This window comes from Aquamicrobium sp. LC103 (genome assembly GCF_001014615.2).
Lineage (GTDB): Bacteria > Pseudomonadota > Alphaproteobacteria > Rhizobiales > Rhizobiaceae > LBCQ02.
Map to the genome: position 1 here is coordinate 1 of NZ_LBCQ02000006.1, position 54,275 is coordinate 54,275.

Below are 54,275 nucleotides of genomic sequence, written 5' to 3' on the forward strand. Positions count from 1 at the left end.
CATTGGCGGGCTTTTTTCATGCCAGGAAAGGGTTGGAGCGGCGCTCGTCGCCGAAACGTCCGCCCGGCCCGTGGCCGCAGATGAAGCCGATATCGTCGCCGAGCGGCAGCAGCTTCTCCTTGATGGAGCGGATCAGTGCGGCGTGGTCGCCGCCGGGAAGATCGGTGCGTCCGACCGAACCGTGGAACAGCACGTCGCCGACATGGGCGAACTTGGCCGCCCGGTTGTAGAAGACGACATGGCCGGGCGCGTGGCCGGGGCAATGCAGCACCTCGAATTCATGGCCGGAGAAGGAAACCTTCTCCCCTTCGGTGAGGTAGCGGTCCGGCGTGCAGTTGCGCACCGGATCCGTGAGGCCGAACTTGCGGCCCTGATTGGCGAGATTCGCCAGCAGCGGCGCGTCGTCCTCATGGGGACCGACAATGTCCACCCCGAGCGCGTCCTTGAGCTCCATCGCCCCGCCGGCATGGTCGATATGGCCGTGAGTGATCCAGATCTGCGAGATCGTCAGGCCGTTGTCCCTGATCGCCGCGAGGATGCGGTCGACCTCGCCGCCCGGATCGACGACGACGCCGACCTTTTCGGCCTCGTCGAACAGGATCGTGCAATTCTGCTGGAACGGGGTGACGGGTATGATGCCGGCCCTGAGCTCACCCATGCTGGTCTCCTTTCGTGCTCATACCCGCGACATAGGCGGCATCTGGCGCCGCGTCCACACAAACAACAAAAAACGGGCGGCCCGGGAGAGGCCGCCCGCGAGGATTTGATCCGGGCTCAACGCTTGTTCATCGCGCCCATGATCGCGCCGATGATGGCGGTGAGGATACCACCACCGGCGACGCCGCCGATCGCGTCGCCCAGCAATCCGCCGAGCGCACCGCCACCGCCGGCAAGATTGTCCAGCAGCATGCCGCCGCCGACACCGCCTACCGCACCTGAAATGATTTTCACCACCTGGTTCATCGCGACCTGTTTGAAGGCCGCGCCGACCGCTCCACCACCAACAACGCCGGCAATCACCTGAACAATGATCGGAAGAAGCGCTTCCATGTGACGTTTTCCCTCTCTAAACCGGCTGGGATTCGGCCGGCGCGTCAGTGGAAGCCCGAATTATACCAAAGTCAAATGCCGTATGCCGGCAAGACAAAAGAAAAAGCGGCCCCGAAGAGCCGCTCGTCCTTGGTTTCGATACTGACGGCAGCCTCTTTACTCGGCCGCGACCGCCTTCTTCGGCTGAACTTCGTTCATGTAGTCATTCATCAGCAGACGGGTAATTTCGCCGACCTGGAAACGGTACTGGCCGATTTCGGAAACCGGCGTGACTTCGGCCGCGGTTCCGCAAAGGAAGCACTGCTCGAAACCTTCCATTTCCTCCGGCATGATCGCGCGCTCGACGACCTCGATGCCGCGCGCCTTGGCGAGACCGATCACCGTGCGCCGCGTGATGCCGTCGAGGAAGCAGTCGGGCTTGGGCGTGTGGATCTTGCCGTCCTTGACGAAGAAGATGTTGGCGCCGGTCGCCTCGGCCACCTGACCACGCCAGTCGAGCATCATGGCATCGGCATAGCCCTTGTCTTCCGCCGCGTGCTTGGAAAGCGTGCAGATCATGTAGAGACCGGCGGCCTTCGACTTCGACGGCGCGGTGCGTGGATCGGGGCGGCGATATTCGGCGATGTCGAGACGGATGCCCTTGAGCCGCTGCTCCGGATCGAAATAGCTCGGCCATTGCCAGATCGCGATCGCGCAATTGATGCGGTTGTGCTGGGCCGACACGCCCATCATCTCCGAGCCGCGCCAGGCGATCGGACGGACATAGGCGTCCTGGAAGCCCTGCATGCGCAGGAGCTGGCGGCAGGCGTCGTCGATCTCGGCGACGGAATAAGGTATCTTGAAGCTGAGGATTCGCGCGGATTCGTGCAGGCGTTCGGTATGCTCGGTCAGCTTGAAGATTTCGCCGCCATAGGCACGCTCGCCTTCAAACACGGCGCTTGCATAGTGCAGGCCATGGGTAAGTACGTGAATCTTGGCTTCCGACCATTTGACGAATTCGCCATTCATCCAGATATGACCATCCAACTGGTCGAAAGGAACGGATGCCATCGATATATCTCCCTAGGCATAGGTTTTTTGTTGGGCGCTCTACGCGCGCATTTGCTCCTCGGCGCAGGCGTAGCCAAACCTACGTCAAATGCGAGTTCCAATGAAGGAAGTTCCGGAAAATTCCGCCCAAACTTGCCTTTTCGTTCGCATTACGCCGAAAAGATTGGCAAAAATTACCACCACGTGCCATTTATGTCAACAAGGCTGACGTAAATTTGGACAATAAGTGAGAACCGACTTTTGACGACAGAGCGCAAGTCCCCCGTCGACATGCCCATCAGATCGCCGCTGAACGGCGAGGAAGGGATCGATTTCACCATCATAGAGCTGCTCTTCTTCGCCTATCGGGACTTCACCTCCGATCCGGACCAGATCCTTGCCGAATACGGCTTCGGACGCGCGCACCACCGCGTCGTCCACTTCGTCAACCGCCGACCCGGACTGACGGTCGCGGAACTGCTCGACGTTCTGAAGATCACCAAGCAGAGCCTGGCGCGTGTCCTCAAGCAGCTCATAGACACGGGCCATATCATCCAGGTCCAGGGTCCGCGCGACCGCAGGCAGCGCGAGCTCTACCCCACCGCCAAGGGACGCGCGCTCCTGATGGAGCTGGCAGCGCCACAGTCCCGCCGCATCGCTGATGCACTGGCGGAAGCAGCGACTGTCGACCGTGCCGCGATCGAAAGGTTCCTCAAGGCGATGGTGGATCCGGAACTGCGCGAGCAGATCGACAGGCGCTCGAAAGACGAGTTGACATCGAAGGATGAACCTCTCGACTATCGGCAAAGTGGAAAGCGCGAGGCCGGCTGACCTCAAGCCTTGAAAGCAAGGAGCACACATGGTGCAGGAAACGGTACCCCCGAGCGACGACGCGCCGCATCTTCTGGTCGTCGACGACGATACCCGCATCAGGAACCTCCTCAAGCAGTTCCTGGCCGAGAACGGCTATCGGATCACGGTGGCCGGCAACGCGGACGAGGCGCGGCGCAAGCTGGCGGGACTGGATTTCGACCTGATCATCCTCGACGTGATGATGCCTGGCGAAACCGGCGTGCAACTGACGAAGTCGCTGCGCACGGAAAAGGACGTCCCGATCCTGATGCTTACGGCGCTTTCGGAGACAGACAACCGAATCTCCGGCCTGGAAGCGGGCGCCGACGACTATCTCCCGAAGCCGTTCGATCCGCGCGAGCTCATCCTGCGGGTCAACAATATCCTGAAGCGCGGTGGCCCGCAGCCGACGCCGAAGGTTGAGCAGATCGTCTTCGGGCCCTATACTTTCCAGATCGCCAGGCGGGAACTGAAGAAGGGCGGCGAGATTCTGAAACTGACCGACCGCGAGCAGGAAATCCTCGCAATGTTCGCCGAGCGCGCGGGCGACACGATCCCGCGACACGAGCTGGTGGGCACGGATTCCGAGGTCGGCGAACGCACGATCGACGTGCAGATCAACAGGCTCCGCCGCAAGATCGAGCGCGACCCGTCGAATCCTGTCTGGCTGCAGACGGTGCGCGGAGTTGGATACAGGCTGAGCGTGGAATAGATTGTCGCCATGAATGGGCGGCTTTCCCGCCATCACGTTCGGGAAAGGGTTTATGGCGACTTCCGACCTATCGGCGGCCGACGAGACAGATGAAAAGGCGAAGCTGATCCGCAACCAGACGGTGCCGCGCGGCGGAACGGGCTTGTTCCGCATGATCGCCCGCTACATGCCGAAGCGGCTCTACGCGCGCACGCTCATCATTCTGATCGCGCCGATGCTGCTCCTGCAGTCGGTCATCGCCTTCGTCTTCATGGAACGGCACTGGCAGACGGTGACGCTCAGGCTCTCGACCGCGGTGACGCGCGACATCGCGGCGATCATCGACATGATCGAGACCTATCCGTCGGACGACAACTACGCCAACGTCATCCGTATCGCGCAGGAGCGGCTGGGGCTCAAGATCGACATATTGCCGCCCGACCCCTTGCCCCCGCCGGGGCCGAAGCCGTTCTTCTCGATCCTCGACGAGTTTCTCGGGCAGCAGATCACGCGCCAGATCAACCGGCCGTTCTGGCTCGACACGGTCGGCAATTCCAACATCGTCGAAATCCGCATCCAGCTCGAGGGCAAGGTGCTGCGCGTCTTTGCGCGCCGCAGCCAGACCTACGCCTCCAACACCCATATCTTCCTGTTGTGGATGGTGGGCACGTCGCTGGTGCTGATCGCGATCGCGGTCGCCTTCCTGCGCAACCAGATCCGCCCGATCCTGCAGCTCGCCGAGGCGGCCGAAAGCTTCGGCAAGGGTCGGCCGATGCCCGCCGATTTCCGTCCGCGCGGCGCCGACGAGGTTCGGCGCGCCGGCGTCGCCTTCATCCAGATGCGCGAGCGCATCGAGCGCCAGATCGAGCAGCGCACGGCGATGCTGACCGGCGTCAGCCACGATCTGCGTACCATATTGACGCGCTTCAAGCTCCAGCTCGCGCTGGGCGGCTCGAAGATGGATCGCGAGGCGCTCGACCAGGACATCGACGACATGCAGTCGATGCTGGAAGGCTACCTTGCCTTCGCCCGCGGCGAATCCGGCGAGGATGCCGGCGATTTCGACCTGCAGGTCTATTTCGACAAGCTGACGGAGGAGGCGAAGCTGCGCAGGCGCAAGCTGACGGCGACGCTGACCGGAAACCCGGAAATCCTGGTGCGGCCGAACGCCTTCTCGCGCCTTCTCGCCAACGTCATCGGCAATGCCTTCCGCTACGCGAAGAGCGTCGAGGTGACGGCGACACACGCGCGCGGCTCGCTGCTGATCATCGTCGACGACGACGGGCCGGGCATCCCGGCCGAGAGCAGGGAGGACGTCTTCAAGCCTTTCGTGCGGCTCGACGGCGCGCGCAACCAGGACGCCAGCGGCACTGGGCTCGGTCTTTCCATCGCCCGCGACATCGCCCGCAGCCATGGCGGCGACATTTCGCTGGAGGACAGCCCGCTCGGCGGCCTGCGCGCCGTGATCCGCGTGCCCGCCTGACATCACGCGCGGCGCGGACCTGGTCCAACGGTTCCGGCTTGCCGGCCCTCGCCTTCTGCCGATAGCCTGCCTGAAAAAAACCAGTGGAGGCGGCGTGACACATCTGGCTAAACGGGACTGGGTTCCCGCTCGGTGCGAAGCTTACATTCAGGAAATCGCGGCCGGCACTGCCGTCGACGCGGACGAGGTCGAGCGGCACATCCTCGAACTCGTCGACGAAAACCAGCGCATCCACGAGAGCGACTGCATCAATCTCAACCCCGCGACCAATGTGATGAACCCCAAGGCGGAAGCGCTCCTGGCCAGGGGCCTGGGCTCCCGGCCGTCGCTCGGCTATCCCGGCGACAAATACGAGATGGGCCTGGAGGCGATCGAGAAGATCGAGGTGATCGCCGCCGAGCTGGCCGCGGAGGTGTTCGAGGCGAAATATGCCGAGATCAGGGTCGGCTCAGGCGCGCTCGCCAATCTCTACGCCTTCATGGCGACCGCCAGGCCCGGCGACGCGATCATCGCGCCACCGGCCGAGGTCGGCGGGCACGTGACCCACCACAAGGCCGGCGCGGCCGGCCTCTACGGGCTCGACATCCACCCTGCCCCGGTGAATCGCGACGGCTACACCGTCGATCTCCCCGCGCTCGGCGAGCTCGCGCGCAGGACCAAGCCGAAGCTGATCACCATCGGCGGCAGCCTCAACCTCTTCCAGCATCCGGTGCGCGAAATACGCGCGGTCGCAGACGAGGTCGGCGCCCACGTGCTCTTCGACGCGGCGCACCAATGCGGGATGATCGCGGGCAAGGCGTGGAAGAACCCGCTGGCCGAAGGCGCGCATCTGATGACGATGAGCACCTACAAGAGCCTCGGCGGACCTGCGGGCGGGCTGATCGTGACCAACGACGCTGAGCTGGCCGAGAGGCTGGACGCCATCGCCTTTCCCGGCATGACGGCGAATTTCGACGCGGCGAAGTCGGCCGCCCTCGCAATCACCATGCTCGACTGGCGCGAACATGGCCAAGCCTATGCCGGGGCGATGGCGGATACGGCGGCGGCGCTCGCCGAAGCACTCGCGGCACGCGGCGCGCCGGTGTTCAGGACCTCGCGAGGCGCGACGACCTCGCACCAGTTCGCGATCGAAGCCGCGCGCTATGGCGGCGGACAGGCAGCGTCGAAGACGCTGCGGCGCGCCAACATCCTCGCCTGCGGCATCGGCCTGCCGATCGATCCCGTGGAAGGTGATCTGAACGGATTGCGGATCGGCACGCCGGAGATCGTCCGCTGGGGCATGACGAAGGAAGACATGCCGGAACTGGCCGAACTGGTCATACGCGGACTGGAGACGAACGACCCCGCGGCCGTGGCGAAGGACGTCAGCGCCATGCGCCGGAGATTCGCCACGCTCGCATTCGTGCGCTGAGCATCTAGCTCGTTGTGCAAAGGGTCGGAGGGTGCGTTTCTCCGGCACAAAGGGTCCGCTTCCTCCGGAATATTCTAGGCCGGACGCGGGCCGATCTTCACCGTGAGAGGCTCCAGCCCGTCGATCCTGCCAACCAGCACGTCGCCCGGCTGGACCGGTCCGACCCCGTGCGGCGTTCCGGTGAGGATGATGTCGCCGGCCTTCAATTCGAAATAGGTGGAGAGCGTGGCGATGATCTCGGGAACCTTCCAGATCAGGAGGTCGATGTCGGAATCCTGCCGCGTCTCGCCGTTGACCGTGAGGCTGATGCGGCCGCTGGAAATGTGGCCGACCTTCTCGACCGGCGAAAGCGGTCCGCAAGGGCAGGACTGGTCGAAGGACTTCGCGATCTCCCACGGCTTGCCGTCGCCCTGGATGTCGCGGCGCGTCATGTCGAGCCCGACGCCGTAGCCGTAGACGTGGTCGAGCGCCCGCGCCTCGGAAATGTTGTACCCGCCGGATTTCAGCGCCACGACCAGCTCCATCTCGTGATGGAAGTTCTCGGTTATGGTCGCGTAGGGAACCGTGGCGTTGTCGCCGACGATCGCGTCGGCCGGCTTCTGGAAGAAGATCGGCGGATCGCGCTCCTCGTTGCCGCCCATCTCGCGGACATGCGCGACATAGTTGCGGCCGACGCAATAGATGCGGCGCACCGGAAATCGATCGTCCTGCCCCGCCACCGCGAGGCTCGGCTGTTCCGGCGCCTCGATCACATACTGACTGCTGGCCATGTCTCCCCTCCTCAATTGCGGACACGCTGAGGAAGGAACGTAAGCACATAAAGATTGGTCATGCACGAAAAAATCTACGATCTTTCAAGTTCAGCCATTACATCTATTTATTATTGCAATGCACAACCCTTTCCGTAACGCCCGACACAAGAATTGTGTCGCAGGTGAAATGCGATACAATGCATTGTTTCCATGTGGGTTTTTGAAGATTATGGGAGAGTGTTCCGGCACCCCCTCTTCCTCCCTGAGACTCTTCTTGCGCCGCACAAATCTATTCTGCTGCGCACAAGAAATAGGTTTTTGACAGGGTAAGGCAAAAATGTAGATTATATCTTCGGTTGGCGCGGAACGCCGGCCGAACCACGGGAGGAAGTCAGATGAGAACGGGTCGGATACCGGGCCGCACCGCGATGGCGGCGCTGGTCGCGATTGCGTCGATCGTCGGCGCAAGCGCCTATGCACAGGAAAAGAACATCACCATCGTCGTGCCGAATCCCTCGGCGATCAACAATTTCCCGCTGCACGTCGCGATCGGCGAGGGCTATTTCAAGGAACAGGGGCTGAACGTCACCGTGGAGGCGGTGAACGGTTCGGCTTCGGTGCTGCAATCGATGGCGGCCGGCCAGGCGCAGATCGGCAATCCCGGCCCCGGCCCGCTTCTCGGCGCCCGCGCGCGCGGCGAGGACGTCGTCTTCATCTACAACCAGTTCCCGAAATCGATCTTCGGCCTCGTGGTCAAGGACGACGCGGAAGTGCAGTCGCCCGCCGACCTGAAGGGCACGACCGTCGGCGTCGGCACCGCCGACGGCGCCGAGGTCGGCTTCAGCCGCGCCATCCTTTCCGATGCGGGCCTCGAGGAGAAGACGGACTATGAATTCCTCGCCGTCGGCGACGGCGGAACGGCCGCGGCCGCCTTCCTCAACGACGAGGTCGTCGCCTACGCGGCGGCGGTGAGCGACGCGGCCATCATCGAATCGCGCGGCATCCCCCTGCGCGAGATCACGCCCGATGAGTTCCTTTCATTCTTCGGCAATGGCTGGGCCGTCACCCGCGCCTATCTGGACGAAAATCCGGACGTCGTGGAAGGTTTCGGCAAGGCGCTGGTGAAGGGAACGAAGTTCGGCCTCGATCCCGCCAACAAGGACAAGGTGCTGGAGCACGCGGCCACCGGCAATCCGCAGGAGGGCGAGGACAAGGAGTTCGCCGCGGCCCTTCTGACGGCCATCCAGGACCGCATGACGCCGCTCGACGGGTCCAACGGCTTCGGCTACCAGCCGCCGGAACATTGGCAGATGTGGCACGAAAGCCTTATCGAGACCGGCGCGATCGACAAGCCGCTGGAGGATCTCGAAGCCGCCTACACCAACGACTTCGTGAAGGCCTGGAACGAATGACCGCCGCGCGGCGGCTCGCCACCGAAAGCGCCGGCCCGCAGACGGGCCGGCCCGTATACGAACTGCACGGCGTGGCGAAGAGCTATGCCCGCCGCTCGCTGCATGCGCTGCAGAAGATCGACCTGAGCCTGACCGAGGGAAGTTTTTCCTCGGTCATCGGCCCCTCGGGCTGCGGCAAGACCACGCTCCTGAAGATCATGGCGGGCCTGATCCCGCCATCGGAAGGCGGCGTCTATCTGGAGGAGACGCCGGTCACCGGCACGCGCCAGGACATCGGCATGATGTTCCAGCAGGCAACGCTTTTTCCCTGGCGCACGACGCTGGAAAACATCGTTCTGCCGATCGAGATCCGCGACGGCAAGGCCGCCGCCCGGGCCAAGCACGACGAGGCGCGCGCCCTGCTCGAGCTGGTCGGCCTGAAGGGGTTCGAGAACCAGCGGCCGAGCGAGCTTTCGGGCGGCATGGCGCAACGCGCCGCGATCTGCCGTATGCTGATCACCAAGCCCGCCGTCCTGCTGCTCGACGAGCCGTTCAGCGCGCTCGACGAGCTTTCGCGCGACTTCATGAACATGGAGCTGCAGCGCATCTGCCTGGAACGCAAGGCGACGGCCTTCCTGATCACCCATTCCATCCCCGAGGCCGTGATCCTTTCCGACACGGTCTATGTGATGTCGCCGAGGCCCGGAACCTTCGTGGAAACGGTGCATGTCGATCTGCCGCGTCCACGCACTCTGGACATGATGACCGACCCGAAATTCGGCGACTATGTCCGCCGCATTCGCGCGCGGCTCGACGAGGGAGCTTTCCTATGACGACCGTAACCGGCAGCGTCGCGCGGCGACCCGATACCGTATGGAGCGAGCATGTCTCCTTCATCGACCGGATACCGCGCTCGATCGGCATGGCCGGCATCCTCATCGCCTTCATCGCCTTGTGGCAACTGGTTCATGCGCTCGGCATCGTCTCGCCGATCATCCTGCCGGGGCCGCGGGAGACCGGCGCGGATATCGTCTTCGTCGCCAAGAACCTTTTGTCGGGCGGCTACATGCTCGATGCGATGTGGATCACCATCAAGGAGGTGATCTTCGGCTTCCTGATCGCCTTGACGATCGGCTTCCTGCTCGGCGTGCTCGTCGGCGAATTCGCTTTCGGCGAGCGCGCGGTGCTTCCCTATCTGGTCGCGATCGATACCATGCCGAAGGTCGCCTTCGCGCCGCTGTTCCTGGCCTGGCTCGGCTTCGGCATCTCGTCCAAGGTCGCGCTTGCCGCCTTCATCGCCACCTTCCCGATCGTCGTGGGCACGGCCGCCGGCCTGCATGCGGCCGACGAGAACGCGCGCATGCTCTTCAGGACGATGGGCGCCAGCCGCCTGCAGACCCTGTTCAAGATGAAGCTGCCGCTCGGCCTGCCGCAGATGTTCACGGGGCTGAAGATCGCCGCCGTCGGCGTCATGGCCGGCGCCATCACCGGCGAATTCCTGGGCGGCGGCAAGGGCTTCGGCGAGCTGATCCGCGTCGCCGCCTCGCAACTCAACACGCCGCGCGTCTTCTCGCTGATCATCTTCCTCAGCCTGCTCGGCCTCGCGCTGTTCTGGTTCGTCGTGTGGCTGGAGCGCCGGCTGGTCTATTGGCATAAATCCAGCACGGGAGGCGCGGCCAGCGCATGAGGAACGGTGCGAAACACCACGCCTGGAGCGGCGCATGGCGCTGATCGGACAGCCGGACGTGAAGCAGGCGGGCGAAGTCCGCCCGGAGAAGGTGACGGCTGCGACGCAGGTCTATGGCGCGCTGCGACAGGACATCCTCAAGGGCATCCTGAAGCCGGGCCAGAAGCTGCAGATCGACCAGGTCGCCGCGCGCTACGGCGCCGGCGCCAATCCCGTCCGCGAAGCGCTCAACCGCCTTTCCTCCGAGCATCTCGTCGACCGCCACGACCAGCGCGGCTTCTTCGTGCCGCAGCTTTCGCTGGAGAGCCTGAGGGAACTGGTGAAGACACGGTGCTGGCTGGAATCGAAAGCGCTGGAGGAATCGATCGCCAACCGCACGCAGGCCTGGGAGGACAATATCGTCCTCGCCTTCCATCGGCTGTCACGCACCAGGATACGCCTGCCCGAGGAAGGCGGCGACAACAGCGAATGGGAGGTGAGGCACCGCGCCTTCCACAACGCGCTGATCGCGGCATGCGGATCGAGCTGGCTGATCGGCTTCTGCAACGAGATGATGGATCACGCCGAACGCTATCGCTACGTCTCGATGACGACCACCTATCCGCGTCGCGATTCGGACGAGGAGCACCGGCTGATCATGGAGGCGGCCCTCGACGGCGACGTGGAACTCGCCAAGCAGCGGCTGACGGATCAGTACAAGCTCACGCTGCGCCATCTGGAGGAGGAGCAGATCGACGGCGGAAGCGAATAGATGCCGCCATATGGGATCACGTCGAAAGTTGCGATCGCCGAAAATGCCTAGAACAGCTTGCCCCCGTTCGGCACCTTCTTGTCGATCGCGGCCAGAACCACCTCGCCTTCCTCGTCGGGAAAGCCGAGGGTCAGCACTTCGGACATGAACTTGCCGATCTGGCGCGGCGGAAAGTTGACGACCGCCATCACCTGCTGGCCGACCAGAGCCTCGGGCGTGTAGTGCTTGGTGATCTGGGCGGACGACTTCCTGACGCCGATCTCCGGCCCGAAATCGATCTGCAGCTTGATCGAGGGCTTGCGTGCCTCCGGATAGGGCTCGGCCATGACGATGGTGCCGGCCCTGATGTCCACCTTGTCGAAATCGGGAAAAGCGATCTGCGGACGCAACTCGTTGTCTGAACTCATGACTTGCTCAACAGGAACCTTGTGTTTCGAAAAGAACGTTGGAAAGCGCCTCACGCGCCGTCGAGCCGGACCAGATCACGAACTGGAAGGCCTGGAAATAACATTCGCAGGCTTCGAGCGCGCTGGAAAGCAGCACCTCGACCTGCTGGCTGGTCGGCTCCGCACCCCCGGCAAGCAGGAGCGACTGGCGGAACATGATCGCGCCTTCCTGCTCCCACAGGTCGAAATGGCCGAAAAGCATCTGCTCGTTGATCAGCGAAAGCAGCCGCAGGACCTCGAGCACCCGGTTCTCGGGAACCTTGATGTCGAAGGCGCAGGCCAGGTGCAGCGCCTCGAAATCCTCCATCCAGGAAAAGGAGACGTGATAGTCGCTCCATGTCCCGGCGACGGAAATGGCGATCTCGTCATCTCCCGTGCGCTCGAACGACCAGTCGTTCATGTTCGCCACGTGCTCGATCACGTCGACCGGGTGAAGATCGCGCGCGACGTCTAGTTCAAGGAGGCTCATCGACATTTCTCTTCCCCGTCATCCAATAGGGCGCCGTGCGCGCAAGACCCCAAAGCACACGCGACGCAAAAACAGCTACCGACGAAGGCAGGCTGGCGAGCAAGACATACGAGAGCTCTACCGGACCCCACGCCCGGCGCATGCGGCCCGCGAAGCGCGTTCCGAATCATGCAACAAATTCAGTCTATTGATGCAGAGTCGCGTGAACAGCCCTTTTTTGGGCAAGCGACCCTCGCGGGTGTGGATAGACGCCCGCGGAGCCTTTCAGGCGCGCAGCCTAAGCGACTCTCGGCAAAGCGTTTTTCGCGATCGGAGGATGTGGAAAAATCCTAGGGATTTTTTTTCGCGCGCGGCTTGGCGGCGGGCTTTTCGCGGCTCGACGAAGCCGCGGCGCCCAATTCCGCTTCGAGCGCTGCGAGCCGAGCCGCCAGCTTCTCGTTCTCGGCGCGTGCCTTCAGCGCCATCTCGCGCACGGCCTCGAACTCTTCGCGCTGGACGATTTCCATCGAATTGAGGATGCGTTCGGCCTGCCCGCGAAAGGCGGTCTCGACTTCGCGGCGCACGCCCTGCGCCGCGCCGGCGGCATCCGTCATCAGCTTGGCGAATTCGTCGAGAATGCGGTTCGGACCGGTGGACATGGCGAGAGACCTCTTCGGTTTCCTTGGGAAGTAGTTGCCTGCCGGCGGAAATGCAAGGTCATATTCTCGCCTCATGGCTCGCCTTGACCTCGACCTTCCTTCACGCGCATATGCTGTGCAACTTCAACCGGCCTGCGGAACAGTCAATTGACCGAATATCTTGCATTGCCGCTGGCGGCCCTGCCGTTTCCGAACATCGACCCCGTCATCTTCCAGATCGGCCCGCTAGCCATTCACTGGTACGGGCTCGGCTATGTCGTCGGCATCCTGTTCGCCTGGTGGTATGCGAAACGTCTGCTCGCCAACGACCGCCTGTGGGCGGACGGCAAGGCGCCCTTCAAGCCGGAGGACATCGACGATTTCCTGATCTGGGCCGCGCTCGGCGTCGTGCTCGGCGGGCGCATCGGCTACATCCTGTTCTACGATTTCCAGCGCTATCTCGCCAATCCGCTCGACATGCTGGCGGTATGGGAGGGCGGCATGTCGTTCCATGGCGGGCTGACGGGCGTCACGCTGGCGATGATCCTCTTCGCCCTCAAGCGCGGCTTCAGCCCCTGGAGCCTGTTCGATACGATCGCCGCCGGCGTTCCGGTCGGGCTGGGCGTGGTGCGCGTCACCAATTTCATCAATTCGGAGTTGTGGGGCCGCCCGACCGACGTGCCCTGGGCCTTCGTCTTTCCAACCGGAGGTCCGGAGCCGAGGCATCCGAGCCAGCTCTATGAAGCCGCGCTGGAGGGGCTGGTGCTCTTCATCGTCCTGCGGTTCCTCACCCATTCGGCGCTGAAGCTCAAGAAGCCCGGCTTCGTCGCCGGCGCCTTCATCACCGGCTACGGCCTGTCGCGCATCGTCGCCGAATTCTTCCGCGAACCGGACGCGCAGCTCGGCTATCTCGCCGGCAACTGGCTCACCATGGGCATGGTGCTGTCGACGCCGATGGTGCTGATCGGCCTCTGGGCGATGATGAGGGCCGAGCGCGCCGCCGCCCGCCTCAAATGACGACGCTGAAGGAGCGACTCAGACGGCTGATCGCCGCCGCGGGTCCGATCACCGTCTCGGACTACATGGCAACCTGCCTGTTCGACCCGCAAGCCGGTTACTATACGACGCGCGAGCCGTTCGGCGCAGCCGGCGACTTCACCACGGCGCCCGAGGTGAGCCAGATGTTCGGCGAGCTCGTTGCGGTGCGCCTCTATACGGCCTGGCGGGCCGCCGGAAGCCCGCTGCCCGCCACTTTCGCCGAGATCGGTCCCGGCCGGGGGACGCTGATGCGCGACATGCTGCGCACCCTCGGCAAGCTCGACCCGGACTTCATCGCCAGCGCCGATGTCGCGCTGATCGAGGCCAGCCCGCGACTGGCCGCGATCCAGAAGGAAACGCTCGCTGACGGACCGGGCGCCCCGCGATGGTTTCGTGAAACCGGGGAACTTGCCGAACGGCCGCTCATCATCGTCGGCAACGAGCTTTTCGACGCGCTGCCGATGCGCCAGGCGGTGAAGACCGCGCATGGCTGGCGCGAGCGCGTCGTCAGGCTCGACGACGAGGGCGAGCTCGAATTCGCCGCCGGCGCGGCCGAGCTCGATCCGGCCGTGCTGCCGTCCGCCGCCGCGGATGCGCCGACCGGGGCGATATTCGAATACGCCCCGGCGCGCACGGCGCTGATGGAGGAAATCGCCGCGACGATCGCCGCGCGGGGCGGTTTCGGCCTCTTCATCGACTATGGCTATACGGAGCCCGCGATCGGCGACACGCTGCAGGCGGTGCGCCGCCACGCCTTCGACGACGTGCTCGCCCATCCGGGCGAAGCGGATCTGACGAGCCATGTCGATTTCTCCGCCCTCGCCCAAGCCGCACGCGATCACGGCCTGCGGGCGAGCATCGCCACGCAGGGCGATTTCCTCCTTCGGATGGGTCTGCTGGAGCGGGCCGGAGCCTTGGGGGCAAGCACCGACGAAGCCGCCCGTGAACGGTTGCGCGGCGAGGTCGAGCGGCTCGCCGGCCCCTCCGAAATGGGCAAACTGTTCAAGGTGATGGAGGTCGCGCGGGTCGCCAGCGGGCCTTCCGCGTCCACCGGGGCGGATTGACTTGACGATGCCGCTGCCTCACGATCCGGCGACGGATCGGCCAAGGCGCGTCGACGCGCCTGTTCATTTTCTCGGCCGAAAGGGATAAAGGCTGCGCATGCTCGAGACTGTTCGACCGGACCCTATCCGGTCCCCAGTGCTGGAAAGATTTGCCTCCGACGGCATCAGGCACGGCTTCTTCACCAGGGTCGGCGGCGTTTCGACGGGGATCTATTCGGGGCTCAATGTTGGCGTCGGCTCGCAGGACGCGCCCGCCAACGTCGCCGAAAACCGCCGCCGCGTCTCCGAATGGATGGGTGTCGCGCTTGACCGGCTCGTCACCCTGTACCAGGTGCATTCGCCCGATGCACTCGTGGTGCGCGAGCCCTTTTCCGGAGAAAGGCCGAAGGCCGACGCGCTCGTGACTGATCGCCCGGGACTTGCGCTCGGCGTGCTGGCGGCCGACTGTGGGCCGGTGCTCTTCGCCGACGCCGAAGCGCGCGTGATCGGCGCTGCGCACGCCGGGTGGAAGGGCGCGTTCACCGGCGTCCTCGAGGCGACGGTCGAGGCGATGGAAGGCATCGGCGCCAGGCGCGATCGGATCGAGGCCGTGCTCGGCCCCTCGATCAGCGCTGGAAATTACGAGGTCGGTCCGGAATTCGTCGAACGTTTCACCGCGTCGGACGTTTCCAACGGGCGCTATTTCGCGCCCTCGGTCAAGCCGGGGCATGCGATGTTCGACTTGAACGGCTATACGGTGGACCGACTTCGGGCCGCCGGCGTTTCGGCGAGCCAGCTCGGCCGCTGCACCTATGCCGATGACGAGCTTTTCTTTTCCTATCGGCGCACCACGCATCGGAACGAACCCGACTACGGGCGCCAGATATCCGCTATCGTACTGGAGGAGCGTTGATGGCTCTGCATTTCGAGAAAACCGAATTCGACGCGCGCCGCGACAGGCTGATGATCGAGATGGCCGAGCGCAAGCTCGACGCCATGCTGCTTTTCGCGCAGGAAAGCATGTATTGGCTGACCGGCTACGACACGTTCGGCTTCTGTTTCTTCCAATGCCTGGTGGTGAAGTCGGACGGCTCGATGGTGCTGATGACGCGCTCGGCCGACCTGCGCCAGGCGCGCCACACCTCGACGATCGAGAACATCGTCGTGTGGACCGACCGCGAGGGCGTGAACCCCGCCGCCGAACTGCGCAACCTGCTCAACGATCTCGATCTTCTGGGCTGCCGCATCGGCGTGGAGTACGACACCCACGGGCTGACCGCCTATAACGGCCGTCTGCTCGACGAGGAGTTGAAGACCTTCGGCACGATCGAGGATGCATCGCGCGTCGTCAGCCGCCTGCGCCTGCTGAAGAGCGCCGCAGAGATCAGGAAGGCGGAGCGGGCGGCGGCGCTGGCCGACGACGCGCTCGACGCAGCGCTTCCCCTCATCAAGCAGGGCGGCGACGAGGGCGCGATACTCGCGGCCATGCAGGGCGCGATCTTCGCCGGCGGCGGCGACTATCCCGCCAACGAATTCATCATCGGCTCGGGCGCCGACGCGCTGCTCTGCCGCTACAAGGCGGGCCGCCGCAAGCTCAACAAGAACGACCAGCTCACCCTGGAATGGGCGGGCGTCTACCACCATTATCATGCCGCGATGATGCGCACGGTCCTCACCGGCAAGGTCTCCAAGCGCCACCAGGAGCTGTTCGATGCGGCACGCGACGCGCTTCTGGCGGTCGAAAAGGCCATGGTTCCCGGCAAGACCTTCGGCGACGTCTTCGACGCCCATGCGCGCGTGATGGAGGCCCACGGGCTGACCCGTCACCGGCTCAATGCCTGCGGCTACTCGCTCGGCGCGCGCTTCACGCCGTCGTGGATGGACGCGCCGATGTTCTATGCGGGCAATCCCGAGCCGATCGCGCCCGACATGACGCTCTTCGCGCACATGATCATCATGGATTCCGAAACCGAGACGGCGATGACGCTCGGCCGCACATATCTGACCACCGACGCGGCTCCGAGGCCGCTGTCGCGTTATGACCTCGACTTGATCGCGCAATAGCTACATTATGCGCATGGCAACAACCATCCCGAGCGCTCGGTATCGCGCGCCGGGATACGACGGTGCAGAAGGAGCATGGAGATGAGCAATCTCACCCTTTCGACCGCCATTCTGGGGGCTGTTCTTTGTCTGGCGGCCTGTGCGAGCACCCAGGACGTGCTCGAGCCCTCCGCCCTGACCGCGGAGCCGGCGAGCGGCACGCAGCCGAGCTTCCCGGCGGCGGGCACGCCCGCGGTCGCCGCGGTCACGACCGACGCCAGGGTGCAGTTCGCACCGGTGATCGGCGCGACGACGGAAGCAACCGGCCCGCTTTCGGCGCGGCTCTCCACCCGCGCGCAGGAACGCGGCATCAGCCTCGTCGCGGCCGGGGACACCTCGGCGACGCATGTCGTGAAGGGCTATTTTTCCGCGCTCTCCGACAATGGCGAGACGACCGTCATCTATGTCTGGGACGTGATGGACGCGGCCGGCAACCGGATTCACCGCATTCAGGGGCAGCAGAAGGCGCCGTCGCGGGGCGCCGAAGGCTGGCCTTCCGTAACGCCATCCACCATGGAAGCGGTCGCCGATAGTACCGTGGACCAGCTCGCTGGCTGGCTTACGGCACGTCCCGGCTGACACGAATGAGTGATATCGAGGCCATTTCTTCAAAATTGCGGGACGGAATCGGCCTTTTCGCACTTGCAATACGAGCGCACACCGCTAAAAGCCCCGTCATATCCTTCGCCAGGGAAATTCCATGAAGCTTTTTGCGGGCAATTCCAACCGGGTGCTGGCCGAGGCGGTCGCTCGATATCTCAACATTCCGCTCGGCAAGGCCAGCGTCAAGCGTTTCGCCGATCAGGAAATCTTCGTCGAGATCCAGGAGAACGTGCGCGGCGAGGACGTGTTCCTGCTGCAGTCGACCTCCTATCCGGCAAACGATCACCTGATGGAAATGCTCATCATGATCGACGCCTTCCGCCGGTCCTCGGCGCGGCGCATCACCGCGGTGATTCCCTATTTCGGCTATGCGCGGCAGGACCGCCGCGCTTCCGGCCGCACGCCGATCTCGGCGAAGCTCGTCGCCAACCTGATCACCCAGGCCGGCGCCGACCGTGTCCTGACACTCGATCTCCACGCCGGTCAGATCCAGGGCTTCTTCGATATCCCGACCGACAATCTCTTTGCGGTGCCGGTGCTGGCGCGCGACGTGAAGCAGCACTACAAGCTGCCGAACGTCACGGTCGTCTCGCCGGACGTCGGCGGCGTGGTGCGCGCCCGCGCGCTCGCCAAGCGGCTCGACGCGCTTCTCGCCATCGTCGACAAACGCCGCGAGAAACCCGGTGAATCCGAGGTGATGAACATCATCGGCGACGTGCGCGGCAAGGACTGCCTGCTGATCGACGACATCGTCGATTCCGGCGGCACGCTCTGCAATGCGGCGGACGCGCTGCTGGCGAACGGCGCGACCAGCGTCACCGCCTATATCACGCACGGCGTGCTTTCCGGCGGAGCCGTGGCTCGCATCACCGGCTCCAAGCTCAAGGAACTGGTGATCACCGATTCCATCCAGCCGACCTCCGCCGTGGAGGCCGCGCACAATATCCGCGTTCTCACCATCGCCGACCTGATCGGCGAGGCGATCTCGCGGACGGCCAGCGAAGAATCCGTTTCCAGCCTGTTCGACTGATCGGAGCATCGGACCGAAAAGCGGAAGCTAGAGCATCCGCACCGCGACGCCGGCCAGCGCCGCGGCGCCAAGCACCACAAGCATGTTGACCCGCAGGCGGATCAGCGCGATCGCGGCGATGAGCGCGATCGAAGCGGCCGTCCAGGCGAAGCTCGCCGGATCCGGCACGGTGAGCCGCAGGGGACCGTAGTGGAGTTCGTCGACCTTGGCGAAGAGCACGTGCAGGCCGAACCAGACCGCCAGATTGGCGATGACGCCGACCACCGCCGCCGTGACGGCGGCAAGCGCGGTCGCCAGCCAGCGAACGTTGCGCACGGTTTCAACATAGGGCGCGCCCGCGAATATCCACAGGAAGCATGGCACGAAGGTGAACCAGAGCGCGACCAGGCCGCCTGCAAGCCCGCCCAGAAGCGGATCGAGGCCCGAAAGGCGCGCGCCGCCCAGGAAGCCTACGAAGGCCAGGACCAGGATGAGCGGGCCGGGCGTGGTCTCGGCCAGGCCGAGACCGGTCAGCATCTCGTCGGGCCTGAGCCAGCCATGGACCTCGACCGCCTGCTGGGCGACATAGGCGAGCACCGCATAGGCACCGCCGAAGGTGACCGACGCCATGACCGAGAAGAATTTCGCGGCTTCCGTGAAAACGTGACCGCCGCCGAGGACGGCTTGCAGGAGCGCGAGCGGGACGAACCAGATCGCCAGCCAGATCGAAACGGTCTTCGCGAAGCGGCCGGTGCTCGGGCGCGTCCATTCGGGCATCGCCTCCGCAGGGACATCCTCCGCCGCCGCGGCGTCTCCATTGCCGTTTCCGATGAGATGGCCGAGCGCGCCGAGAAGCGCCGCCCCGAGAATGATGAGCGGAAACGGCAATTGCAGGAACGCGATCGCGACGAAGGCGACGATCGCGACGGCGACCATCCAGCCGTTCTTCAAGGCACGCTTCGACACCTTGATGAGCGCCTCGACGACGACGGCAAGCACTGCCGCCTTGAGGCCGAACAGCAGGCCCTGAACGACCGGCACCTGCCCCATGGACATGTAGATCGCCGAAAGCGCGAGCAGCACCGCCGCGCCTGGAAGCAGGAAGAGCAGGCCGGCGACCAGTCCGCCCCTGACGCCATGCGTCAGCCAGCCGGCATAGGTTGCGAGCTGCATCGCCTCCGGCCCCGGCAGGAGCATGCAATAGTTGAGGGCGTGGAGGAAGCGCGGCTCGTCCAGCCAGCGCTTCTCCTCAACCAGGATGCGATGCATCAGCGCGATCTGGCCGGCCGGACCGCCGAAGGAAAGAAAGCCGATCTGCGCGAATGTCCGCACGAGCTCGACGAAGCTGGGCCGTGGCGGCTGCATATGACTGTCCTGGGGCATGGCGATCCTCCGCAATGGTTCGCGAAGGCGAACTTGGGCCGGCAGGCCTTTATTCGGGGAGTCCACCCACGCCCCCGAGACCATCTTTGTAGACGCGATCCTCAGTCCATTCAATCGCGATGGTGTGTGCGCCTATCACGGCTTCATGACAGTTTTTCAACCGGCCGCGTCGTCCCGAGCTTTATCGTCCGCTCGACCTCGATCGCCTGGAGAAAATCCGCGTCGTGGCTGACGACCAGCAGCGCGCCGTCATAGCCGTTCAACCCCGCCTCGATTGCCGCGACGGAATCGATGTCGAGATGGTTGGTCGGCTCGTCGAGGATGAGAAGCTGCGGCGTGCGGCTGCCTCCAAGCACGCAGGCGAGCCCGGCACGCAGCATCTCGCCGCCGCTGAGCATGCCGACCCGGCGCAAGGCGTCATCCGCCCGAAACAGGAAGCGCGCCAGCGCCGCCCGGCAGGAATTGTCGGTGTCGCTCGGATTGAGGCGGCGGAAGTTTTCAAGGATCGTCTCGTCCCTGTCGAGCATCGCGACGTGCTGGTCGAGCATCGCGGCCGGAACGGGCCGATGGACGCGTCCCTCGAAAGGATCGAGCTCGCCCAGCGCGAGCTTCAGGACCGTCGTCTTTCCCGAACCGTTGGGGCCTGCGAGCGCCACGCGCTCGGGGCCGATAATCGCGAAACCGAGGCCGTGAAGGATGGGCGATGACGGATCGTATCCGCCGCTGACAGCTTCGAACGAAAGGACGGTTCGCCCCCCGGGAAGCCTGGTGGAGGACAAGCCGAAGGAAAGCCTCTTCACACGCTCGACATTGTTGCGCGCCTCCTCGAGCGCCAGCGTCACCTGCCCGCTTTGGCGTTCCGCCAGACGGCTTCCGCGCGCGGCGGTGTTTTCCGCCCGCTGCTGCTGCGCGTCGAGCAATATCCTGGGGTCCGAGCTTTGCGCGCGTTTCCTGCGTCCCTGCGCATCGCGCTTGGCCTGCCGCTCGCGCGCGATCTGAACCTTGCGCGCGACGAGCTTCATCTGCTGCTCTGCGCCGGCGAGTTTCTGTTCGGCCACCGCCCGCTCTTCCTCCTTCCTCTCGACATAGGCATCCCAATTGCCGCCATAGACGCGCACGCCGAGGCTCGACAATTCGACGATACGATCCATTCGGCGCAGGAGCTCGCGATCATGGCTGACCACGATCGCGCCGCCGCTCCAGCCTTCGAGGAGGCGCGCGACCAGCGCCCTGCCCTCGCGATCGAGATTGTTGGTGGGCTCGTCGAGCAGGATCATGTCCGGCTTGCCGAAAATGAGGGCGGCGAGCGCGACGCGCGTCCGCTGACCGCCGCTCAGGCTCGCAAGCCGCCTGTCGGGCGAAATCGCCTCGAGTCCGACTTCGACGAGCACGGCCTGCAGCCGCTCGTCCAGCGTCCAGTCGGCTGTCGCGACATCCTCGGGCGTTCCCTCGCCCGAAAGCGCGCGGCGCAGACGCGCCAGCGCCGCCGAAACGCCGAGCGCGTCCGCGACAGTGGCGTCCTCGTCCGCCTGCACCTCCTGACGGAGCTGCCTGAGCGTGCCTTCGACATGGACCGAGCCGGCCGAGGAGCGCAGCTCTCCGGTGACGAGCTTCAGCAGCGTCGACTTGCCGACGCCGTTGCGGCCGACGAGGCCGGTGCGCTCGCGGCCGAAGCCGAGTTCGAGATTTTCGAGAAGATTGCGGCCGTCAGGCGTGGTGTAGGAGATGTTCCGAAGCGAGATGATAGACATGGCGAACCGATGCAATGGACTGGAAGCGGGCGAAGATTGCTTCGGTCCTGTCGATCATCGGTGTCTTCTCCTGTCTGGCGGAACCCGCTCTAGATAGGCTCGGGTGCGGCCGAGGTCAACATCGGCCGGCGGTGGATCTCGCGTTCAACTCGCGGACGACGGCGCATCGGCATGCTTTCCCTTCAGATAGTCCCGCGGCGATGCACCGAGCATGCGGCGAAACATCGTCGTGAAGGCCGGTACGCTGTCATAACCGAGGTCGAGTGCCACTGTGGTGACCGGCTCGCCGTCGGCAAGCCGCGGCAGGGCTGCGAAAAGGCATGCCTGCCGGCGCCAGGTGGAAAGGCTGAGCCCGGTCTCGCGCAGGAACGCGCGCGTGAAGGACCGGCGGCTCATGCCCACTTCCCGCGCCCAATCGTCGATCGTGGCGTGCGGCGTGGGCCGGGCGATGAACCGGCGGCAGAGCGCTGCGAGCTTCGGATCCTCCGGGAACGGCAGCGCCAGGGGCCGTTCGGAGAGGTTGGGTATCTCGTGCAGGAGCAGCCCGAGGACGAGGGCCGCCCGGCCCTGTGGTTCGGAAGCCGGCTCCATCGCGACGGCCTCGACGATGAGGCTGCGCATGAGGTCGCTGATCAGGACGACGCGCAGATCCTCGGGAAGTCCCCCGATCGCATCGGAAAGCACATAGACCGACCGCATCGCGACCGTGCCGAGCATCTCGACGGAATGGTCGACGCCGGCCGGTATCCACATCGCGTGCTCCGGCGGCACCATCCAGCGCCCCTGCCCGGTCGAGACCATGACGACGCCGGTCAGCGCGTGCAGCAATTGCGCGCGGCGGTGGCGGTGGGGCGCGATCCTGTGGCCGTCCGGATAGTCGCTCGAAAGCGCGATCACCGCGCCCTTGCTGCCCTCGATCCAGGCGAGCCGCTGTTGATGACCGGCGGGCGTGTCACCCGCCAGAAACGGCTTCACCGCCAAATATTGCCTCATCTTGGCCCACTCGCGAAATTATTCGACCAAACCACGAAAGACGGTCGCCGGCAACAGGCTTATTTCAGCCCCGCAAGTCCAGGAGAAGCACCTTGAGCGACACCACAGCCAATCCGCCCGTCCGCGCGGTAGAGACGACCACTTTCACCATCATCCTCGCCGTGAGCATCTGCCACATGCTCAACGACATCATGCAGTCGCTGCTTGCCGCGCTCTATCCGATGCTCAAGGACGACTATGCGCTCGATTTCTGGCAGATCGGCCTTCTGACGCTGACCTTCCAGGTCACCGCGTCGCTGCTCCAGCCGCTGATCGGACTCTACACCGACAAGCGCCCGATGCCGCAATCGCTGCCCTTCGGCATGGCTTCCACCATGGTCGGCCTGGTCCTGCTCGCTTTCGCCGAGCATTATCCGGTTCTCCTGCTGGGGGCCGCGCTGATCGGCATCGGCTCGGCGATCTTCCATCCCGAAGCCTCGCGCGTGGCACGCATTGCCTCCGGCGGCAGGTACGGGCTCGCCCAGTCGCTGTTCCAGGTCGGCGGCAATTTCGGCACCGCGATCGGCCCGCTGCTCGCCGCCTTCATCGTCGTGCCGCGCGGCCAGTCGAGCGTCGCCTGGTTCTCGCTCATCGCGCTTCTCGGCATGGTGATCCTTTGGCAGGTGGGCAACTGGTATGGACGCTACCGTGCCGCCAATGCCGGCCGCGCCGCGACCAGCCGCGCGCTGCCCCTGCCCCGGCAGAGGATCGTCATCGCGCTCGTCGTGCTGGCGCTGCTGGTCTTCACCAAGAACATCTACACGGCCAGCGTCACCAGCTACTACACCTTCTTCCTGATCGAGAAGTTCGACGTGACGGTGCAGCAGTCGCAGATGATGCTGTTCCTGTTCCTCGGCGCGATGGCGCTCGGGACCGTGCTCGGAGGCCCGCTGGGCGACCGCTTCGGCTCGAAGGCCGTGATATGGTTCTCCATCCTCGGCGTGCTGCCCTTCACCCTGGCGCTGCCCTATGCGGACCTGTTCTGGAGCGGCGTCCTCTCCTTCGTCATCGGCGTGATCATCGCCTCGGCCTTCCCGGCGATCGTCGTGTTCGCGCAGGAGCTGGTGCCCGGCCGGGTCGGCATGATCGCCGGCATCTTCTTCGGCTTCGCCTTCGGCATGGGCGGCATTGCGGCGGCCGTGCTGGGCGTGATCGCCGACGCTAAGGGCATAGAGTTCGTCTATCGGATCTGCTCCTACCTGCCCTTCCTCGGCCTCCTGACGATCTTCCTGCCGTCGATGCGCGAGGTACGGCCGGCGGGATAGGCCGCGAGTTGCAGCGCATTCCCGAATGGAACGACCTGGCGCGACACGAGCCGCGCCAGATTGGCGAGATATCCTAGACGTGATATATGGATATCTGAAGGAGATATCCATGGCGCTGTTCATTCGCGATGCCGAGGTAGATGCACTGGCGGAAGAGGCCCGCAAACTCACCAAGGCGAGAACCAAGACCGAGGCCGTGCGGCGGGCCTTGCAGGCGCAGATCGCCGAGGCGAGGCGCGCGTTGCCTTTGAGGAAGCGTCTGGCCCGCTCCAAGGCGCTCGCCGACGCCATGGGGCCTCACGCGCCCGATTTCGACATGAAATCCTACACCGACGAGATGTGGGGTGACGCCCGATGTTCATCGATGCCTCCGCGATCGTAGCCATTCTGGGAAGGGAGCCTGGCCATGAGGAGATCGAGAAGCGGTTGGCGACGGTGGAAGGGCAGTTCTTCGTCTCACCGCTCGTGAAATTCGAGGCGTCTGTCGCGCTTGCACGGCTGAAGTCCACCGGAATGGCTGTCAAAGGCAAGCCGTCGTCCGCACTTCTGGATCTTGCGCGGGAGGCAGTGAACGCCTTCGTCGAGGATATCGGCGCGGAAGAAGTGACGATCTCGCCGGAAATCGGGCGTCAGGCGCTGAATGCCTGCGCGACCTATGGCAAGGCCGTCGGACATGTCGCCGACCTCAATTTCGGCGACTGCTTCGCCTATGCCTGCGCGAATTCGCTCAAGGTCGCACTCCTATACAAAGGCAATGATTTCACCCATACCGACCTCGCCTGAGGAGATGGCGGGAATGCCCGGGCGGTGCAAGGACGTCAGGCTGCCACGAACCTCGACACCAACTTGCGCTTTTCCGCTTGCTCGGCTATAGAGCCGCCACCCGCGTAGACACCCTTGGAGGCAACGCGGCGGGAGGCGGCTTCAAGGCCGCTTTCGACGTTTTCGGATCAGGCCTCGCCTGCCCGGGAACGCTCCAGCAAAGAAGCGAAAGGAAATGCCATGAGCGAGACCTACGAGCTCACGGCCGAGGCGCGCGAACGGGTCGGTAAGGGGTCCGCCCGGGAACTTCGGCGCAACGGTAAAGTGCCAGCAGTCATCTACGGCGACAAGCAAGACCCTATTGCGATCGCCCTGCCCTACAAGGAAGTCTTCCAACGCATGCACGGCGGCGGCTTCATGACGACGATCGCGACGATCGACGTGGCCGGTAAGAAGTACCAGGTCCTGCCCAAGGACTACCAGCTCGACCCGGTCCGCGACTTCCCGATGCATGTCGACTTCCTGCGGGTTTCGAAGAACACCGTCGTCACGGTCGCGATCCCCGTTCACTTCATCAATGAAGAGAAGTCGGTCGGCATCAAGCGCGGCGGCGTGCTGAACATCGTGCGCCACGACATCGAGGCCACCTGCCCCGCCAACGCGATCCCGGATTTCATCGAGGTCGATCTGGCCGGCACCGACATCGGCGATTCCATCCACATTTCGGCGATCACTCTGCCGAAGGACGTGAAGCCGACGATCACCGATCGCGATTTCACCGTGGCCACCATCGCCGCGCCTGCCGGCCTCAAGAGCGAGGAGCAGGAGAGCGCGGAAGCCGACGAAGTCGAAGAGAAGGAAGAGGGCGAGGAATAATCCTCCCCTGCCGGGAGTGCCATCCATGCTGCTTATCGCTGGTCTCGGTAACCCCGGCGCGAAATATGAGAACAACCGGCACAATGTCGGTTTCATGGCGGCGGACGCGATTGCCCGCCGCCATTCCTTTTCCTCCTGGTCGAAGAAGTTCCAGGGCCTCGTGGCCGACGGACGCCTGGGCGGGGAAAAGGTGCTTCTGATCAAGCCCCAGACCTTCATGAACCTCTCCGGGCAGGCCATCGGCGAAGCGATGCGCTTCCACAAGCTGACGCCAGCCGACCTCGTCGTGCTTTACGACGAGCTGGACCTCGCCGCAGGCAAGGTCCGGATCAAGACCGGGGGCGGGGCGGGTGGCCACAACGGCATCCGTTCGATCGATGCCCATTGCGGCAAGGAATACCGGCGCGTGCGCATCGGCATCAGCCATCCCGGCATCAAGGAGATGGTCTCGCACCATGTGCTCGGCGACTTCTCGAAGGCCGATTACGACTGGCTCGATCCGCTGATCGACGCGATCGCCGACAATGCCGAGATGCTGGTCAGGGGCGACGACAACGGCTTCATGAACAAGACGAGCCTTGCCGTGCAAGGCAAGGCGGTATCCGTCGCGCCGGCCGCGAAGGTCGCCCCGAAAGGCCAGAGCCACATCCGCCAGGCGCGGCCGAAGCAGCCGACCGCCGCACCGGAAGGCGGGCCGATGGCCGCCATGCTGAAGAAGCTCTTCGGCAACAAGGACTGACTCGGGTCGTGGCCGACGGGATCGATCCGGCGAGCGTGGCCGCGCTCGTCCAGCGCATCGGTAGGGCCGGTAGCGGCGAGCATGTCTCCGTCGCCGATATCGTCGAGGAAATCGGCGACGACGCCTTCGCGCCCCTCCTGCTGGTGCCCGCGCTCATCCTCGTCAGCCCGGCGAGCGGCATTCCCGGCCTCTCCTCGCTCGGCGGCCTCGTCATGGCGCTCATCTCCTTTCAGATGATCGCCGGGCGGAAGGTGCTCTGGCTGCCGGCCTTCATCCGGAATCGCACGATCGCCAAAGCCCGGCTCCAGCGCGCAAGCGCCTTCCTGGAAAAGCCGGCGCGCGTCATCGACAGGATCACGCGGAAACGCCTCGCCTTTCTCACCGCGTGGCCGTTGCGCCTCGTGCCGCTGACGATCTGCCTCGCGGCGGCGCTCATCATTCCCTTTTTCGAGCTCGTGCCGTTCTCGGCGACCATCATCGGCTCGGCGATCTCGCTCTTCGCGCTGGCGATGGTGACGCGCGACGGCCTGCTCGTGCTCTTCGGCACCGGCACGCTGGGCGGCGCGGGCTATCTGGGCTGGAGCCTCGCGACGGGCGGATAGCGTTGAAGCCAAGATGGCAAAGGCTTATATTGCACGAAGCCTGTGTTTTCGCGAGTTCGTGAGATGAAGAACGTCACCATATCGATCGATGAAGAGCTCCATCGCCTCACGCGCATAGAAGCCGCGAAGGCGGGCAAGAGCATGTCGCGCTATATCGCCGACATGCTCCAAACGGTCCAGCAGGGCGACATTCCCGAGAAGACCGCGCGCAACCTGCAACTGGAGGCGCTGGAGCGGTTCCTGGCCGGGCCCAAGCTGCGAATATCCGAAAACGGGCGCATGCCGTCAACGGAAGAGCGTAATGCTCGCAGATAAGATTTTCGTCGACAGTAACATCCTCCTCTATGGCCGCGACAAGGCGCTCCGGGACAAGGCGCGCATTTCGAATAAGTGGCTGTCGCTCGCCGTCCCAAGGTCTGGCGTGCGCCAATCTCCAGGTCTTGAACGAAGTCACGAACGTCATGCTGCGCAAGCGCGCGGACATGACGACCGAGGAAGTTTTCGCCGCCGTGGACGAGTTGTCCTTTCTTGGCGATGGTCCCATCGACGACGCGTCGGTGCTGCGGGCCCGCCGCATCCGCTCCCACACAGGCTATTCATGGTGGGACTGCCTTCTGCTCGCCGCGGCGCTCCAACTCGGCTGCCGCTACTTCCTTTCCGAGGATTTGCAGGACGGCCAGACGATCCAGGGCTTGACGATCGTGGACCCTTTCGCCCATAGCCCTGAGCAAATTCTGAATTCCCGATAGGACCAGCACATGGGTTTCAAATGCGGCATCGTTGGGCTCCCCAACGTCGGTAAATCGACGCTGTTCAACGCGTTGACCAAAACGGCGGCCGCGCAGGCCGCGAACTATCCCTTCTGCACCATCGAGCCGAACACCGGCGAGGTGGCGGTTCCCGATCCGCGACTGAAGAAGATCGCCACGGTCGCGGGCTCCAAGGAGATCATCCCGACCCGCATCTCCTTCGTCGACATCGCCGGCCTGGTGCGCGGCGCCTCGAAGGGCGAAGGGCTCGGCAACCAGTTCCTCGCCAACATTCGCGAGGTCGACGCCATCGTGCACGTGCTGCGCTGCTTCGAGGATGACGACATCACCCATGTCGAAGGCCGCATCGATCCCGTGGCCGACGCCGAGACCGTCGAGACCGAGCTGATGCTCGCCGACCTCGAAAGCCTCGAGCGCCGCATCGCGCAGACGCGCAAGCGCGCGACCGGCAAGGACAAGGAAGCGATGGCCGTGCTGCCGATGATGGAGCAGGCGCTTTCCCTGCTGCAGAATGGCAAGCCGGCGCGCATGCTGCTGAAGGACATCGCGGCGGAGGATCTGCGCATATTGCAGGGCCTGAACCTCCTGACCTCCAAGCCGGTGCTCTATGTCTGCAACGTCGCCGAGGCGGACGCCGCCACCGGCAACGCGCATACGGCGGCGGTTGCCGAGATGGCGGAGGCGCAGGGTGCCCGCACGGTGACCATCTCCGCCGCCATCGAGGCGGAAGTGGCGCAATTGCCGGACGAGGAGGCCAAGGAGTTCCTCGAAGCCATGGGGCTCGACGAACCGGGCCTCGACAAGCTCATCCGCGCCGGCTACGAGCTGCTCGACCTCATCACCTATTTCACCGCCGGCCCCAAGGAAACGCGGGCCTGGACGGTGGAGAAGGGATCGAAGGCCCCGCAGGCGGCCGGCGTGATCCACACCGATTTCGAACGCGGCTTCATCCGTGCCCAGACGATCGCCTATGACGACTATGTCACGCTCGGCGGCGAGGTGGCGGCAAAGGACGCGGGCAAGGCGCGCGACGAAGGCAAGGAATACGTCGTGCAGGACGGCGACATACTGCTGTTCAAGTTCAACGTCTGACCGGCAAGGCGCGGGCAGCGCCTTTCCGCTTGACCCCGATCGCTGGCGGCTGTACCGGCACGGACGACGCATCTCGCGCCGCCCGCAGCCCTCCTTGTTTCTCTCGTCCCGGGAGGTTCCGAAGTGATCCGGTCATACACCCTTGAAAACGGCCGTCTGAAGCCGTCGCAGGACCTCTCCGCCGATATGGAGAAGATCGCATGGATCGATCTTTTCACGCCGAGCCGCGAGGAGGAAACCGCGGTTGAAAACCTCCTCACGGTCGCCCTGCCGACGCGCGAGGAGATGGAGGAGATCGAGATATCGAGCCGGCTCTACGTCGAGGACGGCGCCTATTTCATGACGGCCACCCTGCCCTCGCATTCCGACACCGACAAGCCGCTGATGGCGCCCGTCACCTTCATCCTGGCCGGCAAGAAGCTGATCACGGTGAGGTATACGGAGCCCCGCGCCTTCGTGGCCTTCCCGCAGCGCGCGGAAAAGGTGGCGACCGGCTGCACCAACGGCGAGACCATCCTCGTCAACCTGCTCGAATCCATCGTGGATCGGCTCGCCGACATTCTCGAAAAGGCCGCGAAGGACATCGAAAGCCTTTCGCGCGACGTTTTCGAATCGAGCAAGGGGAAGGCATCCACGCGCAACGACCATTTCCAGCGCGTCCTGAAGGATATCGGCCGCAAGGAGGAGCTCGTCTCCAACGTTCGCGACAGCCTCCTCACATTCCAGCGGCTCTCGGGCTTCCTGGCTCACGCCCTCGACCAGTCGAAGGCCGTCAAGGATGTACGCGCGCGCGTCAAGACGATGTCGCGGGACGTGCTGTCGCTGGCCGACCACGCCAATTTCCTGTCGCAGAAGATCACCTTCCTGCTCGACGCAACGCTGGGCATGATCAACATCGAGCAGAACGCCATCATCAAGATATTCTCGGTGGCCGCGGTCGTCTTCCTGCCACCGACCCTCGTCGCCTCCATCTACGGCATGAATTTCGACATCATGCCGGAATTGAACTGGACGTTCGGCTATCCCTTCGCGATCGGCCTGATGGTGCTCTCGGCCATCATCCCGTTCTGGCTGTTCCGCCGCCGCGGCTGGCTCTGATCGGCCGGGTTTTACCTCGAAGGTCATTGCCAATGGCGGCGATAGCGGCCATGGTGATAGTACAAACTTGAACAGGATTTGGCATGAGCGACCGTAAATGGGCCTTCGAGGATTTCGTCGAAGGCGCTTCGATCAGCCTCGGCAGCAAGACCGTGACGGCCGAGGAAATCATCGAGTTCGCGAGCGAGTTCGATGCCCAGCCGATGCATCTCGACGAGGAAGCCGGCAAGGCGAGCATATTGGGAGGGCTCGCGGCCTCCGGCTGGCACACCTGCTGCATCTTCATGCGCATGATGTGCGACGCATTCCTGCTGGACTCCACCTCGCAAGGCGCCCCCGGGGTCGAATATGTGCGCTGGAAGAAGCCGGTGCTCGCCGGCGACACCCTGACCGGCAAGAGCACCGTCGTGGCGATGCGCGCTTCGGCCTCCCGCCCCGGTCTCGGTTTCGTCACCTGCCGGCACGAACTGACCAACCAGCGCGGCGAAGTGGTGCTTGAGCTGGAGAACACCGGCATGTTCCTGAAGCGGAAGGTGGCGGCGTGAACCTCGACGAATATTTTTCCATCGGCAAGACCATAACGCTCGGCTCGCACACTTTCGGAGCCGAGGAAATCAAGGCGTTTGCCGCGAAATACGATCCTCAGCGCTTCCATGTCGACGAGAACGAGGCGGAGCACAGCGTCTTCGGCCGCCTGTGCGCTTCGGGATGGCACACCGCCGCGACCTGGATGAAGTACAATCTGAAACACCGCGAGGACGTCGGCGACAGGCCCTGGAGCGGACCGGGTCCTCGGCCGGAATTCGGCCCTTCGCCCGGCTTCGTCAATTTGAAATGGCTGAAACCGGTCTATGCCGGCGAAACCATCACCTTCACGCGCCGCGCGCTGAAGCATCGCGCGCTCGCCTCGCGGCCCGGCTGGCGGCTGCTCAGCATAGCCTGCGAGGCGTTCGACGCCGGCGGCGACAAGGTGCTGGAGTTCGAGAGCTCGGTGCTGGTGAAGGCCGGCTGAGGACGGCCAGGCCGTCCTTATCCCCCGATCCATTTGCGCCGCGCCCAATCAGTCTGGAAACGGGCCCGCGATCTTTCTTCAATGCCCCTCGAAGGCGACGAGGGTGCGCACCGGCACGCCGAGCGCCTCGAGCTTGGCACGGCCGCCGAGATCGGGAAGATCGATGACGAAGCAGGCGGCGACGATCTCCGCGCCCATCTGCCCGAGAAGCCGCACCGCCCCCTCCGCGGTACCGCCCGTCGCGATCAGGTCGTCGACAAGGATGACGCGCTCGCCGGACGCGACGGCGTCCTTGTGCATCTCCATCTCGTCCAGACCGTATTCCAGGCTGTAGGCGACGCGCACCGTCTCGTGCGGCAGCTTGCCCTTCTTGCGGATCGGGATGAAGCCGGCCGAAAGCTGGTGCGCGATCGCTCCGCCGAGAATGAAGCCGCGCGCCTCGATGCCGGCTATCTTGTCGATCTTCGAGCCGGCATAGGGATGGACCAGTTCGTCGACCGCCCTGCGGAAGGCGCGGGCATCGCCCAGAAGCGTGGTGATGTCGCGGAAGAGGATGCCGGGCTTCGGATAATCGGGAATCGTGCGGATGGCCGAAAGCAGGGTCGTTTCGAGCGATGAGTTCATCAGATGACGCCTCTGGAACAGAACCGGCTATTCATGCCGGGCGTTGACGCAAAAAGAAAGGGCGCCCTGACGGACACCCTCCCCTTTCTCGTCGAACGGTCGCGATTTCAGTGCTTGATGTCGGACCAGATCTTGCGCTTCGTCAGATAGACCAGGCCCGCGAACAGGACCAGGAAGATCATGACGTTGAAGCCCATCCGCTTGCGCGCCTCGAGGTGCGGCTCCGCGGCCCACATCAGGAACGCAGCGACGTCGCGCGAATACTGGTCGACCGTCTCCGGCGCGCCGTCGTCATAGGTCACCTGTCCGTCCGAGAGCGGGGCGGCCATGGAGAGCGCGGCGCCCGACAGGAAGTACGGGTTGTAGTGGGTGCCCGGCTGAACCTCGAAGTCACCCGGAGCTTCTTCGTAGCCGGTGAGCAGCGCGTGGATGTAGTCCGGGCCGGCTTCGGCATATTGCGTGAAGATGTCGAAGACGAAGGTCGGGAAGCCGCGTTCCACCGCGCGCGCCTTGGCGATCAGCGAGAAGTCCGGCGGGGCCGCACCGTTGTTGGAAGCCGCCGCCTGCTCGGGATTGGCGAACGGCGAAGGGAAGTGGTCCGACGGGAGCGCCGGGCGCATGAACATGTCGCCGGCGGCGTCGGGACCGTCCTGAACCTCGTACTCGGCAGCGAGCGCGCGCACCTGGGCGTCGGAATAGCCGAGGTCCTGCAGCGTGCGGAACGCGACCAGGTCCATGGAATGGCAAGCCGCACAGACTTCGCGGAAAACCTTCAAACCGCGCTGTAGCTGGCCGCGATCATAGGTGCCGAACGGTCCGGCAAACGACCAGTCCATCTGCTCGGGCTTCTTGAGCGGATAGTGCGGCGTCTCGCCTTCCTCGGCCGCGAAAGCCGAACTCGCGATGCAGACTCCAAGTCCGAGCGCCGCCAGTCCTTTGAGAATAGTCTTCATGTTCAAAGTCCTTGTCTGCCTGAGACCGCTCAGCCTTGGGTTTCCGGGGAAGCGTGGGCGCCGGCAAGCTGAGCCGAGCCGCCCTTGCCCTTCTCCAGAACGGCTTCGGTGATCGAGTTGGGCAACCTGCGCGGCGTCTCGATGAGGCCGAGGAGCGGCATGATGACCAGGAAGAAGCCGAAATAGTAGAGCGTGCCGATCTGAGCCATGATGACGTAGGAGCCTTCCGCCGGGCGCGAGCCGAGCCAGCCGAGGAAGATGGCGTTGAGCGCGAAGAGCCAGAAGAACAGCTTGTACCACGGGCGATAGACCGCCGAGCGTACCTTGGAAGTGTCGAGCCACGGCACGAAGAACAGCACCGCGATCGCGCCGAACATCGCGAGCACGCCGCCGAGCTTGGAGTCGATCGGACCGATGTTGAAGGTGATGGCGCGCAGGATCGCGTAGAACGGCAGGAAGTACCATTCCGGAACGATGTGAGCGGGCGTCTTCAGCGGGTCCGCCATGATGTAGTTGTCGGGGTGGCCCATATAGTTGGGCAGGTAGAAGATGAAGTAGGCGAAGACGGCCAGGAACACCACCATGCCGAGCGCGTCCTTGACGGTGGCGTAGGGGGTGAAGGCGACGGTGTCGGTCTTCGACTTCACTTCGATGCCGGTCGGGTTGGTCTGGCCGACGACATGCAGCGCCCACACATGCAGCACCACCACGCCCGCGATCATGAAGGGCAGGAGGTAATGCAGCGAGAAGAAGCGGTTGAGGGTCGGGTTATCGACCGCGAAGCCGCCGAGCAGGAGCTGCTGGATCCAGTCACCCACCAGCGGAATGGCGGTGAAGAAGCCGGTGATGACGGTCGCACCCCAGAAGCTCATCTGGCCCCACGGCAGCACGTAGCCCATGAAGGCGGTGGCCATCATGAGGAGGTAGATGATGACGCCGAGGATCCACAGGAGCTCGCGCGGCGCCTTGTAGGAACCGTAATAGAGACCGCGGAAGATGTGGATATAGACGGCGACGAAGAACATCGACGCGCCGTTGGCGTGCATGTAGCGCAGCAGCCAGCCGGAGTTCACGTCGCGCATGATCTTTTCGACCGAGTTGAACGCCAGGTCGGTGGCCGCGGCATAATGCATGGCGAGAACGATGCCGGTCACGATCTGCGCCACCAGCATGATCGCGAGGATGCCGCCGAAGGTGTAGGCATAGTTCAGGTTGCGCGGGACCGGATAGGAGATGAAAGAGTCGTGCACCAGCCGCGGCAGCGGCATGCGCGCGTCGAACCAACGTCCGATTCCAGTCTTTGGCGAATAGGTCGAATGTCCACCGCTCATCGTCTTGAGTCTCTCTTTCGCTTACCCGATCCTGATGACCGTATCGGAGATGAATTCATAGGTCGGAATGTGCAGGTTCTCGGGAGCCGGTCCCTGGCGGATGCGACCCGCGGTATCGTAGTGAGAGCCGTGGCAGGGGCAGAACCAGCCGCCGAAATCGCCTGACTGACCGAGCGGAACGCATCCGAGATGCGTGCAGGAGCCGATCATGACGATCCAGTTCTCCTTGCCCTCGCCGGCGGAACGGTCGACGTCCGTCGCCTGGGCATCGGCGGCGAGGTTCTCGTTTCGCGCCAGCGGATCCTTGAGATCGGAAAGGTTCACCTCTTGCGCCGCGGAAACTTCCTGCTCGGTGCGATTCCTGATGAACACCGGCTTGCCGCGCCATTTCGCCGTTACCGACATGCCGGCCTCGATCGCGGAGACGTCCACGTCGATGGTCGCCAAGGCGAGGGTCGAAGCGTCGGGGCGCATCTGGTCGATGAACGGCCAGGCCACGCCGGCCACGCCGACGACGCCAGCCATGCCGGTGGCGATATAAAGGAAATCGCGACGGTTGTGATCGGTCGTGTCGTTCGCGCTCACTGGATAATGATCCTTTCGCCTCAATGTCGCCGGAAGGAACCCCCATGAATGCTTGCGCCGTCGCTTCTGCCACCACTCCTATGCTGGCGGCTGGCGACGGGCTGGCGGATTCCCCTGCATTTGGCGATGGTTTCTATGCGCGCCGGTAGCGATTGTCCAGTATCGCAAGCCCCCTTGGGCAGATTGTCGCGGGGTTACGCACCGCTGCCGCCGACACGCCGGCGCGCGAGCGCTTGGCAGCGCCCGGGCTCCGGCAATTTGCATTGGAAAAGGAGGAGCGTTTCATGGCCAGCGTCATCGACCAGGAGGAATGGTCGGCCGAGACAGGCAAATGGCAAGGCGCAATCGAGCTCGGCGCGCATGGCGCGGGGCTGTGCCTGATCTTCAACATGACGGTGCCCGGGCGCGGGCCGAGACTGCACCGCCATCCCTATCCGGAAACCTTCATCGTCAGGTCGGGCCGCGCGCTCTTCACGGTCGGCGACGAGGAAATCGAGGCGAGCGCAGGCCAGATCGTCATCGTCCCGGCGCATACGCCGCACAAGTTCAAGAGCCTGGGCCCCGATCTCATGACTTCGACCCACATTCACGAAAGCGGCAGCTTCGACACCGAGTGGCTGGAATAGGAACTTTACGAGGCACCGAGTCGAACCAGCACCTGGCGCGGAATTCCATACTCGCGGATGACGTCCTGATGGCGCCGCAGCCCGCAGATCTCGCGCTGGATGAAATAGGCATGGACCGCCTCTGCGGCGCGCTTCAGCCGCTCGACCCTTTCGGACGCGTCGGCGGGACATGCACGCAATTCGGCGAGGCTCTCCTCAACGCGTCGGCCCGCCCGCCCCAGCGACGAGGCGGTCTCGGCGACGATCTCGTGGCTGAGCGCGTCAAACGCGGCATTCGATGCGGGGGAACGGGAAAGGAATTCCGGCGATCTCAGCGACATCCGAACTACTCCGCCGCCAGCCGATCGGCGAGGAACCCGCCCGACTGACGTTTCCAGAGCTGGGCATAGAGGCCGTCGCGCGCCAGCAATTGCTCATGCGTGCCTTCCTCCACGATTCGGCCCTCGTCCAGCACCACCAGCCGGTCGAGCGCGGCGATGGTGGAAAGCCGATGCGCCACGGCGATCACCGTCTTTCCCTCCATCAGGCGGTCGAGATTTTCCTGGATGGCGGCTTCAATTTCCGAATCGAGCGCCGAGGTCGCCTCGTCGAGGATGAGGATCGGCGCATCCTTCAGCATCATCCGCGCGATCGCTATCCTTTGACGCTGGCCGCCGGAAAGCTTCACGCCGCGCTCACCGACATGCGCGTCGTAGCCGCTGCGGCCCTTCGGATCGGTCACCTCGACGATGAAATCATGCGCGGCGGCGCGCTTGGCGGCCTCGATCACTTCGGCGTCGGTCGCCCCCGGACGCCCATAGGCGATGTTGTCGCGGATCGAGCGGTGCATCAGCATCGGATCCTGGGCCACGACCCCGAACTGGGCGCGCAGCGACGCCTGCGTGAGCGTCCGGATGTCGCGGCCATCGAGCAGGATACGGCCGGATTCCACGTCGAACAGCCTGAGCATCAAATTGACGAGCGTGGTCTTGCCCGCGCCGGACGGGCCCACCAGCGCCACGCGCTCGCCGGACCTTATGCGCAGGTCGAGATTGGAGATGATGCCGCTCGTCTTGCCGTAGTGGAAGGAAACGTCGTCGAAAACGATCTCGCCCTTGGCCCGCGGCATGACCACGGCGCCGGCGGCGTCCCTTAGGGAGGGCTTCACCGATATCGTGCCGGTCGCGTCCTGCACCGTCGCGAAGGAGCGAATCAGCCCGTTGATGTTGAACATCATGTAGCCCGACATCTGGTTGAGCCGGAGCACCAGCCCGATCGCGGCGGCGATCTGCCCGGTGGTGGCGTCGCCGATCATCCAGCTGCGAACCGCCAGCGTCGCTATGGCGGCCATCATCAAGCCGTTGAGGATGGCGATCGCCGCGCGGACGCGTGTGATCGAACGCGTGAGCTGCTTCACCGCCACCAGAAACCGGCTCATTCCATCGCGAACGAAGGCATCCTCGCGATTGCCGCTGTCGTAGAGCTTGACCGCCATGATGTTGGTGAAGGCGTCGACCAGACGGCCGTTGAGCACCGAGCGTTCGTCGGCGGTCTTGCGGCCGGCGGCGCGCAGCGGCGGCAGCAACATGTAGGCGGCGGCGATATAGCCGGCCAGCCAGACCGCAAGCACGATACCCATGAGCGGGTCGAGCACGGAAAGGATGGCCGTGGCCAGGACCAGGAAGGTGACGAAGCTCCACATGGTCTGCAGCGACGAGACGATGAAATCGCCCGTCGCCTCGCCACCCTGGAGAATCTTGGTGGCGATGCGGCCGGCGAAATCGTTCTGATAGAACTCGTAGGGCTGGTCCATCACCCGCTTGAACGCCTGCCAGCGCACGAGCTGGTAGAAATTGGGCACCACCACCTGCTGCTCGACGACGGCGTTGCAGATGAGGATGAGCGCCCGCCCCACCAGCACGAGCAACAGGAATCCAAAGAGGTGCAGCCAGTAGTCGCTCAGCAGCGTCGTTGGCGAGGAGGCGTCGAGTATGTCGATCAGCCAGCCGACGGACCAGTAGAGTGCGGCATCGACCGCACCCGACAGGCCACCCATGACGAGCAGCAGGACGAAGGGCCATTTCGCCTGTCTGGCGAAGAAGAAGATGAACCGCCACGCATCGCGCGGCAGCACCTCGCGGTCGGTGTCGGAGAACGGGTCGATCACCTCCTCGGCGGAGCGCCAGATCCGTTCGCCTATCCCTTCACCCTCTTTCATTCAGCCGCCATCTCGCCTTGCGTCTCGTTGTTCTCGTCGAGAAGGAATCCGCCCGACTGACGCTGCCACAATTGCGCGTAGAGCCCGCCTTTTGCAATCAATTCGTCGTGCGTGCCCTCTTCTATGATCCGGCCCTTGTCCATCACGACGAGACGGTCCATCGCCGCGATGGTGGACAGGCGATGGGCGATGGCTATCACCGTCTTGCCCTCCATGAGGCGGTAGAGGTTCTCCTGGATTGCGGCCTCGACTTCCGAATCGAGCGCCGATGTCGCCTCGTCGAGGATGAGGATCGGCGCGTCCTTCAGCATAACGCGCGCGATGGCGATGCGTTGCCTCTGGCCGCCCGACAGCTTCACGCCGCGCTCGCCGACATGGGCGTCGAAGCCCTTGCGGCCCTTCGGATCGCTGAGACCGCCGATGAAGTCGAGGGCCTCGGCCTTCCTGGCGGCGTCGAGAACCATCGACTCGTCGGCGTCGGGGCGGCCGTAGAGGATGTTGTCGCGCACCGAGCGATGCAGCAGGGAAGTGTCCTGCGTCACCACGCCGATATGCGCGCGCAGGCTGTCCTGCGTCACGTCGGCGATGCTGTTCCCGTCGATCAGCACCTTGCCGCCCTCGATGTCGTAGAACCGCAGCAGCAGGTTGACGAGCGTCGACTTGCCGGCGCCCGAGCGGCCGACCACGCCGACCTTCTCGCCGGGCCGGATCGTCAGGTTCAGCTCCTCGAGCACGCCCTTCTTCTTGCCGTAGTGGAAGCGCACGTGGTCGAAGACGATCTCTCCGTCCGTGACGACCAGTTCCTTCGCGTTTGGCTTGTCCTCCACCAGGCGCGGCAGGGAGATCGAGCTGATGCCGTCCTGAACCGTTCCGATATTCTCGAACAGGGCGGACAATTCCCACATGATCCACTGCGACATGCCCCACAGCCTCAGCACGAGGCCGAGGGCGACGGCGATCGCACCGATGGAGACGGCCTCGCCGAGCCACAGCCAGATGCCAAGCGCGCCGACGGCGAAGAGACAGGCCGAGTTCAAGACGTAGAGCAAACCATAGAGCCCGGTCACCATGCGCATCTGGCGGTAGACCGTGTCGAGGAACGAGCCCATGCCTTCCCTGGCATAGCTGGCCTCGCGGCGGGCGTGGCTGAACAGTTTCACGGTCTGGATGTTGGCGTAGGAATCGACCACGCGTCCGGTCATGACGGAGCGCGCATCCGCCTGCTGCTCGGCGATGCGGCCGAGACGCGGGATGAAGTACCACATCAAGAGGGCGTAGCCGGCGGCCCAGCCGACCAAGGGCATGGCGAGCCGCCAGTCGGCCGAGGCGACGATGATGAGCATGCCGGTGAAATAGACGACGACGTAGTTGAGGACGTCGATGAGCTTGATGACGCATTCGCGCACGGCAAGCGCCGTCTGCATCAGCTTGGTGGCGATGCGGCCGGCGAACTCGTCCTGATAGAAGGTCATCGACTGCTTGAGCAAATAACGGTGCACCTGCCAGCGGATGCGCATCGGATAGTTGCCCATCAGCGTCTGCTGGTTGATGAGCGAATGCAGCCAGACCATCGCCGGCAGCGCGAAGAGCACGACGGCGCCCATGCCGAAAAGACGGTAGCCTTCCTCGGCAAGGAATGTGGCGCGATCCATCTCGCCCAGCCAGTCGACGATGCTGCCGAGGAAGCTGAACATCCAGACCTCGGTGATCGCGATGAGCGCCATCAGGATCGCGGATGGCACCAGGTAGGGCCACGATCCCTTCGTGTAATGCAGGCAGAAGGCGACCAGCGTCCTCGGCGGCTCGGAAGGCTCCTCCTTCGGGAACGGATCCAATCTCTCTTCGAACCATTTGAACATTGCGAAATCTCTTGGTTTTTCAGGCCCGCATGGGGCGACAGATATGGTCGAGAAGAGGCGGGCGCCAGCAGCGGCGGCGACCGACTCCTCGAATTTAGTGCTTGCGGCGGGATTCGCCGACAGCTCCGCGAAAAGCTCCTGCCACAGTCGTGTCAGGAGGACGCCCAAGCAGCCGCCGTACCGCGCCGAGGAACGATGCCGCGAGCGGACTCCCTCCGGCGCCTCCCGCCTTCACGATATGCGGATGGACGTCCGGCAGCATGGCCCGGTGGGCGCGCCTTGGCTGGCCGTTCCGCTGCAGGCCGTCCACGGGAAGCCGGACGCCGATTGAAAACGCCCAGGCGGCGAGCTTCCTGTCGGCCAGGCTGGTGAACTCGGCATCCGCGCCGAGATGGAAATCATGATCATGGCGTTGCATGGCAATCACCTCCCCTTGCGGGATCGAACGGGAAAAGTGCGGGAGGCACGACGGAACCGTGCCCGTGCGGCGTCAGGGAAGCTTACGAACCGGGCTCGGTGGAGCCGTGACTTGAAGACGAACATCTGGCGATTCCTTTGGAGACCGGGAACGGGTTCCGGCGGGAATCGAGCCGATGAAGCTTTGCAATGTCAGGAAAGCGTCGAACCGAAAACCGCCGTCAGGCGCTGCGCCAATTGGATCGGCAGCGCATGGCTGTAAGCATCAAAACGATATTCATGCCTGCCTCCTTCGGTTCGGGTTGACAATGCAGGTCCTATAGCTCCACTCGACCCGAAAAGCTACCGTCAGGTTAGCGTTCGATGCCGCCAGGCGACCTCCTGTTGCATCGCCGCCACTCATTAGAGAGCAATGATATTGCATCAGACTTACCGCATAGCGCTCTATCAGCCCGACATACCCGGAAATACGGGAACGATTTTGCGTATGGCTGCCTGCCTGGGGCTTGCCGTGGACATCGTCGAGCCCGCCGGCTTCGACATGTCCGACCGTGCCTTGAAGCGAGCCGGGATGGACTATCTCGAAATCGCCGCGCTTACCCGCCACCGTTCCTGGGAGGATTTCGATACGTGGCGCCGCGACGAAGGCCGCCGGCTGGTGCTGTTCTCGACGAGATCCGCCCTGCCCTATTGCGACTTCTCCTTCGGCGCGCGCGACATCCTGCTTTTCGGTCGCGAGTCGGCCGGCGTGCCCGACCATGTGCACGAGGCGGCCGATGCGCGCCTCGTCATTCCGATGAAGGCCGACGCCAGAAGCCTCAACCTTGCCGTCAGCGTGGCGATGGCCGCCGGAGAGGCGGTCCGGCAGGCGGGCCGAAACGCCGGTCTGTAGCTTTCCACGGAACATTGTCTCATCCTTCCTCGATTGCGAAGGATGCCTTGATACGGCCTCAACATATGTTGAGGTCAAGTGTCCATGGACAGATTCCCGCCGCGGGGATCAATCGGCCGTCGGCAGCCGGCGGATGGTGAACTCGATGATGTCGTCGGGTCGCTCGCACCAGCTCTCGATCTCGGTCCAGTAGGCCTGTTTGGGCCAGCGGTCGAACCATTCGCGGGCTTTCTCACGGGCGTCGGCGCGAGGCAGCATGAAGGTTTCGCGGACGAAGCCGTCGCGGGCAAACCGCTGCTTGTCGGCGCGGCGCTTGTCGAGGCTGCGCTTCAGGCCTTCGAGCGGTGGTCTCGCGGGTACTCGCACGAGGAAACTCCTTGACCCTTGACCATAAGAGATTAGGGATCGGGGGCGTAAAAGACGAGTCTTTTATCTCGCCCGCTTGGCACCAGCCGTACCGCGGATGACGAATTTGGAAAGCGGCCGCAAGGTGCGCGACAGACGGAGAGTTGCATGCAGCGCCCAGAACTGCCCGCCGGATTGCCGGAAGGGATCGAGGAGAAGAAGCTCGCCGCCAGGGCCTGGTTCGAGGAGTTGCGCGACAAGATCTGCGAATCCTTCGAGAAGATCGAGGACGAACTGACCGGCCCGCAATCCTCCTGGGCTGCAGGTCGCTTCGAGCGCACACCCTGGGAGCGCAACGGCGGCGAAGGCGGCGGTGGCGTGATGTCGATCATGCACGGCCGCGTCTTCGAGAAGGTGGGCGTCCACACCTCGACGGTTCACGGAGAATTCTCGCCCGACTTCCGCGCTCAGATCCCTGGCGCCGAGGAAGATCCCCGCTTCTGGGCCTCGGGCATATCGCTGATCGCGCATCCGCAGAATCCGAACGTGCCCGCGGTGCACATGAACACGCGCATGGTCGTGACCACCAGGCAATGGTTCGGCGGCGGCGCCGACCTTACACCGGTGCTCGAACGCCGGCGCGTCCAGGAAGACCCCGACACGCTCGCCTTTCACAAATCCATGAAGTTCGTCTGCGACAAGCACGCGCAGGTCGCCGACTACGGCAACTACAAGAAATGGTGTGACGACTATTTCTACCTGCCGCACCGCAACGAACCGCGCGGCGTGGGCGGCATCTTCTACGACTGGCTGAAGACGCCGCAGGAAAAGGGCGGCTGGGACGCTGATTTCCGTTTCACGCAGGATGTCGGCCGCGCCTTCCTCATCGTCTACAATCACATCGTTCGCAAGAACTTCAACAACAACTGGACCGAGGCCGACCGCGAGGAACAGCTCATCCGCCGCGGCCGCTATGTCGAGTTCAACCTGCTTTACGATCGCGGCACGATCTTCGGCCTGAAGACCGGTGGCAACGTCGATTCGATCCTTTCGAGCCTGCCGCCCGAAGTGAAATGGCCGTAGATGCCCCAAAGCAAAAACGTCCCGCCGCAGAAGCGACGGGATTCGGCCACAAAGCCCGGAAATTGAGACCGGTCGTGGCGGCGCATCTTTATTTTTCGTCTAATAGGATTGCCCGGCGATAGGATTAAGTTTCCTCGCTGGATCGGGAAATGCCGGCGGCAAGCCATGCCGCGACCCGACATTTCCAGACGATCCGGCATCGGCGGAGCGTATTCTCGCCCGCCAAGATACGGAGTGTTCGCCATGCGCGCGCTTCTCGTCCCCGCAGCAGTTGCTGCGATCCTCGCAACTTCAGCCTTCGCATTTGCCGCGCCACAGCATACCAGCGGCGTTATCAAGACCTATGACGCCAAGGCCATGACACTGACCCTGGCCGACGGCTCGAGCTACACGCTTCCCAAGACGTTCAAGAATCCCGGGCTGAAGGCCGGCGAAAAGGTCAGCTTAACCTGGGATCAGACGGGAACCCGAAAGATGGCCGATCAGGTCACCATCGCCAAATAGGCGGCGACGGATGGATCGATTGGGGGCGGAATCACGGTTCCGCCCTTTTTTTCAGCCCACGCGGCGCCTGTCGGAAAACGCCTTCGCCGCGCCTAGCGGGAGGTCGGAGAGCTCCAGCGGCGACATCGATCGCAGGACCGGATGCGAGAGCGGATCCATCCGCCAACGTTCCTCCTCGCTCGGTTCATAGGGCGAGGCGAATATGAGCTCGATCGTCCGTCGCAGAATCAAGAGAAGTTTCAGCATCGTCTCAACTCCATCCCGCCGTCATGGTTTAAATTTTCGGACGGATTCTCCACGGATTCAATGGAGTTTGCCTGCGAAAAGGTATAGAATTTCTACATGAAGGAGCTGAACCGAGTCCATCTCAACGGATTGCGCGCTCTCGAGGCGGTCGGCCGGCTCGGCACGCTGCAGAGGGCAGCGGAGGAGCTTGGCGTCTCGCCGGGCGCGGTCAGCCAGCAGATCGTCAAATGCGAGAAGCAGCTCGGCCAGCTCGTCTTCGACCGCGTCGGGCGCGGCCTCGTGCCGACCGCCTTCGGGCGCGGCTTCCTCGCCCGGCTTTCAACCGGTTTCCGCGAGCTGGACAATGCGGTGGCAAGCTCCCGCCACCACGCCGAGGAGGTGCTGACACTCTCCGTGGCGCCGGTCTTCGCGTCGAAATGGCTGGTGCCGCGCCTCGCCCGCTATTCGCGGCTGCATCCCGACATACGCGTGCGCCTTGACGCCTCGACGAACCTCATCGATCCGGACGCCTCGGATGTCGATCTCGCGATCCGCGTCGGCGACGGCAACTGGCCGGAGGCACGCGTCGAGTTCCTGCTGCCGCAGGAGGTGTTTCCCGTCTGCGCGCCGGAACTCGCCAGGCAGATCCGCGAGCCGCGCGACATACTGAAACTGCCGATCGTCCGCGACGCCAATTCCACATTGAGCTGGAACACGTGGCTGAAGCAGTTCGGTCTCGATGAATCGCAGCTCGGCGACGGCTACAGCTTCACCGACGCCGCGCTCTGCCTCGACGCGGCGGTCGCCGGACAGGGCGTCATGCTCGCCTGGCAGACGCTGGCACATTACGCGCTTTCGGTCGGCCAGCTCGTCGCGCCCTTTCCGGAGCGGGCCGCGACCGGCCTCGGCTACTGGCTGGTGACCTCGTCGAGCAAGCGCGAGCCGCGCAAGGTCACCAACTTCAAGCGCTGGCTGAAAAGCGAGATCGAGGAGACGGCGAAGGATTTCACGCCGCTCTGAGCCACCGAAATCCCCGCTCCCGCAAAGAAGCCGCCGATGATGCAGCGTTGCAACATGGGGACGCGAAGCCATTGGAATGATTCGGCATTGCGAATGCGAGGGCTCCCACCGAAACGGGCTTGCGCGGATGCGGACGCTGTTTTTCGCAGTCACGCAAAGTGACAGGCTGAAACGATCGGACTAGATTTCCCGGAAGAGCGGGCGACCGAACGGCAGGCTCGGGGCTGCCGCAGCGTTAACCGTCCGCTAAGCATGAGTAAACCTTTAACCATCAGGATTGCGGCATGAACACCAGACCGCGCTTCCGCTTCGCATCCGCTCTCGTCCTCCTTTCGCTTGCCGCACCGGCCCATGCGTCCGACATGGCCGCGACGAACGCCGTTCTCGCGGCATCGACGGCACTGCCGGCGATGAAGGAGATCATCAACCGCGAAAGCGAATTCATCCACCGCTTCTACGAGCCGGACCATCCGAGCGGCCGCACGATGATCCTGATGCATGGCTCGGGCGGCGACGAGACGACGCTGGTGTCGCTGGCCTCCAAGATCGCGCCAAACGCGACCCTGCTCGGCATTCGCGGCCGAGTGGTGCAGAACGGCGTCAAGCGCTGGTATGCGCGCCTGACGCCCACCGAATTCGACCAGAAGGACATCCGCTCCGAGGCGAAGGCCTTCGCGACGTTTCTCGACCGTATCGCCGACAAGCACGATCTCGACCTGTCGGAAGCGACCTTCCTCGGTTATTCGAACGGCGCGAACCTCATCGCCGCGTTGACGCAGATCTATCCCGATCTCGTCCAGCAGGCGGTGCTGCTGCGTCCGATGCCGGTGCTGTCGGAGACGAAAACGGTGGATCTGACGGATTCGAGCTTCCTGACGATCGTCGGGGAAAAGGACAAGCTTTACGCGCCTTTCGCGCCGAAACTTGAATCGATGCTTCGTCAGTGCGGCGCCGAGGTCGACGCGCGCACCATCCGTTCGGGCCACGGCATCGGCGAGGAGGACGCACGCATCGCGGCCGAATGGCTGGCCCGGATGGAGGGCCGGCCGCAGCCCTTTGCCGCGCAAAAACAGGCGATTTCTGCAACCATGCTGGCCGATTCCGTGTTATCCTCCCCACCCGTGCCCAGAACGGACAAAGGAGAAGCACGATGAAGGAATTCCATTGCGGAACGCTCGTCCCCGGCTGTGACTGGCACACGCGCCACCAGGAAGAAGCAGAGGTCATGCGCCGCGCGATCGAGCACATGCGCGAGACCCACGGCGAAACCATCATTCGCGAGACGATGGTGGAAGCCATCCGCTCCCGCATCGAGAACAAGCGCGACGCTGCCTAAGCGGAACTCTCTTTCAACAGTTCGGCGGCGCGTCGAAGCAGCGCGCCGCGGTCGTCGCGAAAACCGCCTTCCACCCATTCGCTTTCGAGCTTCCTGAGCGTGTCGCCGAGTGCCTTGCCGGCGGGCGCGCCCAGTTCCAGAAGGTCGCCTCCCTTGACGGGAAATTCCGGCCGTTTCCAACCCGCAAGATATTTCAGCAGCCGCGAATAGCCACCTGCCTCGGCAAGCGCCGCGTTCTCGTGCACAGCCCGTGTCCGCGCGCTGGCGAGCGAGAGCAGCAGCCTGTCCTCCACGCCCCGGAGATCGGCATGATAGAGCAGCCTGGCGAAGACGCCCTCGCCCATGCCGTGCTCAGGCGGCGGCGCGAAGGCCCAGCTTTCGAGCCTCGCAGCCTCGGCATTGGAAAGCTTCAGCCGCTCCGCCAGCGCCTTCATGCGGACGGGATCGGGCGGCACGATCGCTTCGAGCCTAAGCATCGGATCCACCGCCCAGCCGAGATCGCGCTCGGCGGAGACGAGCCCGTGGATGGCATCGATGCCCCATTTTTCGCTTTCAGGAAGAACCGCCGTCAAAACCCCCGTCTGCCGCATCCAGAGCAGGGCGCGCGAGGGATCGGGCGCCGAAAGCAGTTTCTTCAGCTCCGACCAGACGCGCTCGGCGGAAAGCCGGCCGAGATCGCCCTTCAGCCTTGCGCAGGCCTTGATGCCTTCCGCATCCGGCCTGCCGGAACCGTACCAGGCGAAGAAGCGGAAGAAGCGCAGGATACGTAGATAGTCTTCGCGGATGCGGGTTTCGGCGTCACCGATGAAGCGGAGGTTGCGTGCCTCCAGATCGGCGATGCCGCCGACGAGGTCCACCACCGTACCGTCGGCATCGGCATAGAGCCCATTGATGGTGAAATCGCGCCTTTCGGCGTCGCGTTTCCAGTCGCGCCCGAAGACGACCCTGGCATGCCGCCCGTCGGTCTCGACATCGGCCCGCAGCGTGGTCACCTCATGGGGCCGGCCATCGGCGATGACGGTGACCGTTCCGTGCTCCTTGCCGGTGGGAACGGTTCTGAAGCCGGCGGCCTGGGCGCGCCGTTCCGTCTCGTCCGGCACGGTGGTCGTCGCGATGTCGATATCCGTCACCGGCATGCCGAGGAGCGCGTTGCGCACCGCGCCGCCGGCAATCCGCGCCTCCTCGCCGTCCGCGGAAAGCGCGGCCAGGAGCCGCTGCAGGGCTTCGTCTCCGAGCCAGTCCGCCTTTCCGGCGATTGAAACGGCGCTCACGCGTAAAGCCTTTCGTAGAGCGTGCGGATGATGCCGGCCGTTACGCCCCAGATATGCCTGTCGCCGAACGGCATGGCGTAGAAGAAGCGCTCCTTTTCCTGCCATATCCTGCTGTCGCGGCTGTGGTTCGCCGGATCCATCAGGAAGGAGAGCGGAACCTCGAAGGCGTCGTCCACCTCGTCTTCGTTGATGGTGAGGACGAAGCCCGGCCTGACGATGGAAAGCACGGGCGCGATGCGAAAGCCGCTGCCGGTGATGTAGTCCGGCATGCGGCCGATCACCTCGACGAATTCGGGACCGAGGCCGATCTCCTCCTCCGTCTCGCGCAGGGCGGCGAACTCCGGCGTCGGATCGGTGGCGTCGATCGCTCCGCCCGGAAAGGCGATCTGACCCGAGTGACGACGCAGCTTCTCCGTGCGTTTGGTGAGAATGACGCTCGCCTCCTCGCCGTGATCCACGACCGGGATCAGCACGGCGGCGTCGCGTAGCCCCTCGCGCACGATGAGGTGCCGCAAGTCGGGGTTGAGGCTGTGGTCGCCATAATCGGCATCCGTGTGCGGCGCCTGCTCGCGCTCCGCCCGGCTGCGAAAATCCTCGGCGGAAAAATGACGGCGTGTCGCTATATCCATATTCACCTGCTCAGCCGTTCGAGTTCCGCCATCGGCATGATCGGGAATGCCGCGCCCTTGGAGCGCAACGCGAACATCGGCGTCCCGCCCAGTTCGATTTCCTCGCCGAGTTCCGCCAGTTCGTACATCACCGCGCGGGAAACAAGCGCCTCCAGCCGGCCGCGCACGAGAAGATAGGGTTTCAGGCCGTCGGTGTCGTCCTCGTCGACGAAGCGCAGCGGATTGTCCGGCCCCGCCTCGACCACGTCGCCGACATTGGTGCGGAAGGTGAGCACGCGCTCCTCGCCCTCGCCGCGCGCGTCGACCTCAACGGCGACGAAATGCGCGTCCTCGACGCGGATGCCGACCTTCTCGACGGGCGTGACGAGATAGGTTTTGCCGTCCCCGTCCTTGCGCAGCACGGTCGAGAAGAGCTGGACAAGCGGCATTCTGCCGATCGGCGTGCACATGTAGAACCAGGTGCCGTCGGCTTTGATCTCCATGTCGAGATCGCCGCAGAAGTCGGGATTCCAGCGCTCCACCGGCGGCAATCCCTTGCCGGCGCGGGCCGCGCGGCCGATCAGCGCCTCGAGCCCACCGGCATCGGAAGCCCGCGCCAGAGCGCCTTTGTCGTTTCCTGTGCGTTCGTCCATCGTCACGAAATAGTCACTGTTGTTCGGCTTGTCAGCCATATCGGGTGATTTAAGTTGGAAGTACCCGCATCGCCAAGATGCGAATCACTGCCGGAAGCATTGCCCGATTTGGCATCCGACGCGTCAGCTTCCGCAACATGAAGGATTCCGATGGCATGAGCGTGATGATCAAGGAGCCCGCCCTCAGCGAAGCCGAGATGATCGCGGAAGCCGAAAAGGCGCTCGCCGATATCTCCCGGATCAAGGATGCAGTCGGCAAGGTCATCTTCGGGCAGGAAAGCGTCATCGAGCGCACGTTGGTGGCGATTCTGGCTGGCGGCCACGCGCTGCTCGTCGGCGTGCCGGGTCTCGCCAAGACCAAGCTCGTCGAAACGCTCGGCGTGGTCCTCGGCCTCGATGGCCGGCGCATCCAGTTCACGCCCGACCTGATGCCCTCCGACATTCTCGGCTCCGAGGTGATGGAGCAGGACGAGAAGGGCAAGCGTTCCTTCCGCTTCATCCCCGGCCCGATCTTCGCGCAGCTCCTGATGGCGGACGAGATCAACCGCGCCTCGCCGCGCACGCAATCCGCCCTGCTCCAGTCGATGCAGGAATACCACGTCACCGTGGCCGGGCAGCGCCACGACCTGCCGGCGCCGTTCCATGTGCTCGCGACCCAGAATCCGCTGGAACAGGAAGGCACCTACCCCCTCCCCGAGGCGCAGCTCGACCGTTTCCTGATGCAGATCGACATCCTCTACCCCGAGCTTTCCGCAGAGCGCCGCATCCTTCTGGAAACAACCGGCGTCGACGAGGCGAAGCCCGAGAGCGTGCTGACGGCCGAGCGGCTGCGCGCCGTCCAGAAGCTCATCCGCCGCATGCCGGTGCCGGAGAGTGTGGTCGAGGCGATCCTGGCGCTCGTCCGCTCGGCCCGTCCGGGCCAGGGCAATGACGAAACCGACAGGCATGTTTCCTGGGGACCCGGCCCCCGCGCCAGCCAGGCGCTGACGCTCTGCGCCCGCGCCCGCGCGCTCTATGACGGGCGCCTCGCCCCCTCGGTCGACGACGTATATGCGCTCGCCGAGCCGGTGCTGCAGCATCGCATGGCGCTGACCTTCGCGGCGAGGGCCGAAGGCATGACGGTGCGCGACGTGGTCGCGCGTCTGGTGAAAGCGGCCGGCTGATGGCGAGGGTCGGCGAGGCCTCCGCACCCGTTGCCTCGCGCGACGCCCTTGCGCGCGCCAGGCTGCGCGCCTCGCTTGTGCCCGACCTGCTGGTGGAGGCCCGCCGCGTCGTCAACACGGTGATCGCCGGCTGGCACGGGCGGCGCAAGCGCGGGATCGGCGAGAATTTCTGGCAGTTCCGCCCCTATGTCGACGGCGAGGCGATGTCGCGCATCGACTGGCGCCGCTCGGCCCGCGACGACCACATCTACGTGCGCGACCGCGAGTGGGAAGCCGCCCATACGGTATGGCTGTGGGCCGACCCCTCGCCTTCCATGCTGTACAAGTCGCAGGCAGCGCATGTCGCCAAGGAATCGCGCGCACTGGTGCTGATCCTCGCGCTCGCCGAGCTTTTGTCGCGCAGCGGCGAGCGCATCGCCTGGCCGGGGCTCACCGATCCCTTCACCGCGCGCAACGGCGCCGAGCGCCTCGCCTCGCATCTCGCCCATGCCGCGGCACTTCCGCCAAGGCCCGAGCTTGCCGGACTGCGCCGTTTCAGCGACATCGTCATCGCCAGCGATTTCCTCGATCCGGTCGAGGAGACGCTTGCCTGGCTCGACCCGCTGGCGCGCCGCGGCGTGCGCGGGCATCTGATCGAGATCGCCGACCCGGCGGAGGAAACCTTCCCCTATGCCGGCCGCACCGAATTCACCGACCCGGAGACCGGCGAGAAGCTGACCGCGGGCCGAGCTGAAACGCTGAGCGACGACTATCGCAGGCTCTATACGGCGCGCCGTGAAGAGCTTGCCTCTCATTGCGGCAAGCTCGGCTGGAGCTACACCGTCAACCATACCGACCGGCAGGCTTCGGAAGCGCTGGTGAAGGTGCACATGGCGATGACGGCGGACATAGGGCACGGAGGGCGCTGATGGGTTGGCTTCCCCTCTCCTTCGGCTTCCCCGCGATCCTCGTCGGCCTGCTGGCGCTGCCGGTCATATGGTGGCTCCTGCGGCTGACCCCGCCGAAGCCGCAGACCGAGGTGTTCCCGCCGCTGCGCATCCTTGCCCGGGTCCTGAAGAGGGAGGAGACGCCGCATCAAAGTCCCTGGTGGCTGACGCTGCTCAGGCTATTGATGGCGGCGCTCATCATCTTCGCGCTGGCCGAACCCGTGCTGAACCCGCGCGAGGCGACGCCCGCCGGCGGCAGCGCCGTCGCCATCGTCGTCGACAATGGCTGGGCTTCCGCTCGGGACTGGGACATGCGGGTCGCGACCGCCGACCGGCTCATCGAGGACGCGAGCGGCAATTCCGTGCCGGTGATCCTCACCTTCACGGCAGAGAAGCCGAACACGGAAATCGGCCCGTTCGACGCCAATGCGGCGCGCGACCGGCTGAACGCGGCCGAGCCGAAGCCGGTGCCGACCGACCGGCCCGCCGCCTTCGGGCGCGTTGCCGAGGCGCTGCGGGAATTTCCAGGCGCGAGCGTCGCCGTGCTCAGCGACGGGCTCGAGGCACCCGGCGACGAGGCGGCTTTCGCCCAGCTTCTGGGGGAGAATGCCGGCAATCTGGTCTGGATCGCGCCGGACCGGCTGCCGATGCTCGGCATCACGGCGAGCGAGAACCTGCCCGACGCCTTCACCTTCGACGTGATCCGCGCCCCGGGCGATCCGGCGCCGCGGGAGGCGAATGCCGCCGCCCTGGACGATCGCGGCCGGCGGATAGCGGAGACGACCGTCAGCTTCGCCATGGGCGAGACGGCGGCAACCGGCGAAATCCGTGTGCCTTTTGAGTTGCGCAACGACTTCTCGGCAATCACCATCGACGGCGAGAACCAGGCCGCCGCGATCCGGGTGCTCGACGAAAATTCGAAGCGCCGCCGCGTCGGCCTGATCTCGCAGGCCGAGGCCGACCAGGCGCAGCCGCTGCTGTCGCCGCTCTACTACATTCGCCGCGCGCTGGAACCCTTTGCCGACCTGGTGGAGCCGTCCAGCCAGGATCTCGGCGAAGCGATTCCGCAGATCCTCGAGCAGCGGCCCGCCATGATCGTCATGGCCGATGTCGGGACGCTGCCGGACACGGCGCGTGAGCGGCTGATCGAATGGATGAACGAGGGCGGCACGCTTGTCCGATTCGCCGGATCGCGGCTGGCCGCGGCGGAGAACGACGACGAGCTGCTGCCCGTGCGCCTGCGCCTCGGCGAGCGCGCGCTCGGCGGCACGCTTTCCTGGACCGAGCCGCAGCCGGTCGCGCCGTTCCCGGACGGCAGCCCATTCTCCGACCTGACGCCGCCTTCGGAAGTGACGGTGACGCGCCAGATACTCGCCGAGCCGAGTTCCGATATCGTCGAGCGCACCTGGGCGAACCTCGCTGACGGCACACCGCTCGTCACCGGCGCGCGGCGCGGCGACGGCACGCTCGTCCTCTTCCACATAACGCCCGAAGCGACATGGTCGAACCTTCCGATCTCCGGAACGTTTGTGGAGATGCTGAGGCGCATCGTACAGCTTTCGCGCAATCAGGGCCGCATCGACGCATCCGGCGAAGGCGCGGCGGCTTCGCTCGCGCCCTATCGCATGATCGCCGCCGACGGCCAGCTCGTGCCGCCGCCGCCGGATGCCCGCCCGCTCGCCGCCGGCTCGACCGATGTGCCGGTGACGATCGAGAACCCGCCGGGCCTCTACGGAACCGAGGAAGGTGTCGTGGCGCACAATCTGCTCAAACCTGATGCCGAATTCACGCCGATCGCGAGACCGGAAACGGCGCTGCCCGTGACCCAGGCCCGCTATGCCTTCGACGAATCGGTCGACCTGAAAGGGTCTCTCTTCGCCGCCGCGCTCGCGCTGATGGTGCTCGACACGCTGGCGGTGTTCTGGATGGGCGGCGCCTTCTCGCGCCGCCGGCGGGCAACGGCAAGCAAGACGGCGGCGGCCGGAACGATCGCCGCCGCAATGGTCGCCGGCGGCCTGCTTCTCGCCGGCACCGGCAATGCATCCGCACAGGACGCCAAACCCGGCGACGCCGAAGCCGTCGAGGCAATATCGCAGACGCGGATCGCCTATGTCGTCACCGGCAATTCGTCGATCGATTCCATAAGCCGCGCCGGCATCCAGGGCCTGTCGCGCTTCCTCATCGAAAAGACCGCGCTGGAGCCGGGCGAGCCGGCCGGCGTCGACATCGAGAGCGACGAGCTCGCCTTCTATCCCTTGGTCTATTGGCCGATCGATCCGGACGGCCCGATGCCGTCCGAGGCGGCGCTTGCCCGCGTCGACGCCTACATGCAACAGGGCGGCACCGTGCTCTTCGACACGCGCGACCAGTACTCGACCGGTTTCGACGCGAATTCGACCAGTGCGTCGAACAACCGCCTGCGCGACATACTGGCGAACATGAACGTTCCGCCGCTCGAGCCGGTGCCGGACGACCACGTGCTCACCAAGGCCTTCTTCATCATGCCGGAATTTCCCGGCCGCTATAATGGCAGCCCGCTCTGGGTGGAGGCCTCGCTCGACGCCGCCAACACCGAGAGCCGGCCGGTCCGCACGGGCGACGGCGTGTCGCCGATCATGATCACCGCCAATGATTTCGCCGGCGCCTGGGCGATCGATTCGAGCGGCAATCCGCTGCTGCCGACCGTGCCTTCGGATCCGATGCAGCGGGTCTATGCGATGCGCGGCGGTGTCAACATCATGATGTACATGCTGACCGGCAACTACAAATCCGATCAGGTCCACGTGCCGGTCCTGCTCGAGCGGCTGGGGCAGTGACGATGATCCATTCCAGCGCTTTTCTCGAGCAAGCCCCCCTCGCCCGGAGGTGCGCCGCATGAACTGGTCGCTGAGCTTCGAGCCCTTCCTGCCGTGGATATGGACGATTGCCGTTCTGTTGCCGGTGGCGGCGCTGGTCATCCTCGGCCTCGTGCTGCGCCAGCGCGGGGCGCTCTTCCGCCTTGCCGCCTTCGCGGCGCTCGCGGTCGCGCTCCTCAATCCGGTGCTGCTCGACGAGGAGCGCGAGCCGCTGAAGAGCGTCGTCGCCCTCGTCGTCGACCGCAGCCAGAGCCAGGATATCGGCGACCGCACCGCCATCACCGATCGAGCGGTGGAGGAGTTGCGGGCGAGGCTCGGCCGCTTCGACCAGTTCGAGGTGCGCATGGTGGAAGCCGGCCGTGCGGACGCCGCCGACGACCGCACGCAGACACGTCTCTTCGGCTCGCTCGACAGCGCGTTCCGCGACGTGCCGCCGTCGCGCGTCGCCGGCGCGATAATGGTCACCGACGGTCAGGTGCACGACGTTCCCGCCAACGGCGCCGGCATCAATGCGCCGCTTCATGCCCTGGTCACCGGCGACGAGGACGAGCGCGATCGCCGCATACGCTTCGAGCGGGCGCCGCGCTTCGGCATCGTCGGCAAGCCGGTCGACCTGACCTACCGCGTCATCTCGACCGACGACGAGAGCGGCATGGTTGACGTGCGCGTGCTGGTGAACGGCGAGCAGGTCTCGGTCGAACGCGCCCTGATCGGCGAGGAAACGCCGCTGCAGCTCGTCATACCGAACGCGGGCAAGAACATCGTCGAGCTGGCGATCGAGACGCAGCCCGGCGAACTCACCGACACCAACAATCGCACCATCGCCGTCCTCGACGGCATTCGCGAGAACCTGCGCGTGCTGCTGGTTTCGGGCGAACCACACGCCGGCGAGCGCACCTGGCGCAACCTTCTCAAGTCCGACGCATCGGTCGATCTCGTCCACTTCACCATCCTGCGTCCGCCGGAAAAGCAGGACGGCACGCCGATCAACGAATTGTCGCTCATCGCCTTTCCGACGCGCGAGCTCTTCGTCGAGCGTATCAACGATTTCGACCTGATCATCTTCGATCGCTACCAGCACCGCGACGTGCTGCCGATCCTCTATTACGACTACATCGCCGAATATGTCGAAAACGGCGGCGCGCTGCTGATCGCCGCGGGTCCCGAATATGCCGGCATGCAGTCGATCTCGCGCACCCCGCTGATGGCGGCGCTGCCGGCGCTGCCGACCGGCAACGTGTTCGAGGAAGCGTTCTACCCGCGCCTGACCGAGACCGGCCAGCGCCATCCGGTGACGCGCGGGCTGGAAGGCTCCGGCGCCGAACCGCCGCAATGGAGCCGCTGGTTCAGGCAGATCGATATCCAGAATCCGGAAGGCGAAGTGGTGATGAAGGGCGCCAACGACCGGCCCCTGCTGCTGCTCGACCGCAAGGGCGAGGGTCGCGTCGGCATGTTCCTTTCCGACCAGGGCTGGCTCTGGGCGCGGGGCTTCGAGGGCGGCGGACCGCATGTCTCGCTCTACCGCCGCATCGCCCACTGGCTGATGAAGGAACCGGAACTCGAGGAGGAGCGCCTGACCGCCGACGGACGCGGCATGACGCTGGAGATCGCGCGCCAGACGATGAGCGACGATCCCGGCCCGGCGACGGTGATCTCGCCCTCCGGCGACACGCTCAACGTACCGCTGTCCCAGTCGCAGCCGGGCCTTTTCACCGGCAGCGTCGAGACCGACGAAATCGGCCTCTACCAGATCGGCAATGGCGACCTCACCGCGCTCGCCCATGTCGGGCCGATCAACGCGCCGGAATTCCAGGATACGGTCTCGACCACCGAGGTGCTGCGCCCGGCGGCCGAAGCGACCGGCGGCAGCGTGCGCAGGATCGCGAGCACGCTGACCGGCGGCGTCAGCGTGCCGGGCATCGTGCCGATCCGGCCGAACGGCGAAGCCTCCGGCCGCGACTGGATCGGGCTGCGCACCACCGACGACAGCATTCT

The 54,275-nt window shown here is 64.7% G+C and carries 60 protein-coding genes (1 of these 60 running past the window's edge); 37 read left to right on the plus strand and 23 right to left on the minus strand.

Translation table 11 applies throughout. The features are described from left to right. Positions 1–16 precede the first annotated feature (16 nt). From XW59_RS12590 to XW59_RS12600, 3 genes are all read right to left on the minus strand, one after another. The gene (locus XW59_RS12590) at positions 17–658 is read right to left on the minus strand and encodes an MBL fold metallo-hydrolase (RefSeq protein ID WP_047145714.1); all 642 of its coding nucleotides are present in this window, start codon (positions 656–658) and stop codon (positions 17–19) included. 116 nt (positions 659–774) lie between these two features. After that, positions 775–1,050 (minus strand): hypothetical protein, encoded by a 276-nt coding sequence (locus XW59_RS12595; protein WP_047145715.1) that lies wholly within the window; start codon positions 1,048–1,050, stop codon positions 775–777. 156 nt (positions 1,051–1,206) lie between these two features. Beyond that, positions 1,207–2,100 carry a branched-chain amino acid aminotransferase gene (locus XW59_RS12600; RefSeq protein ID WP_047145716.1) on the minus strand — a complete coding sequence of 298 codons (894 nt, stop codon included), beginning with the start codon at positions 2,098–2,100 and terminating at the stop codon, positions 1,207–1,209. 270 nt (positions 2,101–2,370) lie between these two features. On the opposite strand from XW59_RS12600, the gene XW59_RS12605 reads away from it, so the two are divergent. The 4 genes from XW59_RS12605 (at position 2,371) to XW59_RS12620 (ending at position 6,516) form a co-directional block, all read left to right on the plus strand. After that, positions 2,371–2,910, plus strand: coding sequence for a MarR family transcriptional regulator (locus tag XW59_RS12605; RefSeq protein WP_047145717.1), 540 nt, complete (start codon positions 2,371–2,373; stop codon positions 2,908–2,910). Positions 2,911–2,938: 28 nt separating this feature from the next. Continuing rightward, positions 2,939–3,643 (plus strand): response regulator transcription factor, encoded by a 705-nt coding sequence (locus tag XW59_RS12610; RefSeq protein ID WP_047145718.1) that lies wholly within the window; start codon positions 2,939–2,941, stop codon positions 3,641–3,643. A gap of 151 nt (positions 3,644–3,794) precedes the next feature. After that, positions 3,795–5,105: an ATP-binding protein gene (locus XW59_RS12615; protein ID WP_047146008.1), complete on the plus strand. Its 1,311-nt coding sequence runs from the start codon at positions 3,795–3,797 to the stop codon at positions 5,103–5,105. A gap of 94 nt (positions 5,106–5,199) precedes the next feature. Further along, entirely contained in the window at positions 5,200–6,516 is a 1,317-nt protein-coding gene (locus XW59_RS12620; RefSeq protein WP_047145719.1) for an aminotransferase class I/II-fold pyridoxal phosphate-dependent enzyme, read from the plus strand. A 74-nt stretch (positions 6,517–6,590) separates the two neighbouring features. Here the strand turns inward: XW59_RS12620 and XW59_RS12625 are convergent, their stop codons facing one another. Beyond that, positions 6,591–7,286 carry a fumarylacetoacetate hydrolase family protein gene (locus tag XW59_RS12625; RefSeq protein WP_047145720.1) on the minus strand — a complete coding sequence of 232 codons (696 nt, stop codon included), beginning with the start codon at positions 7,284–7,286 and terminating at the stop codon, positions 6,591–6,593. Positions 7,287–7,663: 377 nt separating this feature from the next. Between XW59_RS12625 and XW59_RS12630 the strand changes: the two genes are divergently transcribed. The 4 genes from XW59_RS12630 to XW59_RS12645 are packed head-to-tail and all read left to right on the plus strand — an operon-like array spanning position 7,664 to position 11,097. Continuing rightward, positions 7,664–8,680, plus strand: a complete 1,017-nt coding sequence (locus tag XW59_RS12630; RefSeq protein WP_052958149.1) for an ABC transporter substrate-binding protein — start codon at positions 7,664–7,666, stop codon at positions 8,678–8,680. Next, complete coding sequence (locus XW59_RS12635) at positions 8,677–9,492, plus strand: ABC transporter ATP-binding protein (protein ID WP_137327020.1); 816 nt, start codon at positions 8,677–8,679, stop codon at positions 9,490–9,492. The genes XW59_RS12630 and XW59_RS12635 overlap by 4 nt, the downstream gene beginning before the upstream one ends. Next, positions 9,489–10,346 carry an ABC transporter permease gene (locus tag XW59_RS12640; RefSeq protein WP_047145723.1) on the plus strand — a complete coding sequence of 286 codons (858 nt, stop codon included), beginning with the start codon at positions 9,489–9,491 and terminating at the stop codon, positions 10,344–10,346. Before XW59_RS12635 ends, XW59_RS12640 begins: the two co-directional genes overlap by 4 nt. 34 nt (positions 10,347–10,380) lie before the next feature. Then, positions 10,381–11,097 carry a GntR family transcriptional regulator gene (locus XW59_RS12645; RefSeq protein WP_047145724.1) on the plus strand — a complete coding sequence of 239 codons (717 nt, stop codon included), beginning with the start codon at positions 10,381–10,383 and terminating at the stop codon, positions 11,095–11,097. A 47-nt stretch (positions 11,098–11,144) separates the two neighbouring features. Here XW59_RS12645 and XW59_RS12650 read toward each other — a convergent pair whose 3' ends face one another. The 3 genes from XW59_RS12650 to XW59_RS12660 all read right to left on the minus strand — a co-directional run bounded on the left by XW59_RS12650 (position 11,145) and on the right by XW59_RS12660 (position 12,650). Further along, on the minus strand, positions 11,145–11,504 hold the full coding sequence (locus XW59_RS12650; protein WP_047145725.1) for a tRNA-binding protein: 360 nt from the start codon (positions 11,502–11,504) through the stop codon (positions 11,145–11,147). Positions 11,505–11,511: 7 nt separating this feature from the next. After that, on the minus strand, positions 11,512–12,012 hold the full coding sequence (locus XW59_RS12655; RefSeq protein WP_047146009.1) for a YbjN domain-containing protein: 501 nt from the start codon (positions 12,010–12,012) through the stop codon (positions 11,512–11,514). A 329-nt stretch (positions 12,013–12,341) separates the two neighbouring features. Further along, positions 12,342–12,650: an accessory factor UbiK family protein gene (locus XW59_RS12660; protein ID WP_047145726.1), complete on the minus strand. Its 309-nt coding sequence runs from the start codon at positions 12,648–12,650 to the stop codon at positions 12,342–12,344. A gap of 147 nt (positions 12,651–12,797) precedes the next feature. Between XW59_RS12660 and lgt the strand changes: the two genes are divergently transcribed. From lgt to XW59_RS12690, 6 genes are all read left to right on the plus strand, one after another. Further along, the gene (lgt, locus tag XW59_RS12665; RefSeq protein WP_047145727.1) at positions 12,798–13,646 is read left to right on the plus strand and encodes a prolipoprotein diacylglyceryl transferase; all 849 of its coding nucleotides are present in this window, start codon (positions 12,798–12,800) and stop codon (positions 13,644–13,646) included. Then, positions 13,643–14,731 (plus strand): class I SAM-dependent methyltransferase, encoded by a 1,089-nt coding sequence (locus tag XW59_RS12670; RefSeq protein ID WP_047145728.1) that lies wholly within the window; start codon positions 13,643–13,645, stop codon positions 14,729–14,731. Before lgt ends, XW59_RS12670 begins: the two co-directional genes overlap by 4 nt. Before the next feature lie 97 nt (positions 14,732–14,828). Further along, positions 14,829–15,623 carry a peptidoglycan editing factor PgeF gene (pgeF, locus tag XW59_RS12675; protein ID WP_047145729.1) on the plus strand — a complete coding sequence of 265 codons (795 nt, stop codon included), beginning with the start codon at positions 14,829–14,831 and terminating at the stop codon, positions 15,621–15,623. Then, positions 15,623–16,774 carry a Xaa-Pro peptidase family protein gene (locus XW59_RS12680; RefSeq protein ID WP_047145730.1) on the plus strand — a complete coding sequence of 384 codons (1,152 nt, stop codon included), beginning with the start codon at positions 15,623–15,625 and terminating at the stop codon, positions 16,772–16,774. Before pgeF ends, XW59_RS12680 begins: the two co-directional genes overlap by 1 nt. A gap of 81 nt (positions 16,775–16,855) precedes the next feature. Beyond that, the gene (locus XW59_RS12685; RefSeq protein ID WP_052958176.1) at positions 16,856–17,392 is read left to right on the plus strand and encodes a hypothetical protein; all 537 of its coding nucleotides are present in this window, start codon (positions 16,856–16,858) and stop codon (positions 17,390–17,392) included. Between the two features lie 121 nt (positions 17,393–17,513). Continuing rightward, positions 17,514–18,446 carry a ribose-phosphate pyrophosphokinase gene (locus tag XW59_RS12690; RefSeq protein WP_047145732.1) on the plus strand — a complete coding sequence of 311 codons (933 nt, stop codon included), beginning with the start codon at positions 17,514–17,516 and terminating at the stop codon, positions 18,444–18,446. Positions 18,447–18,473: 27 nt separating this feature from the next. Here XW59_RS12690 and chrA read toward each other — a convergent pair whose 3' ends face one another. The 3 genes from chrA to XW59_RS12705 form a co-directional block, all read right to left on the minus strand. Further along, a complete protein-coding gene (gene chrA / locus XW59_RS12695; protein WP_246666083.1) occupies positions 18,474–19,808 on the minus strand; it encodes a chromate transporter in 1,335 nt (444 codons plus the stop codon). Positions 19,809–19,951: 143 nt separating this feature from the next. Continuing rightward, positions 19,952–21,559: an ABC-F family ATP-binding cassette domain-containing protein gene (locus XW59_RS12700; protein ID WP_170990145.1), complete on the minus strand. Its 1,608-nt coding sequence runs from the start codon at positions 21,557–21,559 to the stop codon at positions 19,952–19,954. A 144-nt stretch (positions 21,560–21,703) separates the two neighbouring features. Then, positions 21,704–22,552, minus strand: a complete 849-nt coding sequence (locus tag XW59_RS12705) for a helix-turn-helix transcriptional regulator (protein WP_047145734.1) — start codon at positions 22,550–22,552, stop codon at positions 21,704–21,706. A gap of 92 nt (positions 22,553–22,644) precedes the next feature. On the opposite strand from XW59_RS12705, the gene XW59_RS12710 reads away from it, so the two are divergent. The 12 genes from XW59_RS12710 to XW59_RS12765 all read left to right on the plus strand — a co-directional run bounded on the left by XW59_RS12710 (position 22,645) and on the right by XW59_RS12765 (position 30,807). Further along, entirely contained in the window at positions 22,645–23,856 is a 1,212-nt protein-coding gene (locus XW59_RS12710; protein WP_047145735.1) for an MFS transporter, read from the plus strand. Between the two features lie 109 nt (positions 23,857–23,965). Continuing rightward, a complete protein-coding gene (locus XW59_RS12715; protein ID WP_047146011.1) occupies positions 23,966–24,238 on the plus strand; it encodes a type II toxin-antitoxin system VapB family antitoxin in 273 nt (90 codons plus the stop codon). Then, positions 24,211–24,639 carry a type II toxin-antitoxin system VapC family toxin gene (locus tag XW59_RS12720; RefSeq protein ID WP_047145736.1) on the plus strand — a complete coding sequence of 143 codons (429 nt, stop codon included), beginning with the start codon at positions 24,211–24,213 and terminating at the stop codon, positions 24,637–24,639. The genes XW59_RS12715 and XW59_RS12720 overlap by 28 nt, the downstream gene beginning before the upstream one ends. A gap of 219 nt (positions 24,640–24,858) precedes the next feature. Beyond that, positions 24,859–25,494, plus strand: a complete 636-nt coding sequence (locus XW59_RS12725) for a 50S ribosomal protein L25/general stress protein Ctc (protein ID WP_047145737.1) — start codon at positions 24,859–24,861, stop codon at positions 25,492–25,494. A 25-nt stretch (positions 25,495–25,519) separates the two neighbouring features. After that, positions 25,520–26,233: an aminoacyl-tRNA hydrolase gene (gene pth / locus XW59_RS12730; protein WP_047145738.1), complete on the plus strand. Its 714-nt coding sequence runs from the start codon at positions 25,520–25,522 to the stop codon at positions 26,231–26,233. A gap of 8 nt (positions 26,234–26,241) precedes the next feature. Further along, positions 26,242–26,835 (plus strand): exopolysaccharide biosynthesis protein, encoded by a 594-nt coding sequence (locus tag XW59_RS12735; protein WP_047145739.1) that lies wholly within the window; start codon positions 26,242–26,244, stop codon positions 26,833–26,835. Between the two features lie 63 nt (positions 26,836–26,898). Next, entirely contained in the window at positions 26,899–27,150 is a 252-nt protein-coding gene (locus XW59_RS12740) for a hypothetical protein (RefSeq protein WP_047145740.1), read from the plus strand. 29 nt (positions 27,151–27,179) lie between these two features. Further along, positions 27,180–27,584, plus strand: coding sequence for a PIN domain-containing protein (locus XW59_RS12745; protein WP_136068217.1), 405 nt, complete (start codon positions 27,180–27,182; stop codon positions 27,582–27,584). A gap of 9 nt (positions 27,585–27,593) precedes the next feature. Beyond that, positions 27,594–28,697 (plus strand): redox-regulated ATPase YchF, encoded by a 1,104-nt coding sequence (gene ychF, locus XW59_RS12750; protein WP_047145741.1) that lies wholly within the window; start codon positions 27,594–27,596, stop codon positions 28,695–28,697. Between the two features lie 123 nt (positions 28,698–28,820). After that, on the plus strand, positions 28,821–29,795 hold the full coding sequence (gene corA / locus XW59_RS12755; protein ID WP_047145742.1) for a magnesium/cobalt transporter CorA: 975 nt from the start codon (positions 28,821–28,823) through the stop codon (positions 29,793–29,795). Between the two features lie 83 nt (positions 29,796–29,878). Beyond that, positions 29,879–30,340, plus strand: a complete 462-nt coding sequence (locus XW59_RS12760) for a MaoC family dehydratase (RefSeq protein WP_047145743.1) — start codon at positions 29,879–29,881, stop codon at positions 30,338–30,340. Beyond that, the gene (locus XW59_RS12765; protein WP_047145744.1) at positions 30,337–30,807 is read left to right on the plus strand and encodes a MaoC family dehydratase; all 471 of its coding nucleotides are present in this window, start codon (positions 30,337–30,339) and stop codon (positions 30,805–30,807) included. The genes XW59_RS12760 and XW59_RS12765 overlap by 4 nt, the downstream gene beginning before the upstream one ends. Positions 30,808–30,885: 78 nt before the next feature. On the opposite strand, the gene XW59_RS12770 is transcribed toward XW59_RS12765, so the two are convergent. The 4 genes from XW59_RS12770 to petA form a co-directional block, all read right to left on the minus strand. Further along, positions 30,886–31,431 (minus strand): adenine phosphoribosyltransferase, encoded by a 546-nt coding sequence (locus tag XW59_RS12770; RefSeq protein ID WP_047145745.1) that lies wholly within the window; start codon positions 31,429–31,431, stop codon positions 30,886–30,888. A gap of 107 nt (positions 31,432–31,538) precedes the next feature. Then, a complete protein-coding gene (locus XW59_RS12775) occupies positions 31,539–32,384 on the minus strand; it encodes a cytochrome c1 (protein ID WP_047145746.1) in 846 nt (281 codons plus the stop codon). 29 nt (positions 32,385–32,413) lie between these two features. Continuing rightward, positions 32,414–33,715 (minus strand): cytochrome b N-terminal domain-containing protein, encoded by a 1,302-nt coding sequence (locus XW59_RS12780; RefSeq protein WP_047145747.1) that lies wholly within the window; start codon positions 33,713–33,715, stop codon positions 32,414–32,416. 21 nt (positions 33,716–33,736) lie between these two features. Beyond that, positions 33,737–34,300, minus strand: a complete 564-nt coding sequence (gene petA, locus XW59_RS12785) for a ubiquinol-cytochrome c reductase iron-sulfur subunit (protein WP_047145748.1) — start codon at positions 34,298–34,300, stop codon at positions 33,737–33,739. A 284-nt stretch (positions 34,301–34,584) separates the two neighbouring features. On the opposite strand from petA, the gene XW59_RS12790 reads away from it, so the two are divergent. Further along, entirely contained in the window at positions 34,585–34,926 is a 342-nt protein-coding gene (locus XW59_RS12790; RefSeq protein WP_047146013.1) for a cupin domain-containing protein, read from the plus strand. A 5-nt stretch (positions 34,927–34,931) separates the two neighbouring features. Here the strand turns inward: XW59_RS12790 and XW59_RS12795 are convergent, their stop codons facing one another. The 4 genes from XW59_RS12795 to XW59_RS12810 form a co-directional block, all read right to left on the minus strand. Then, positions 34,932–35,246, minus strand: a complete 315-nt coding sequence (locus XW59_RS12795; RefSeq protein ID WP_047145749.1) for a DUF6665 family protein — start codon at positions 35,244–35,246, stop codon at positions 34,932–34,934. Positions 35,247–35,251: 5 nt separating this feature from the next. Further along, positions 35,252–37,123, minus strand: coding sequence for an ABC transporter ATP-binding protein (locus XW59_RS12800; RefSeq protein WP_047145750.1), 1,872 nt, complete (start codon positions 37,121–37,123; stop codon positions 35,252–35,254). Next, positions 37,120–38,982 carry an ABC transporter ATP-binding protein gene (locus tag XW59_RS12805; protein ID WP_047145751.1) on the minus strand — a complete coding sequence of 621 codons (1,863 nt, stop codon included), beginning with the start codon at positions 38,980–38,982 and terminating at the stop codon, positions 37,120–37,122. Before XW59_RS12805 ends, XW59_RS12800 begins: the two co-directional genes overlap by 4 nt. A 94-nt stretch (positions 38,983–39,076) precedes the next feature. Then, positions 39,077–39,400, minus strand: coding sequence for a hypothetical protein (locus XW59_RS12810; protein WP_047145752.1), 324 nt, complete (start codon positions 39,398–39,400; stop codon positions 39,077–39,079). Positions 39,401–39,811: 411 nt separating this feature from the next. Here XW59_RS12810 and XW59_RS12815 point away from each other — a divergent pair, with 411 nt between their 5' ends. Further along, on the plus strand, positions 39,812–40,291 hold the full coding sequence (locus XW59_RS12815; protein ID WP_082137578.1) for a tRNA (cytidine(34)-2'-O)-methyltransferase: 480 nt from the start codon (positions 39,812–39,814) through the stop codon (positions 40,289–40,291). A gap of 108 nt (positions 40,292–40,399) precedes the next feature. Here XW59_RS12815 and XW59_RS12820 read toward each other — a convergent pair whose 3' ends face one another. Beyond that, a complete protein-coding gene (locus XW59_RS12820) occupies positions 40,400–40,657 on the minus strand; it encodes a hypothetical protein (protein WP_047145753.1) in 258 nt (85 codons plus the stop codon). 147 nt (positions 40,658–40,804) lie between these two features. On the opposite strand from XW59_RS12820, the gene hemF reads away from it, so the two are divergent. Both hemF and XW59_RS12830 read left to right on the plus strand, forming a co-directional pair. After that, positions 40,805–41,719: an oxygen-dependent coproporphyrinogen oxidase gene (hemF, locus tag XW59_RS12825; RefSeq protein ID WP_047145754.1), complete on the plus strand. Its 915-nt coding sequence runs from the start codon at positions 40,805–40,807 to the stop codon at positions 41,717–41,719. Between the two features lie 243 nt (positions 41,720–41,962). Then, the gene (locus XW59_RS12830) at positions 41,963–42,223 is read left to right on the plus strand and encodes a DUF1344 domain-containing protein (RefSeq protein ID WP_047146015.1); all 261 of its coding nucleotides are present in this window, start codon (positions 41,963–41,965) and stop codon (positions 42,221–42,223) included. Between the two features lie 51 nt (positions 42,224–42,274). Here the strand turns inward: XW59_RS12830 and XW59_RS12835 are convergent, their stop codons facing one another. Beyond that, the gene (locus XW59_RS12835; RefSeq protein WP_047145755.1) at positions 42,275–42,469 is read right to left on the minus strand and encodes a hypothetical protein; all 195 of its coding nucleotides are present in this window, start codon (positions 42,467–42,469) and stop codon (positions 42,275–42,277) included. A 96-nt stretch (positions 42,470–42,565) separates the two neighbouring features. Between XW59_RS12835 and XW59_RS12840 the strand changes: the two genes are divergently transcribed. The 3 genes from XW59_RS12840 (at position 42,566) to XW59_RS12850 (ending at position 44,804) form a co-directional block, all read left to right on the plus strand. After that, complete coding sequence (locus XW59_RS12840) at positions 42,566–43,468, plus strand: LysR substrate-binding domain-containing protein (protein ID WP_047145756.1); 903 nt, start codon at positions 42,566–42,568, stop codon at positions 43,466–43,468. Between the two features lie 284 nt (positions 43,469–43,752). Then, positions 43,753–44,622, plus strand: a complete 870-nt coding sequence (locus tag XW59_RS12845; protein ID WP_052958151.1) for an alpha/beta hydrolase — start codon at positions 43,753–43,755, stop codon at positions 44,620–44,622. After that, the gene (locus XW59_RS12850) at positions 44,619–44,804 is read left to right on the plus strand and encodes a DUF1059 domain-containing protein (RefSeq protein ID WP_047146016.1); all 186 of its coding nucleotides are present in this window, start codon (positions 44,619–44,621) and stop codon (positions 44,802–44,804) included. Before XW59_RS12845 ends, XW59_RS12850 begins: the two co-directional genes overlap by 4 nt. On the opposite strand, the gene XW59_RS12855 is transcribed toward XW59_RS12850, so the two are convergent. Genes XW59_RS12855 through XW59_RS12865 form a run of 3 tightly spaced genes read right to left on the minus strand, consistent with a single transcriptional unit; the run spans position 44,801 to position 47,336 of the window. After that, on the minus strand, positions 44,801–46,075 hold the full coding sequence (locus tag XW59_RS12855) for a CCA tRNA nucleotidyltransferase (protein WP_047145757.1): 1,275 nt from the start codon (positions 46,073–46,075) through the stop codon (positions 44,801–44,803). The two genes, XW59_RS12850 and XW59_RS12855, sit on opposite strands and share 4 nt — an antisense overlap. Continuing rightward, positions 46,072–46,704, minus strand: coding sequence for a CoA pyrophosphatase (locus XW59_RS12860; RefSeq protein WP_047145758.1), 633 nt, complete (start codon positions 46,702–46,704; stop codon positions 46,072–46,074). Before XW59_RS12860 ends, XW59_RS12855 begins: the two co-directional genes overlap by 4 nt. Before the next feature lie 2 nt (positions 46,705–46,706). Further along, complete coding sequence (locus XW59_RS12865) at positions 46,707–47,336, minus strand: DUF1285 domain-containing protein (protein WP_047146017.1); 630 nt, start codon at positions 47,334–47,336, stop codon at positions 46,707–46,709. A 155-nt stretch (positions 47,337–47,491) separates the two neighbouring features. On the opposite strand from XW59_RS12865, the gene XW59_RS12870 reads away from it, so the two are divergent. The 4 genes in view from XW59_RS12870 to XW59_RS12885 are tightly spaced (at most 58 nt apart) and all read left to right on the plus strand, a layout consistent with a single transcriptional unit that may run on beyond the window. Then, positions 47,492–48,499 (plus strand): MoxR family ATPase, encoded by a 1,008-nt coding sequence (locus XW59_RS12870; RefSeq protein WP_047146018.1) that lies wholly within the window; start codon positions 47,492–47,494, stop codon positions 48,497–48,499. Next, entirely contained in the window at positions 48,499–49,407 is a 909-nt protein-coding gene (locus tag XW59_RS12875) for a DUF58 domain-containing protein (protein WP_047145759.1), read from the plus strand. The genes XW59_RS12870 and XW59_RS12875 overlap by 1 nt, the downstream gene beginning before the upstream one ends. Then, positions 49,407–52,241: a DUF4159 domain-containing protein gene (locus tag XW59_RS12880; RefSeq protein ID WP_047145760.1), complete on the plus strand. Its 2,835-nt coding sequence runs from the start codon at positions 49,407–49,409 to the stop codon at positions 52,239–52,241. The genes XW59_RS12875 and XW59_RS12880 overlap by 1 nt, the downstream gene beginning before the upstream one ends. Positions 52,242–52,299: 58 nt before the next feature. Beyond that, a protein-coding gene (locus XW59_RS12885; protein ID WP_047145761.1) for a membrane protein crosses the window boundary here: on the plus strand, positions 52,300–54,275 show its 5' portion. 97 nt of this gene lie beyond the right edge of the window; the window shows 1,976 of its 2,073 coding nt (coding positions 1–1,976); the start codon lies at positions 52,300–52,302; its stop codon lies beyond the right edge, outside the window.

What these genes read in the sequence shown, in the direction of transcription:
- ychF (WP_047145741.1), top strand. Translation starts at nt 27,594, where the DNA reads ATGGGTTTCAAATGCGGCATCGTTGGGCTCCCCAACGTCGGTAAATCG.
- XW59_RS12660 (WP_047145726.1), bottom strand. Translation starts at nt 12,650, where the DNA reads ATGTCCACCGGTCCGAACCGCATTCTCGACGAATTCGCCAAGCTGATG.
- XW59_RS12625 (WP_047145720.1), bottom strand. Translation starts at nt 7,286, where the DNA reads ATGGCCAGCAGTCAGTATGTGATCGAGGCGCCGGAACAGCCGAGCCTC.
- XW59_RS12875 (WP_047145759.1), top strand. Translation starts at nt 48,499, where the DNA reads ATGGCGAGGGTCGGCGAGGCCTCCGCACCCGTTGCCTCGCGCGACGCC.
- XW59_RS12795 (WP_047145749.1), bottom strand. Translation starts at nt 35,246, where the DNA reads ATGTCGCTGAGATCGCCGGAATTCCTTTCCCGTTCCCCCGCATCGAAT.
- XW59_RS12685 (WP_052958176.1), top strand. Translation starts at nt 16,856, where the DNA reads ATGAGCAATCTCACCCTTTCGACCGCCATTCTGGGGGCTGTTCTTTGT.
- XW59_RS12840 (WP_047145756.1), top strand. Translation starts at nt 42,566, where the DNA reads ATGAAGGAGCTGAACCGAGTCCATCTCAACGGATTGCGCGCTCTCGAG.
- XW59_RS12640 (WP_047145723.1), top strand. Translation starts at nt 9,489, where the DNA reads ATGACGACCGTAACCGGCAGCGTCGCGCGGCGACCCGATACCGTATGG.
- XW59_RS12770 (WP_047145745.1), bottom strand. Translation starts at nt 31,431, where the DNA reads ATGAACTCATCGCTCGAAACGACCCTGCTTTCGGCCATCCGCACGATT.
- XW59_RS12845 (WP_052958151.1), top strand. Translation starts at nt 43,753, where the DNA reads ATGAACACCAGACCGCGCTTCCGCTTCGCATCCGCTCTCGTCCTCCTT.
- XW59_RS12865 (WP_047146017.1), bottom strand. Translation starts at nt 47,336, where the DNA reads ATGGACGAACGCACAGGAAACGACAAAGGCGCTCTGGCGCGGGCTTCC.
- XW59_RS12615 (WP_047146008.1), top strand. Translation starts at nt 3,795, where the DNA reads ATGATCGCCCGCTACATGCCGAAGCGGCTCTACGCGCGCACGCTCATC.
- XW59_RS12860 (WP_047145758.1), bottom strand. Translation starts at nt 46,704, where the DNA reads ATGGATATAGCGACACGCCGTCATTTTTCCGCCGAGGATTTTCGCAGC.
- XW59_RS12635 (WP_137327020.1), top strand. Translation starts at nt 8,677, where the DNA reads ATGACCGCCGCGCGGCGGCTCGCCACCGAAAGCGCCGGCCCGCAGACG.
- XW59_RS12630 (WP_052958149.1), top strand. Translation starts at nt 7,664, where the DNA reads ATGAGAACGGGTCGGATACCGGGCCGCACCGCGATGGCGGCGCTGGTC.
- pgeF (WP_047145729.1), top strand. Translation starts at nt 14,829, where the DNA reads ATGCTCGAGACTGTTCGACCGGACCCTATCCGGTCCCCAGTGCTGGAA.
- XW59_RS12600 (WP_047145716.1), bottom strand. Translation starts at nt 2,100, where the DNA reads ATGGCATCCGTTCCTTTCGACCAGTTGGATGGTCATATCTGGATGAAT.
- XW59_RS12705 (WP_047145734.1), bottom strand. Translation starts at nt 22,552, where the DNA reads ATGAGGCAATATTTGGCGGTGAAGCCGTTTCTGGCGGGTGACACGCCC.
- hemF (WP_047145754.1), top strand. Translation starts at nt 40,805, where the DNA reads ATGCAGCGCCCAGAACTGCCCGCCGGATTGCCGGAAGGGATCGAGGAG.
- XW59_RS12595 (WP_047145715.1), bottom strand. Translation starts at nt 1,050, where the DNA reads ATGGAAGCGCTTCTTCCGATCATTGTTCAGGTGATTGCCGGCGTTGTT.
- XW59_RS12645 (WP_047145724.1), top strand. Translation starts at nt 10,381, where the DNA reads ATGGCGCTGATCGGACAGCCGGACGTGAAGCAGGCGGGCGAAGTCCGC.
- XW59_RS12715 (WP_047146011.1), top strand. Translation starts at nt 23,966, where the DNA reads ATGGCGCTGTTCATTCGCGATGCCGAGGTAGATGCACTGGCGGAAGAG.
- XW59_RS12815 (WP_082137578.1), top strand. Translation starts at nt 39,812, where the DNA reads ATGATATTGCATCAGACTTACCGCATAGCGCTCTATCAGCCCGACATA.
- XW59_RS12810 (WP_047145752.1), bottom strand. Translation starts at nt 39,400, where the DNA reads ATGCAACGCCATGATCATGATTTCCATCTCGGCGCGGATGCCGAGTTC.
- XW59_RS12760 (WP_047145743.1), top strand. Translation starts at nt 29,879, where the DNA reads ATGAGCGACCGTAAATGGGCCTTCGAGGATTTCGTCGAAGGCGCTTCG.
- XW59_RS12835 (WP_047145755.1), bottom strand. Translation starts at nt 42,469, where the DNA reads ATGCTGAAACTTCTCTTGATTCTGCGACGGACGATCGAGCTCATATTC.
- XW59_RS12830 (WP_047146015.1), top strand. Translation starts at nt 41,963, where the DNA reads ATGCGCGCGCTTCTCGTCCCCGCAGCAGTTGCTGCGATCCTCGCAACT.
- pth (WP_047145738.1), top strand. Translation starts at nt 25,520, where the DNA reads ATGCTGCTTATCGCTGGTCTCGGTAACCCCGGCGCGAAATATGAGAAC.
- XW59_RS12650 (WP_047145725.1), bottom strand. Translation starts at nt 11,504, where the DNA reads ATGAGTTCAGACAACGAGTTGCGTCCGCAGATCGCTTTTCCCGATTTC.
- XW59_RS12740 (WP_047145740.1), top strand. Translation starts at nt 26,899, where the DNA reads ATGAAGAACGTCACCATATCGATCGATGAAGAGCTCCATCGCCTCACG.
- XW59_RS12805 (WP_047145751.1), bottom strand. Translation starts at nt 38,982, where the DNA reads ATGTTCAAATGGTTCGAAGAGAGATTGGATCCGTTCCCGAAGGAGGAG.
- XW59_RS12745 (WP_136068217.1), top strand. Translation starts at nt 27,180, where the DNA reads ATGGCCGCGACAAGGCGCTCCGGGACAAGGCGCGCATTTCGAATAAGT.
- XW59_RS12670 (WP_047145728.1), top strand. Translation starts at nt 13,643, where the DNA reads ATGACGACGCTGAAGGAGCGACTCAGACGGCTGATCGCCGCCGCGGGT.
- XW59_RS12880 (WP_047145760.1), top strand. Translation starts at nt 49,407, where the DNA reads ATGGGTTGGCTTCCCCTCTCCTTCGGCTTCCCCGCGATCCTCGTCGGC.
- XW59_RS12680 (WP_047145730.1), top strand. Translation starts at nt 15,623, where the DNA reads ATGGCTCTGCATTTCGAGAAAACCGAATTCGACGCGCGCCGCGACAGG.
- XW59_RS12775 (WP_047145746.1), bottom strand. Translation starts at nt 32,384, where the DNA reads ATGAAGACTATTCTCAAAGGACTGGCGGCGCTCGGACTTGGAGTCTGC.
- XW59_RS12800 (WP_047145750.1), bottom strand. Translation starts at nt 37,123, where the DNA reads ATGAAAGAGGGTGAAGGGATAGGCGAACGGATCTGGCGCTCCGCCGAG.
- XW59_RS12700 (WP_170990145.1), bottom strand. Translation starts at nt 21,559, where the DNA reads ATGTCTATCATCTCGCTTCGGAACATCTCCTACACCACGCCTGACGGC.
- XW59_RS12870 (WP_047146018.1), top strand. Translation starts at nt 47,492, where the DNA reads ATGAGCGTGATGATCAAGGAGCCCGCCCTCAGCGAAGCCGAGATGATC.
- XW59_RS12790 (WP_047146013.1), top strand. Translation starts at nt 34,585, where the DNA reads ATGGCCAGCGTCATCGACCAGGAGGAATGGTCGGCCGAGACAGGCAAA.
- chrA (WP_246666083.1), bottom strand. Translation starts at nt 19,808, where the DNA reads ATGCCCCAGGACAGTCATATGCAGCCGCCACGGCCCAGCTTCGTCGAG.
- XW59_RS12720 (WP_047145736.1), top strand. Translation starts at nt 24,211, where the DNA reads ATGTTCATCGATGCCTCCGCGATCGTAGCCATTCTGGGAAGGGAGCCT.
- XW59_RS12850 (WP_047146016.1), top strand. Translation starts at nt 44,619, where the DNA reads ATGAAGGAATTCCATTGCGGAACGCTCGTCCCCGGCTGTGACTGGCAC.
- XW59_RS12690 (WP_047145732.1), top strand. Translation starts at nt 17,514, where the DNA reads ATGAAGCTTTTTGCGGGCAATTCCAACCGGGTGCTGGCCGAGGCGGTC.
- XW59_RS12725 (WP_047145737.1), top strand. Translation starts at nt 24,859, where the DNA reads ATGAGCGAGACCTACGAGCTCACGGCCGAGGCGCGCGAACGGGTCGGT.
- XW59_RS12605 (WP_047145717.1), top strand. Translation starts at nt 2,371, where the DNA reads ATGCCCATCAGATCGCCGCTGAACGGCGAGGAAGGGATCGATTTCACC.
- XW59_RS12590 (WP_047145714.1), bottom strand. Translation starts at nt 658, where the DNA reads ATGGGTGAGCTCAGGGCCGGCATCATACCCGTCACCCCGTTCCAGCAG.
- XW59_RS12655 (WP_047146009.1), bottom strand. Translation starts at nt 12,012, where the DNA reads ATGAGCCTCCTTGAACTAGACGTCGCGCGCGATCTTCACCCGGTCGAC.
- XW59_RS12780 (WP_047145747.1), bottom strand. Translation starts at nt 33,715, where the DNA reads ATGAGCGGTGGACATTCGACCTATTCGCCAAAGACTGGAATCGGACGT.
- XW59_RS12610 (WP_047145718.1), top strand. Translation starts at nt 2,939, where the DNA reads ATGGTGCAGGAAACGGTACCCCCGAGCGACGACGCGCCGCATCTTCTG.